Here is a 49,973-nt window from a genome sequence, read left to right as displayed (position 1 = left end):
AGAAGAAGGTATGAGTACGAGCGAATTCATTCCCGCATGCTTAAACCAGCTGATCGGGGGCCGGGATTTGACGCGCGAGGAAGCGCGCCTGTTGATGTCATCCATTATGGAAGGCGGCGTGACGCCCTCGCAGATCGGAGCGCTGCTAATGGCCTTGCGGATCAAAGGAGAAACGGTCGAGGAAATTACGGGCTTTGCCGAGGCCATGCGCAGTGTTGCCAGCTCGGTGCAGACGGACAACGAGAAGCTGCTGGATACTTGCGGCACTGGAGGATCGGGAATACACAAGTTCAATATATCGACCGCATCGGCCATAATCTCTTCTTCCGCCTCTGTCCGGGTGGCCAAACATGGCAACCGGTCGGCATCAGGGCGGGCAGGCAGCGCGGATGTGCTGGAGGCGCTTGGCGTGAACATACACCTGAGCAGTGAACAGGCCAAACGTTGTCTCGACGAGATCGGCATCTGCTTTTTGTTCGCCCAGCTGTATCATCCATCGATGAAGCACGCAGCAGGCCCGCGCAAAGAGCTCGGTGTGCGAACGGTATTCAATATGCTGGGTCCTCTGACGAATCCGGCAGGGGCAGACCGCCAGTTGCTCGGCATCTACGACCGGAACCGGACGCAGACGATCGCCGAAGTGTTAAGAGAGCTGGGCTCGAAACGCGCACTCGTGGTGACGAGCCACGACGGCCTGGATGAAATCAGCATTTCCGCGTCAACACAGGTTTCAGAGCTCCGTGATGGCGAAGTGCGCACCTATGACATCCATCCGCATGATCTTGGCCTGGATGTTCACCCGCTGGAATCGGTGTTAGGCGGCGATGCGCTCCAGAACGCCAAAATTGTGGAAGCAGTGCTCCAAGGAGAGAAAAGCCCGTACAGGGATGTTGTTCTCGCCAACGCAGGCGCTTGCATCTATGTGTCCGGATTGGCAGACAGCATTGCAGAGGGTGTTCATACCGCAGCGGCAGCGATTGATACCGGCCGCGCTTACGCTAAATTGCAGCAATTGATTCAAATGACAGGAGAGCTGAGCTATGTATCTTGATCGCATTGTAGCAACGAAACATGAAGAAGTAGCCGAACTGGCTGAACGTATATCCATCGATAAAGCGCTGGATGCCATCTCGGGCATGCCTGCCACCAAAGGGTTCACGAGAGCGCTAACCTCGGGGCGGAAGCGCGACATGGGGCTGATCGCGGAAGTGAAGAAGGCGTCACCTTCCAAAGGCTTGATCCGTCCGGATTTCGATCCGGTTGAAATCGCGAAGACGTATGAACAGGCCGGAGCGGATTGCTTGTCGGTATTAACGGACGAGGAATATTTTCAAGGAAGCGGCGCTTACTTGCAGGCTGTGCGGCAGGCCGTGAACCTTCCACTGCTGCGTAAGGATTTCGTCATCGATGAACTGCAGATTTACGAGGCAAGACTGCTTGGGGCTGATGCAGTCCTGCTGATTGCGGCCATTCTGTCGACGGAGCAAATCGCTTCGTTCATGAAGACGGCAGCCTCCATCGGCCTCGATTCCTTAATTGAAGTGCATAGCGAGGAAGAACTGAAGCAGGTTCTCGGATTAAAGCTGGAAGCCGGCGCTTTGATCGGGATCAACAACCGGAACCTGCATACGTTTGAAACGTCGCTGGCAGCCACGGAGCAGCTAAGCAAGCGGGTACCGCCGAATGTGCCTATCATCAGCGAAAGCGGGATTGCCGGCCCTGAGGATATGGCGTTTTTGCGAACTACGGGCGCGTCAGGCGTGCTTGTTGGTGAGTTTTTCATGAGACAGGATCATATCGCTGCCGCCGTCCGCAGCCTGATGGGACCGGTATTAGAGGAAGGCAGTGTGCAGCTGCATGAATAAGACGAAAGTAAAAATCTGTGGACTTCAGGGCGTTGAAGTGCTAAAATCAATGATGAACTTACCGGTAGACTATATCGGTTTCGTATTTGCCAAAAGCCGGCGGCAGGTATCTCCCCAGGCGGCCGCATCGATGGCAGCAATGGTGCAAAACTGGGAGGCTCCTGTCATTCCGCGTACGGTAGGCGTGTTTGTCAATCCGGACATGGATCAGCTCGAAGACATCATGGCGCAGGTCCCTCTGGATGTGATTCAGCTTCACGGTCAGGAAAGCCCAGATGATTGCCGGGACATCAAACAACGCTTCAATGTTGACCTGTTTAAGGTCGTTTCCGTCGGCTCCCAGCAGCGGGAGGACGGGAATCCCGTCGATTTCCGGGAATATGGAGGCGTAATCGACGCCCTGCTGCTGGATACGTTCGAACCGCAATACGGAGGCGGATCAGGCACCACGTTTGCGTGGGATAAAATACCTGAATATCGGCAATGGGCCAGAAGTCTTGATATTCCGCTGTTTGTGGCTGGAGGACTTCATGCCGCAAATGTCGATGGATTGATTCGGGAATACGCCCCGTACGGGGTCGACGTATCCAGCGGTGTGGAAACGAACGGGACCAAGGATCTCGACAAAATCGCAGCTTTTGTGGAAAGGGTGAAGCAGGCATGACTCAACTGCCGGATCAAAATGGACGTTTTGGCGAATTCGGAGGCCGGTTCGTACCGGAAACCTTGATGAACGCTTTGATACAACTGGAGGAATCCTACCAACATTATTCACAGGAGGCTTCCTTTCAAGAGGAGCTTTCTTATCTGCTGAAGCAGTATTCCGGAAGGGAAACCCCGCTTTATTATGCGGAACGGCTCAGCAAACATTTGGGCAAGGCGAAGATTTATCTCAAACGCGAGGATCTGAACCATACGGGAGCCCACAAAATCAACAATGCATTGGCACAAGGTGTATTGGCGAAACGAATGGGCAAGAAAAAGGTCATTGCCGAAACGGGTGCAGGCCAGCACGGCGTAGCGACCGCAACGGTGGCTGCTCTCCTGGGTATGGAATGCAAAGTGTTCATGGGGGAAGAGGATACGAAGCGCCAGGCGCTGAACGTGTTCCGCATGCAGATGCTTGGAGCCGAGGTCTTGCCTGTCTTGTCAGGATCTCGCACATTGAAGGATGCCGGCAACGAAGCGCTTCGCTACTGGGTCAGCCATGTAGATGACACGTTCTATATTCTGGGATCAGCGGTCGGACCGCATCCGTATCCCATGATGGTACGGAACTTCCAGCGGATCATCGGGGATGAAACCCGCCGTCAGATCCTTGAAGCAGAAGGCCGGCTTCCGGATCAAATTGTTGCGGCCATCGGCGGTGGCAGTAACGCAATCGGCATGTTCTACCCGTTCATCGAGGATCGGGATGTAGCCCTGATAGGAGTAGAGGCTGCCGGCAAAGGTGTCGACACCGATTTCCATGCGGCGACGATGAGCAAGGGTACCAAAGGCGTATTCCAGGGCTCCATGAGTTACCTGCTGCAGGACAAGTTCGGTCAGGTTCAGGAGGCCTTCTCTATCTCTGCAGGCCTGGATTATCCTGGCGTAGGACCCGAGCATTCGTATCTGAAGGAAATCGAGCGGGCGAAGTATGTGCCGATTACGGATCAGGAAGCGCTTGATGCGCTGCAGCTGCTGTGCCGTACGGAAGGGATCATTCCCGCGCTCGAATCCGCCCATGCGGTCGCGCAGGTTGTGAAGATGGCTCCGGAGCTGAGCAGCGATGATATCGTCGTAATCTGTCTGTCCGGTCGCGGAGACAAGGACGTGGAGTCCATCATGGCGTACACGGGAGGGAAGCAGGCATGAACTTGATCGACCAGACCTTTGCCAGACTCAAAAAAGAGAACGGAACCGCATTGATTCCGTTTTTGACGATCGGGGATCCGGATTTGGATACTTCGGTCGAGATCATCGCCGAACTGGAGGCTGCCGGCGCGGACATCGTGGAGCTGGGAGTGCCTTACTCCGATCCATTGGCGGACGGTCCCGTCATTCAGCGTGCCTCCCAGCGCGCCCTGAAGCATCAGGTGAATATTGCGAGCTGCATGGAAGCCGCGGTCAAGGCGCGTGCAGCAGGCGTAAAGCTGCCGTTTATTCTTTTTACCTATTACAATCCGGTACTCCAATTCGGCTTGGACCGTTTCTTTGAAGAAGTACGCAAGCATGACATTAGCGGATTGATCATACCGGATCTGCCGGTGGAAGAATCCGCGGAGGTGACCAAGCGCGCGGAGGAAGCTGACGTTCATGTCATTCCTTTGGTGGCGCCCACCTCGAAGGACAGAATCAAGAGCATCTCAGAAAGTGCCAAAGGGTTTGTGTACTGCGTATCCTCCCTCGGCGTTACCGGTGAACGTTCAAGCTTCTTTGACGGGGTGGAAGAATTTATCGCTCAGGTCAAGGAATACACGGATGTTCCGGCCGCAGTCGGTTTCGGCATCTCGAACGGGGAGCAGGCAGCCAAATTTGCCCGCATCTGCGACGGCGTTGTCGTAGGCAGCGCGATCGTCCGCCAGATCGAAGAGGCCATCCCGCTCCTGCAAAATCCGGATACCCGCCAAGAGGGGCTTTTGCAAATACGCGAGTTTGTGGCACAATTGAAGGTAGACTGAACTAAGGCTAGTTAAATCTCGATCCTAACTACGCACTGCGCAATGCTTGCTTTAGTTCATTCTATGCGAAAAGCATAATTTTGCCGAAAGTGAGTGGTTATGATGAAACCGAAATCCCATATTGTGAATCTGCCGGTCTATCAGCCGGGAAAACCGATTGAAGATGTAAAAAGAGAGCTTGGACTTGATGAGGTCATCAAGCTGGCTTCGAACGAGAACCCGTACGGGGCTTCCCCCAAAGCAAAAGAGGCCATCATCAGCGAGCTGGAAAACATCAGCATTTATCCGGATGGTGGCGCTGTAGAGCTGACTGCGGATCTCGCAAGCTTTTTGGGTGTGAATACCAATCAAATCATTTTCGGCTGCGGCTCCGACGAAATTATCGCTTTGCTTACGCGTGCGTTTTTCGTACCGGGGGATGAAACGATCATGGCGGATCAGACGTTTTCGGTGTACAAAAGCAATGCGGATATCGAAGGTGCGGTCAGCATCGAAGTGCCGCTTGTCAATGGGACCCATGATTTGGATGCCATGCTTGCCAAGGTCAATGATCGCACGAAAATCATTTGGGTCTGCAATCCGAACAATCCGACAGGCACCATTTTGCCTGAAGCGGAACTGACGGCTTTCTTGGATAAAGTACCTGCGCATGTGATGGTTGTTCTTGATGAGGCTTATTGCGAATACGTAACGGATCCTGCCTACCCGAACAGCATTCCTTATTTGGCAAAGTATCCGAACGTGGTGATTTTGCGCACATTTTCGAAAATCTACGGTCTTGCGTCGCTGCGAATCGGCTACGGCATCGGACAGCCTGAGGTCATCAAACTGATCAACCAGGTGCGCGAGCCTTTCAACACGACGCGTGTAGCCCAAGCTGCTGCGAAAGCGGCTTTGAAGGATCAGGAATACATCGATTCCTGCCGGACGGCGAACAGCAACGGCATCGTACAGCTTCAAGGTGAATTTGACCGTCTGGGTCTGGAATACTTCCCGGCGCACGGCAATTTCATCATGGTGGATGTACGCAAGCCTGCAGGCGAAATATTCGAGGCGCTGCTTCGCAAAGGCGTTATCATCCGGGCGGGCCACCACAAGTATCCGACGCATATCCGCGTGACGGTAGGCTCCCAAGAACAAAATAAAGCATTTATTCATGCTCTAGAGCAGGTCCTTAAAGAACAAGAAGCTCTCGTGCAGTAGGATGCGAACAATCAAGTGAGGTAGCATGACGACGAAAATCGCTATTTTCGGAGTGGGACTTATCGGCGGCTCCCTGGCGCTTTGCTTTAAAGGCAAGCCGGGGATTACCGTCGTGGGCCATGCCCACAGACCCGCCTCCGCAGAAAAATACATCAGCCGTGGCGTCGTTGACGAAGCCACGGTATCAATCGAAGAAGCGGCTATGGATGCCGACTTTATTTTTTTATGTGTACCCGTTGGGAAATTAGATGAATACCTGACTAAACTGAGTACCCTGCCTCTGAAAAAGGGCTGTGTCATCACGGACGTCGGTAGCACCAAAGCAAGCATTGCCGCCGCCGCAGCCAGCCTGAAGCTTAAGGATGCCTATTTTATTGGCGGACATCCCATGGCTGGCTCGGAACGCTCCGGCGTCGAAGCGGCCACGCCGCTGCTGTTCGAAAATGCCTATTATGTCCTGACGCCGCCGCCCGGGCTGCCTGACGATGTATATGCATCGCTTACGCAGCTGCTGGCATACACGCGCGCGCAGATTGTCAGAGTGGATCCGGTGGAGCATGACCGCATTGTCGGCGCCATCAGCCATCTGCCGCATATCATCGCTGTAGCGCTGGTCAATCAGGTATGTGACTATAATGAAACGAACCCGCTGTATCGCAGGCTTGCAGCCGGAGGCTTCCGGGACATTACGCGGATCGCTTCCAGCGATCCGGTCATCTGGCGCGATATTCTGATCAACAACCGCGAGATCATGCTGCAGATGCTTTCGGATTGGAACGAAGGGGTCGCCTCGTTCGTCAAGATGCTTGAGGCCGAGGACGGTGAAGGCATCATCGAGGCGTTCGCGAAAGCGAATGATTTCCGCAGCGAGCTTCCGGAGCGCCGTAAAGGCATGATTACGTCCTCCTTTGATCTTTACATTGATGTACCCGACCATCCGGGTATCATCGGTAAGATCGCGACAGAGCTCGGCATGAATCACATTAACCTGAGTAATATGCAGATTATTGAGAGCAGGGAGGATGTGCCCGGCATCATGAGGCTGTCCTTCCGGCAGGAAGCGGATATGGAACGTGCCAAAGATCTGCTGAAACATATGGATTACAGCATTTCGCTGTAATCCATAAAACGTTTCCAAATCAAGTTGAATATAGGGTTGACAAAATGAAAACGTATACATATAATAAAAGTACAGTATGGTTTCTCTCCACTCCTATCCAAAAACTACGTTGCTCTAGAATGAGCGACAGGCCGCCAACATTGGCGGCCCTTTTTTTTGTTCATCATTAGTTTTTTGAAACGAACACGACCCTCTCAAACGAGAGCGAACAAGCCTCTCCATGCGTGGGGCTTCTTTTTAATAAAAAATATGCATTTTCTAGCAACCTTTTCCGGCTTTGCTTCGTCTAATACTATGTTCATTCTATGATCTGAGAGACAAAAATGTAGCTGCATCAGTAAAATCCGCCAATTTGTGCAGGGTTTAACTGACGAGGAAGCGACAATATGCTACAATGAAATAGATATTTTTATAGAATCGTTGGAGAAAATGCCGATACATAGGGGAAATGACAACGGCACCAGCGTGAAGATTCGACCGCAACTTTTCATATCCTGTTCGGTACTAATATACGACTGAATCGAACGGGGTTGCTTTTTGTACGGGCGAGGAGGTTACATAAAAATGACGGATTCCCAGATGATTAGGGAGATCAAGGAGGGCAATGTTGAGCTCTTCTCTGAGTTAATGCGCCGTTATCAGCGGAAAATATTGGCTTTTGTTTATCATATGCTGAAAAGCTCCCACATGGAGCTTATGGCTGAAGACTTATGTTCCGAGACGTTTTATAAGGCTTTTCGCAGTTTGCACTCCTTTCGCGAGGTCGACGCTTCTTTCTCGACATGGTTATACACGATTGCACGGAACACCGTGCTCAGCGAATTGAGAAAGCAAAGAGGCGCTCATGTTCCTTTGGAGGAAAGCGGGGTTACCCCGGTGGCGCCGGCTGAGATCGCACCGGAGCAGGCCATTCTGCGCAATGAAAAAGTAGAGCTTGTCCGCGAGGCCATTAACAATTTGCCGGAGAAACAACGGTCAGCCTTAATCCTTCGAGAGTACGACCAATTGGACTACCAGGAAATTGCCGATATTTTGGGACAGAGTGTCAGTTCGGTCAAATCCTTGCTGTTCAGAGCCCGATCCAGTGTCAAAGTGCAGCTGGAACCGTATTTTTATGAGCTTAATTATGAACAATACGAAGGGATGAAAAGCAGATGACTTGCGATGAGGCTCAAGAAATATTCGGACTGTTATCGGATATGGATGAGCATGATCCAAGACGGCGGAGGCTGGAGTTACATATCGCCACATGCAGCGACTGCGCGGCAGAATATGAGATGTGGATGGAGAGCCGAAGTTTTTTTATGGAGATGCAGGAGGAAGCCTCCGAAGAACGCGCCGAAGAGGTCAACCGGAATGTCATGGATCGGATTTACCGCGAAGCCCCTTGGCTGATACCCGACCAAAGCAAACCGTTCGACGTGCCGGCGGCAGTCAGAAAGCATCTTTCGCTATGGATCGCCGGTTTTGTTATGGTGTTTCTGTGCAGCTTCCTCTACTTTATGCTGATGGATAGACCGCAGGTCAAGGAAACGGCACAGGCTGCTACCGGCATTTTACCCACGGGAATAGCGGGGCATGCGACTTTGGCATCAGATCTGTTAAGCTACGACATTCCCTCGACCAACAGTGGTATCATCGAACCTTTTGTCGTGGGTATGGGACCTTCGCATCCGCAATACTGGATGGTGTTGTCGGTGCTAGGCGTGGCCATGGCTTTGTTTTCACTGCGAAAATTAAGCCAGATGCGTAAATAAATTGATTTTTTCTCGGATTACAGACAGAAAAGGTGGATTCAGATATGATGATTGGCCTAATCCGGCATGGATTGACGGACTGGAACCGGCTGGGCAAAATTCAAGGACAGAGCGATATTCCGCTGAATGATGAGGGCAGACAGCAGGCCGAGCTGTTGGGTGAGCGTCTGCTTCACGAGGAATACACCTGGGACTTTTTGATCAGCAGCAAGCTGTCCCGCGCCGAGGAGACCGGACGGATTATCGCCTCCAAGCTGAACATCCCTATGCTGGAACCGGATCCCAGATTGAATGAACGCTCCTTCGGGAAGGTTGAAGGCTTGACTCTAGCCGAAAGGGAGAGCAAATGGGGCCGGGATTGGCATCTGCAGGAGCTTGGGCAGGAAAAGGACCCGGAGATTCAAGCCCGGGGGCTCGCTTTTATGGAAGAAATGTGGAACCTGTATCCGGACAAAAACATGCTCGTGATTTCGCACGGCGGATTTCTGGCTCAACTATACCGTTCTTTATATAAGGATCGATATACGGAGAGGATCGGGAATTTGTCCTTAACGATCCTTGAGAAAAAGGACCTGGAATGGGTGCCCCTTCTCTACAATTGCACACGTCATCTCTTGGAAAACAAGGCATAACCCGAAAGCATTCGGGTTATTTTTTTTGCCTTCGCCGAATAAAAATTGTAATAATTCCCATAATGGTATTAAAACGGCGAGGCGATCAGAGATGAATTTAGCGGATATGCTGACATACGCGGATATCGGCCAGCTGACTACCATTGCGGAGCATTACGACTGCGAATGCAAGCGAAATTCTAAGCATGAACTGATCCAAAGCATCCTGGTGATGCTTAACCGCAGGGAATTCATTGAGCAACAGGTTAGCAGCTGTTCCGCCCAAGACTTGCGTTTTCTCAATACCCTATTGTTTGACAACCGCAGCGCTTACAGCTTGGAAGAACTGCAGGCATTGATCGGTCAGACGGCTTTTGGCGGTGAGCAGGAGCCTGCGAAGAAAACCGAAAGTCCGAGGGAAGCCATTGCACGCTACAAAAGGAGCGGCTGGCTATTTAACGGTATGACACAAAGCACTAAATATTTGTTCCAGATGCCGAACGATCTAAAGGAAAGATTCAGGCTTGAGCTGGGCATGATGATCCGCAAGCAGATCAACCGGACAAGCGAGCCTCAGGCTTATCGGGAAGAGCAAAATTTGTGCGCAGAGGATTTGCGATTGTTTCTGAGGTACATCCGGGATCAAGATATCGACCTGAATCAGGAGGTAGTCATGTACCGGCGCCAGCAGCAGCAGATCATGGAGATGTTTCATGTCCGTGAGCCGTTGGTGCTGAAGGGTGGCTGGAGGTTCGGCTACGGCAGGACGTTCAGCGCTTACCCGAGCCGGTTGGCTTTACTCTACGATTTTGCCTACTATCACGAATATATTGCCGAAGACGGATTGAAGCTGCGCTTGACGCCCAAAGGAAGGGAAATGCTGGACGGCGGCATGAAAGAGAGCATGGTACAAATTTTTCGTTTCTGGTTAAGACTGTATAAACAAGCCGTGCCTAACCTGACTTCATTGGTGTATTGGACAAGCGAGTGCGCCAAGGAATGGGTTACGGTCACTTCCCTGCATCAAGCATTAGGGTGGCTCATCAAGCCCTATTTCTACGATACGGCTGAGTCGATTCTGAATGAGCGGATTCTCGGGATGATGCTTCATTTGGGAATGATCCGCATCGGGGAAAGCCTGGAACACGGACAGGTTGTTCAAATGACCGCTTGGGGGCAAAAGGTGGCCGGAAAAAGCTCCATTTTGGGCAGCGGCGCTCTTCATGCATCCATTGACAAACTTTAAGCGGAGTTTTAAAATCACTCCCAAAGCAAGGCGAGGAGTGATGAAAATTGTTATTGCGTTATGGTCAACATATGCCTAAGATTCACCCTTCCGTTTATGTCGGAGAGGGAGCGAAGATTATTGGTGACGTTTCGATCGGTATGGACTCCAGTGTATGGTTCAACAGTGTGCTGCGAGGGGATATGGCGCCGATTATCATCGGGGAACGCTGCAATATCCAAGACGGTACCGTCGGGCACGTGAATACGGATGAGCCCTTGATCCTGGCGGATGACGTGTCCGTTGGGCACTCGGCCATCATTCACGGATGTACGATAGGTAAGGGTACATTAATCGGCATGGGGGCCATTGTATTGAACGGCGCCGAAATTGGAGAATATGCTTTAATAGGAGCAGGTTCAATCGTTACCGAAAATAAAAAAATTCCACCCTATACGCTTTCCCTGGGTTCTCCCGCTAGAGTGGTCCGTGAATTAACCGAAGCAGATTTGCAAAGAATGTATCGCACGACTCAAAATTACGTGGAGAAGGGGAAGGAGTACAGGATGTTCTAAACAAAAGCTTGGAGGTGCATCCTATGGATAAAATGAAAGCTACGTATGAAGTCATGTTGGGGCTGGCTGCTGAAATGGTATGGGACGAAGCGTTGCGCAAACACCGGAGCGAGGAGCTTTACCGAGAAATAGATCGGGCGCTTGCCTCCGGAGACGAATCGGCTTTCCGCAATCTTACGGATGAACTGAGGTTGCTGAACTGAACATCGGGCCTTTTAAGAAATGCAGTAAGGTTCATTTCGTTTCATTTGCTTTATAAATGAATGAAGCCTTCTGCATATTCTTTTGGAATTGTACAAAAAAAGAAATGCAGTTCGTTACCCTATGCTTTGATGGCCGTAGAGGCTTGGAAAGGAGGAGGGGACTGCATTTCTTTTTTTACTTCAGTCTTGGCATAATATGAAATATAATGGAGAAAAATGAAGGAAGGATGAAACGAATGAAGTTCAGCGAAGTGGAGGAGGCTTCCTGGCCGGAGCTTCAACCCTATTTAGACACCTGTCTCATCCCCTACACCGGTCTGACCGGCAAGGAAAACCCGATGCAGGCAACGGCGGCTCTCGAGCGTCTGCGGGATTTCATGGATCTGGCCGAAGTTCCGTTTAAGGGCAGAATGATTACATATCCTGCATTCCAGTATGGATTGCAGCAAGATTTGTCACTTTTGAACGAAATATGCAAGCATGTGAAGGAGACGGGATTCAAGCATGTGGTCGTCATGTCGGCGGATTGCATACTCCGCAGGGAGGAGCTTCCCGCAGTCGATCTGATCCTGTCCCGGCAGGACATGAATGAACTGGAGGGAAGAGAACTCGCAAGCCGCGTTCAGGCGCAGATCCAAAATTTATGGAATCCGGCATACCTGACGTAATTGTGACAGAAATTCAACAATTTATTTGGGTAATTCTTCATCTATAGTACAAAAAGATCTGGATATTCTTGACGGTCTTATAAGGCTAATATATTATTAGAATGTCCTAGTAAGTCGTGTGATAATAATCATTGAAAGCACTTAAAGAATTGGTTGACAAAGGGGGTTGAAGACATTATGAGCAACCAAAATGACCACCATGAACCATCTGAAAAACCACCCGGGCGTAAAGAAATGTCCCGTCGACAATTTCTGGCTTATACTTTAGGTGGTGCAACCGCATTTATGGCGATGGGCCCTGTCCTGCCAATGGTGCGTTTTGCAGTTGATCCGATTCTGCATAAAAAAGGTGAAGGCGAATTCATTAAGGTCGTGGAAGAGAGCAAGATTACGGACGAGCCTCAGGAATTCACTTTTGAACTAGCACAGCAGGATGGATGGTATGCGAGCAAGGCGACGCTAACAGCTTGGATCCGTAAGGATGAGAGCGGGAAAATTTATGCGCTGTCTCCGATCTGTAAGCATTTGGGCTGTACAGTAGGCTGGAACAACGATAAAAATTTCCCGGACGAGTACCACTGCCCATGTCATGGCGCACGTTACAACAAACTCGGCAAGAACTTGGCTGTAGCCCCTAAACCACTCGACACGTACAAAATGCAACGCAAAGACGGTTGGGTATATTTGGGACAACTAGAGCCAAACACTGAAGTGAAATAGGAGGCGTAAATTCGGATGTTTAAGAATGTCTACAACTGGATTGATGAACGTCTTGATGTCACGCCGATTTGGAGAGACGTTGCTGACCATGAGGTGCCTGAGCATGTTAACCCGGCGCATCATTTCTCTGCATTCGTATACTGCTTTGGCGGATTGACGTTTTTTATCACGGTCATTCAAATCCTGTCAGGGATGTTCCTGACAATGTACTATGTACCGGATATCATTAACGCTTACAACAGTGTCGAATACCTGCAAACGCAAGTGGCCTTCGGTCAAATCGTGCGCGGTATGCACCACTGGGGCGCGAGCCTTGTAATCGTCATGATGTTCCTGCACACCATGCGCGTGTTCTTCACAGGATCTTACAAAGCTCCTCGTGAGATGAACTGGGTCGTTGGTATGCTTCTTTTCTTTGTTATGCTGGGGCTGGGTCTTACGGGTTACCTGCTTCCTTGGGATAACAAAGCATACTTTGCTACAAAGGTTACCCTGGAAATTGCGAATTCCGTTCCGTGGCTCGGGCCAATTATCAAGGAATTCCTGCAGGGCGGAACCATTGTAGGTGCTGAGACGCTCACTCGCTTCTTCGCACTGCATGTATTCTTCCTCCCAGCCGTATTGCTCGTTCTGATCGTGGGACACTTTATCATGATCCGCAGACAGGGCATTTCCGGACCACTATAATAGAAGGGAGGAATATCAATGGCACATGGAAAAGACTCAAAAGAAAAAGTTGTATATGTAGGCGATTCCCGCGTCAAAAGAGGGAACGGATTCATTACTCCACCGGATTACACTGCGTTTCCTGGTAAGTCCGAAGCGTTCATCCCGAACTTTCTTTTGAAAGAATGGATGGTAGGGGTTGTCGTGCTCGTAGGCTTCCTGGTGCTGACGATTGCGGAGCCAGCTCCGCTGTGGTTCCCGGCGAATCCGAGCGCGTCCATCATTCCGATGCCGGACTGGTACTTCTTGTTCCTGTACCAATACCTGAAGCTGCCGTACGCTTCCGGCGACTATATCGTACTCGGTACGATTGGCGTCAGCGGTGTGGCATTCGGCTCCCTGCTTCTTGCTCCTTTCCTGGATACAGGCAAAGAACGCCGTTTCTATCGCAGACCGATCGCTTCGTCGCTTATGATTCTTTCTTTGATTGCTGTCGTGTACTTGACGAATAGTGCATGGCATCATTATAAAGTGGAAATGGCTGAATCCGGCCAAGTCCCAGAGAACATTCAACGCGAAGAAAAGGCTGCCGAGAATAAGGCCAAAGGTCTTCCGACAACGAGCGGCAATCAGCAAAAAGAAGTCGCGATTGTGGATAAGGAAAACCCGGCTATGGAATCCATCAAAAAAGCAGGATGTATTTCCTGCCACGCGGCGGATCTGAAAGGCGCGAGCGGACCATCGCTTCGCGGAGTCGGTGACAAACATAGCAAGGACGACATTCTGAAAATTATCAAAGAAGGCTATAACGGTAAAATGCCTGCTATGTACGATAGTGCGATTGCGGCTGGTTTGACCGACAAAGACATTGATAATTTGGCAGATTGGCTTTCAAAACAAAAGGCTGAAGCAAAATAAGCCGATATACTTACCAAAACCTGATCGTGAAAGCGATCAGGTTTTTTTGGAAATTTGGGATGGTTTTTTAACAATCTGAAGCCGCAGGTCGGCTCAGGTCAGCTCTTATGAGGAGGGACAAGCGTGTCCATTTCTTTTTTCTGGAGCCGCGCGTTTTTGACGAACCGGTTTTTATTATGGCTCCTCTTTTGGTGCAACCTGGTCGGAACCGTCTACGGATATATGTGGTATGGCGAGCAAATGGAATATACGATTGCCAACCATGCCATTTGGCAGGTTATTTTTGTCCCGGACAGCCCGACAGCCAGTCTTTTTTTCACCTTGGCCGTTTTGTTTCTATTATATCCGCCCAAGTCGCTTGCTCTAAAAGGATTCAGCCTGCTGATCGAAGCGCTTGCCGTTGTAACTTCCGTGAAATATGGCATTTGGGCCGTGAGTATCATTTTTGCCGGAGCAGCTCAAGGGGATCACTTGGTATGGCAGGATTGGATGCTGGTGGCATCCCATTTGACTATGGCGGTCGAAGCCCTCTTGTTTGTGCGTTTTTTCCGTTTCGGGACGATCATGCTTATCCCGGCGGCCGCATGGACGTTCCTGAACGATATCGTGGATTATACATACGGCGTGTATCCATGGCTGCCTAATGAATTGTTGGACCATTTGTTTGCCGTTCAAAATTTCACCTTAGGCTTAACGCTATTCAGCGTTGTATTGTCTTGGATCGTTCTCCGGCTCGCTAAGCGCAAAACGATATAGCTTGTTCTATAGCCCTTCCCTCGACCATACATTTACGGTAGGGGGGATGCAACATGCGGCGGAGTATGGTGGCAATCAGAAGGTGTCAGATATTTACGATGTGGATGTTGGCGATCAGCTTGATCATGTTACCTGTTAAGACTTACGGCCTTGGCGTCAAACCGGATGCAGGCTCGACGGCAGAGGCGCATAAACAGGCTGAGGCGCTGAACCAGACGGTTGAGCAGCTGTATCAGCATGTGCTTGCAGGAGATATAAACCGGGTGCAGGTGGATTTGCAGCAGGTGGATATGATTTTCAAGAATTCACAGCTGCAAAAGCTGACAACCGTAGAAGGTATTCACGCGCTTTCGGAGAGCATCATTGAGATGAAGGAAGCCGTCGCCAGAGTACAGCTGGATTCGGATCAGTGGTTAACGGCGTCGGCCAAGCTCCGAATGGCTGCAGACGGCTTATCCAACACGAAGCAGCCGCTGTGGCTGCAGTATTACAAACTGATCCGAGAAGAGCTCAGCCAGATGAAGACGGAGTCCGAAAAAGGGGATCCGCTCGCCGTCAAGCAGGCGTATGAACGTCTGCAAACCCACTATGAAATCATCCGGCCGGCGGTGGTGATCCAGCGCAAACCCGAGGACGTGACGATGGCGGATTCCTGGCTGTCCTATGCGGGCGGATTGGTGAACGCGGTGTCGCCTCAACCCGGCCAAATTCAGAAAATGATCGAGCAGGGCGAGGAAATGTTCAATGGCCTGTTCGGCAAAAAGAAGGACTATCCCGCTCTGGCGCCACTCGATCAGGTCAATGGAACATGGCCGTGGCTGATATGGGCTGGAGCTTTCATTATCGCGGCGCTTGTCTATACGGCGTACCGCAAATATCGCGGTGAAAAGACCAGCATTAAAAAGATGACTCCCAAGTGGTAGCTCGTATAATACCAATTCCGAAAAAAACAAAAGCTCCCTGAACCTAAAAGGTTTCAGCGGAGCTTTTTTTCGCGCGGGAAAGAGCTAGGATTCCTTGAAGCCTTCGCCAAGCACGTCATGCACGTCATTGATGATGACAAATGCGCGCGGATCTATGGATTTGACGATCTCATTCAACCGGCGGATTTCATGCCTGGCGACGACGCAATAAGCCATATGCTTGGCCTGCTTCGAGTAGGCACCGATGGCCGGAATGAGCGTAACGCCGCGCTCCATCTCGACCGTGATCAGGTCGGCAATTTCTGGCGCATGATCGCTGATGATGGTGAAGGCTTTGGCGGCATAAGCCCCCTCCTGGATGAAATCAATCACTTTGGAGGAGATGAAGACGGCCACAAAGGTATAAAGGATCCGTTCCCGAGGGATAAAAAACAACGATGCGCCAATGATGATAATATCAATACCCAAGATGACTTGTCCCATGCTCCAGCCGAATTTCCGGTTGCAAATCCGGGCAATGATGTCCGATCCGCCTGTCGTGCCGCCAAAACGGAATACGACTCCAAGTCCGGCACCAAGCGTCACGCCCGCGTAAAGAGCGGCCAGAATGTAATCGCGCTCAGTCTGAAAAGGGCTGATCCAGCCTGCGTTGATCCATTTTTCGAACAACCACAGGAAAAAGGTCAGCGATCCGATACCCACTCCCGTATACACCATTTGCTTTCCGCCGAGAATTTTCCAGCCGAGCAGGAATAGCGGGATGTTCAGCACGAGCGTCGATAATGCGGGCGGTATGGAAAAGGCGTAGTTCAGAAGGACGGTGACACCCGTAACGCCGCCTTCCATTAATTGGTTGGGAATAATAAAATACAGCAGTCCGAATGCATAAATTGCGGCTCCGAGTATAATCGGAAGAACCATTTTCATAGGTGCAAACCATTTAGATGAACTCATGAAACCCCTCGCATGGCTAAAAGTAGGAAGAATTTGCTCTTCGCTCCATACATAGTATACCTTTTTCGTCTCCGATTTAAAAAAGATTTGTTTTCAATTCTCCTTTGCGATAACATATGGAGTAAACTCACATCCCGGATTCGACCGGGATGGAAGACAAGCAAATAAGGGGGATGGTCCATCAAGATGGAGAAGTCTTTGGCTGAAATGCAGAGGGAAGTCGACCGGTACATCTCCCAGTTTAAAGAAGGTTATTTCAGTCCGTTGTCCATGCTGGCACGCATGTCGGAAGAGGTTGGTGAGCTGGCGCGCGAGGTGAACCACAGCTTCGGCGAGAAACCCAAAAAAGCGTCTGAGGAAGATAATTCCATTGAGCTTGAACTGGGCGATATCTTGTTTATTACGATATGCTTTGCCAATTCCCTGGGCATTGACTTGGCCGAGGCGCATGACAAGGTCATGCATAAATTTAATACCCGTGACGCCAACCGGTGGACCAAAAAGGACACCGAATAAGCCCGTCATACATATGCTGTACAAAAGCCCGTAATCACAAGGGGGGACTACAGCAGAATGAAATCCGAACAATTTGTCCGGAACGCGTACCACTGCATTTTGCAGAATGATTTTGAAGGGGCGCTCCAATGGTTTGAGGCTGCTTTAATGGAAAATCCGGAATCCGCAGAAATTCATTACCGCTGTTCCGTGACCTATGCCCGCAGCAGCCGATTGGAGAAGGCACTCGACCATGCGCAAAAAGCCTGCCAGCTGGATTCAGCGAAATCTCAATCTGCAGCATTTGCAGTCGATGAGACTCGTTCAGGATGCGAAGAAAATTCTGGATTCCGGCGAGATCGCTCCGCCCAGTGAGTTGTACCAGGTTGTAGCGATGCTGAAAGAAGCCGTGCGGCTCGATCCGCTATACGGAGAGGCGTACATTTGGCTTGCGCTGTCCTACAGCGGTTTGAATGAGCATGCACTTGCGATTACCTCGCTCAAGGAAGCCATCGCGCTTCAGCCGCAGGATCATGGCCTGCACGATATGCTCGATCAGCTGAAAAACCGGTTGAGCACATACCTGCATGATTGATAACCACAGTAATAGGAAAGCGGGGAGAAACCGATGTCAAATCAAATTAGAGTCGCAGTAGCCGGTGCAGCCGGAAGAATGGGGAAAGAAGTCGTCAAGCTCGTTCTGGAAGATGCGGATTTGCAGCTTGTGGCTGCCGTAAACCGCTCGCAGGAAGGGACAGATGCGGGAACACTGGTCGGCTTACCTGCATCCGGGATCAAGCTGACGAGCGATCTGGAGCTCGCTTTATTGGAAACGAAGCCGGATGTCCTTGTGGATTTCACGACGCCGCAGTTCGCTTATTCGAACACGGCACTGGCCGTCTCCCATGGCGTCCGGCCCGTGGTGGGAACCACCGGGTTTACTCCCGAACAAATCGAAGAGTTGGACAAGCAGTGCCAAAGCAAAGGGATTGGCGGTCTAATCGCGCCGAACTTCTCCATCGGAGCCATCCTCATGATGAAGTTCGCGGCGCAAGCGGCCAAATATTTCCCGCATCTGGAGATCATGGAGTTTCATGGGGATCAGAAATTGGATGCTCCTTCCGGGACGGCGATTAAGACGGCTGAGTTGATTGCCCAAAATCGCGAGGAGATCCGGCAGGGCAATCCGAAGGAAGAAGAGACCATAGAAGGCGCGCGGGGCGGCTACTACAACGGGTTCCGCATTCACAGCGTCCGTCTTCCGGGCGTGTTCGCGCAGCAGGAAGTTATTTTCGGAGGCTTCGGCCAGACATTGAAAATCCGCCATGATTCGTATGAGCGGGCAGGCTACATGCCAGGCGTCAAAATGGCGATTGAAAAGGTTATGGGTTATTCCGGCATGGTGTACGGATTCGATCACTTTATAGAGTAGTTTCTAAAGGAGTGGGACATCAATGAAAATTGCATTTATTGCGCATGACCGTAAAAAAGACGAAATGGTCAATTTTGTCACGGCCTATGAAAATGTATTTGAAGGACATGAACTGTATTCCACAGGAACGACGGGCAAACGGATCATGGAGAAAACGGATTTGGAAATTCACCGCTTCATGTCGGGTCCCCTTGGCGGAGATCAGCAGATCGGTGCGCTTGTGGCGCAAAACGAGATGGATCTGATCATTTTTCTGCGCGACCCGCTGATGGCACAGCCGCATGAACCGGATATCAACGCGCTGCTCAGGCTTTGCGACGTGCAGGGCATTCCGCTCGGAACCAATATCGCGACCGCCGAAATCTTGGTGAAGGCGCTCGACCGTGGAGACTTTGCTTGGCGGGAACTGGTGCATAAGTACAAGCCTGGTGCCGAGATATGAGTGAAGCGCTGGACATTCTGGTATTCGGGGCCCATGCCGACGATGCCGAAATCGGAATGGGCGGTACCATCATCAAGCATGTAAAACAGGGATATCGCGTTGGAATTTGCGATTTGACGTATGCTGAAATGTCTTCGAACGGCACGGTAGAGCGCCGGAAGCAGGAAGCTGAAGCCGCAGCTAGCGTGTTGGGGCTGAGCATGCGCAGCAATCTTGGACTTCCTGACCGTGGTTTGTTTCATACGCCTCAGCATATTGATGCCATTACCGCAGAAATTCGCCGGCACGCGCCGCGAATCGTGTTCGCGCCGTACTGGGAAGACCGGCATCCGGATCATGTCGCGTGCAGTAAACTGGTTGAGGATGCTGTGTTTAATGCGAAGCTCCGCCGTTATATGCCGGACAAGCCTGCCGTTCTGGTCGAGCAGCTGTACTTTTACTTCATTAATGATATGGGCAAAGCGGATTTGATGGTGGACATTACCGCTGAACAGGAAATGAAGGAACAAGCGCTGCTGTGCTACCGATCGCAATTTGAAAGCACCATTGATGAAGAAGAAGCCGTTTCGACACCGCTGAACCAAGGGTATATTGAACGTGTACGTTCGAGGGACAAGCTGACCGGGCAACGTCGCCTGGTTCCCTTCGCGGAAGGGTTTGCGACGCGGTCGCCTTTTCTAGTGGATAAATTCATGTAACCTTCCCTTTAAAAAGTCAGGGCTGATCTTTGGAGTTGCTGGATCAGTTCTGGCTATTTATCACTTGGGAGCCATACACTATACGTATAACAAATGGAGAAGGAAGGAGGAAGGTCAAATTGAGCCAACAATTAAAAATCGGCATCACATGCTACCCGTCACTCGGCGGTTCTGGCGTAGTGGCTACCGAGCTTGGAAAGCTGCTGGCAGAGAAAGGCCATCAGGTTCATTTTATCGCGCACAGCATTCCTTTCCGTTTAGGCGGCACCTTCCATAAAAATATTTTTTATCATGAGGTGGAGGTCAGCGATTATTACGTATTCCGTTATCCGCCATACGATATGTCGCTGGCTACCAAAATGGCCCAGGTGGCGAAAATGCAGCAGCTGGATGTTCTGCATGTGCATTATGCGGTGCCGCATGCTGTCTGCGCTTTTTTGGCGAAGCAAATGGTGGGCGACCAATTAAAAGTCGTGACAACGCTGCACGGGACGGATATTACGGTGCTGGCGCAGGATGAATCGTTGAAGGATCTGATCCGTCTGGCCATTAACGAGAGCGATGCGGTCACGGCCGTATCCCGCGACTTGATTGAGGAGACCCGCGAAGTGCTGGATATCAGCCGGGATATTGACCTGACCTATAATTTTGTGGATAAAAGAATTTACTATCCCCGGGATACGGCCTCCCTGCGCAGTGATTTTGCCGAGCCGAATGAAAAAATCCTGATGCACATTTCCAATTTCCGGCCGGTCAAGCGGGTAGGAGACGTGGTCGACATTTTCGCGCAGGTCAATGAAAAGGTGCCGTCCAAGCTTTTATTTGTCGGAGAAGGTCCCGATCTGCCTAAAGTTCAGTGTAAAATCCAGGAGCTTGGGCTGCAGGATAAAGTGTTTTTCCTCGGCAAACAGGATGAAATCGCCCAGGTGATTTCTTTGGCGGATGTGCTGCTGCTTCCATCGGAAAAAGAGAGCTTTGGACTCGTAGCGCTGGAGGCGATGGCCTGCGGCGTGCCTACCGTCGGTTCGATGGCCGGAGGTATCCCTGAGCTTGTCGTGCACGGGGAAACCGGCTTTTTGGCTCCGATTGGAGACACGAAGCGGATGGCGGATTATACAATCCAGCTGCTGTCGAATGAGGCGCTCGCCGCCAATTTCCTTGAAGCCTGCCTGAAGCGGGCATGCCGGGAGTTCGCAGACGGACTGATCACGCAGCAGTATGAGCAAATATACTACCGTGTGCTTGGACGCGAGGTCCCGAAGCTGAATCCGGTTTGCGGCTGATGACTTGAGTGGATTGCTGTAGGCAGGAGGTTGTTAGATTTGGTACGTTGGAAACAGGCTGAAACAGACATGGTCCGTCACAGCGAAGAAGTCTTATCGAGGCTTGTTGAGCAGGGCTATGAGGCGTATTGGGTAGGCGGCTGCGTGAGGGATGAGCTGATGGGCAGACCCGTCCATGACATGGATATCACGACCTCCGCACTTCCGGAGGAAGTGGAAGCCGTGTTTGAACGTACGGTACCCACCGGCATTCAGCACGGAACGGTAACGGTGCTTAGCGGCGCCTATGCGTATGAAGTGACGACATACCGGGTCGAAGGAGCCTATGAAAATCACAGGAGGCCCTCCCAAGTGGAATTTGTCCGCGAGCTGAAGGAAGACCTGAGGCGAAGGGACTTTACCATGAATGCCATTGCCAGGGCGCTGGACGGGACGATTGTGGATCCCTACGGCGGTACGGATGACATCAATAGCCGCGTCGTCCGCTGCGTCGGCAGCGCGAGCACGCGTTTTCAGGAGGATGCGCTGCGCATGGTGCGGTGCATCCGCTTCGCATCGGTGTTTGGGTTCCGCATCGCCTACCGGACCTGGAAAGGTCTGCTGGAGGAACGGGAAGGCATCCGTTACATTGCCCTCGAAAGGTTCCGGGTAGAGCTGGAGAAGCTGATGGAGGGAAGCCGGCCTTCGAGGGGGCTTCACCTTCTGCATCGAAGCAAGCTGTTGGCGTTTGCAAAAGCGCCCTTTACATATGAACCAGATGAACCCATGGTTGCGATGGTGGATGACGTTCCTCCGGAACAAATCGCCGTCCGCTTCGCACTGCTGCTTTACGCTTGCGGCGTTAGTGGCGAGGAAGCGCAAGTCCATTTGAGGGAATGGACTTTTGCCAATGCGGCCCGCGAGCGAATCGCAGGGATATTAAGATTTGGCGAGGCCGTATCCGCGATGAATGACTCACTGCCGCAAAAGGAGCAATGGGTCGTGATCGTACTCCGTTTCGGAAAAGAGATCGCCGGGCAGTGGCTGAACATGGCTGGGCAAATTGTCAAACGGAATCCGGCTGCAATATCTGCTTCCATCTTGGACCATGGCACGGCTTGGATCGAACAAATGGGGATTTACCGTTTGTCCGAGCTTGCGATCTCGGGAAAGGATCTGCTGGAAATAACGGGCCGCAAAGGCGGACCATGGGTAGGCGAAATCATGGATCAGCTCTTGCTGAAGGTGGCATCTTCGGCTATGCCGAATGACAGGGAAGCATTAATCAATGAAGTGAAACGGGTGACATCCACAAATGAGTGAAAAAGAAACGCTTCTGGATTTGCTGCTGGCGAATCCGCAGGAGTTCGTATCCGGTGAGGAGATCAGCCGCAGGATGGCAGTCAGCCGGACGGCAGTCTGGAAGCAGATTAATAAATTGCGCGAAGCGGGTTACGAATTCGAGGCTATACCGCATAAAGGGTATCGGATTCTCAGCAAGCCGGAGCGGCTGGACACGCTGTCGCTATTGAAGGCATTGAAAACCAGTACGATGGGTCAAAAGTTGAAAATCCTCGATTCCACCGTTTCCACGCAGGAGGAAGCAAGATCTCTGGCTGAAGGGGGAGCGCAAGAGGGTACGCTCGTCATCGCGGAAGAGCAGACCGGAGGCAAGGGAAGAATGGGCCGCAAATGGTTCTCTCCTAAGGGCAAAGGCATCTGGATGAGCCTTGTGCTGCGGCCGAAGCAGCCGATGCACTACACGCCGCAGCTCACGCTGATGACGGGAGTTGCCGTTTGCCGGGCGGTACGCAAAGTAACCGGTGTAATGGCCGGTCTGAAATGGCCGAATGACCTGCTGGTCGAAGGGCGCAAAATCAGCGGCATATTACTGGAATCGGCGGCGGAGGACGAATATGTCCGCTATTGCATCGTTGGGATCGGAATCAGCGCGAATCTTGATGCCGCCGATTATCCGGATGAACTCGCCCATGTGGCGACTTCGCTTAAAATGGAATCGGGTGAAGCTGTCGACCGTGTTGCCCTGATCGCCGCGGTACTGGAAGAATTCGAAATCCTCTATGCCCTGTATCAGCAGGAAGGCTTCGGACCGATTGCATCGCTATGGGAGGCATTGTCCGTCACGCTTGGGAAACCGGTGACCGTAAATACCGCGCACGGGCCCGTGAAAGGCACGGCGGCCAAGCTGGATCATAGCGGGGCGCTGCTCGTGTCCACCGGCCAAGGGGAATACGTGCCTATTTTTTCAGGGGACGTGGAGCTGAAACGGTGAGATTATTCCCGGGGTTATACCCATGGAAGAACAACCTCTCCTCGGTCCTCGCTAAGGTTATGTACTTCGATCAAAGTTTTTGATATACTGACACGTAGAGGCGGTATCGGCAATGAACCGAGCTGCACTCTGCCTGTTAGTCAAGTATCATTCATATTCGCATCATGCAATACGTTGGATTCTGCTCTGAGCCGAAGGGACCGAGACAGAAGGGACGATCGCAAGTGAGTCTTTTTTGCCCTTTCGGAACTTTTTAGTGACATGCTAAAAGGTTTTTTTGTTTTCTGTTCGCAAAATTTTTCCGAAAAGGAAGGGGCTGCATAACATGGCAGTTAAACATCCGCTAAACATTGTTAAAATGAAGAAAATGAAACAGGAAGGCAACGCGCTCAGCATGGTCACCGCTTATGATTACCCGACTGCGCGCCTTGCGGAAGAAGCCGGCGTGGACATGATCCTGGTTGGCGATTCGCTTGGAAACGTGGTGCTGGGGTATGATTCGACCCTGCCCGTGACGATCGATGACATGGTATATCATACACGTTCCGTCGTTCGCGGCGCAGAGAACACGTTTGTTGTCGCGGACATGCCATTCATGACATATCACGGCAGTATCGATGAAACCTTGCGTAACGTGCGTAGGCTTATGCAGGAAGGGCACGCTCATGCCGTCAAAATGGAAGGCGGCAAGGAAATTTGCGGTGCCGTGGAAAGAATTGTTCAGGCCGGTGTGCCTGTGCTCGGACATATCGGTTTGACTCCGCAGTCGGTGAACCAGATCGGCGGATACCGGATTCAAGGGAAGGACGGGAAGGATGCACAGCGTCTTCTTGACGATGCCAAGGCGCTCGAGAAGGCTGGGGCTTTCGGCATCGTGCTGGAGCTGGTGACGGAGCAGGTGGCACAGTACATTACCTCCCAGCTGTCGATCCCAACCATTGGAATCGGAGCGGGACGCGGTGTGGATGGTCAGGTGCTCGTCTTCCATGATCTTTTTCAATATGCTTCCCCATACCGGAGCAAAAAATTTGTGAAAACGTTCGGTGATGCCGGCACCCTGATCCGCGAAGGACTTGCCCAATACGTGAAGGAAGTCAAGGAACGTTCTTTCCCGGATGAAAGTCATGTCTTCGCCGCGGAAGATCAGGTAGTGGAGAATTTATACGGCCGGGGCCGGGAAAAGGTGAACAACGCATGAAATCCGTAAGATCGATCGCAGAACTGAGAGAGCAAATCCAGGAGCTGAAGAGCTCTTCCCATAAAAAAACGGTCGGATTGGTACCAACGATGGGGTATCTTCATCAGGGCCATGCCAGCTTAATCCGTGCCGCTAAAGAAAAATCGGACATTGTTGTGGTCAGCATTTTCGTCAATCCGATTCAGTTCGGACCCGGAGAAGACTTTGAAACGTATCCGCGCGACGAGATGCGGGATCTGGCCGCCGCCGGGGAAGCCGGTGCCGATTTGGTGTTCCTGCCGTCTGTGGATACCATGTATCCCAAGCCGACCAAAACGAAGATTGCTGTCGCTGAAGTAACGACGGGCCTTTGCGGCGCCTCCCGCCCAGGGCATTTTGACGGCGTAACGACGGTGGTAAGCAAGCTGTTTAACATCGTTCAACCGGATTACGCCTTTTTCGGGATGAAGGATGCCCAGCAGGTGGCCGTGATTCAGCAGATGGTGTTTGATTTGAATTTTAACGTGAAGGTCGTGCCTTGTCCGATTATCCGGGAAGAAGACGGCCTGGCGCTCAGCTCGCGCAATGTGTACCTCAGTCCCGAGGAACGTTCACAAGCGCTCGTGCTTTCCCGTTCCCTGCGTGAAACGAAAGCCGCGATTGAGAATGGGGAGATCCGGACGGCGCGTGAAGCGAGAGAGCTTTTGGTAAATAAGATCAGCGAATCGGAAATGGCTGTCATCGACTATGTCGAGGTGGCTTCCTTCCCGGAGCTGTTGACGCTGCAAGATGGGCAGCCTATCATGGAACGGGAGGAGCCCGTACTGATGGCTCTGGCCGTGAAATTCGGCAGAACCCGCCTGATCGATAATTGTCTGTTAAGTCCGAAGGGAGAATAAATCGATGTTCAGAACGATGATGAAATCCAAAATACACCGCGCCACCGTAACCGAGGCTAACTTGAATTACGTGGGCAGCATTACCATCGACGAGGATTTGATGGAGGCAGCCGATCTTCTCGAGAACGAAAAAGTGCAGGTCGTTGACAACAACAATGGCTCTCGCCTTGAAACATATGTCATTCCCGGTCCCCGCGGCAGCGGCGTGATCTGCTTGAACGGAGCTGCAGCCCGCTTGGTGCAGCCAGGAGATACGGTAATCATTATTTCTTATGCGATGATGTCCAAAGAAGAAATTCAATCCCACAAGCCGACGGTTGTATTCGTCAATGAATCGAATCAGCCCATGACGACAATGGATAAAGAAGTGCACGCAACCATCATTTAACACCTTCGTTGCTTGTGCTTAAGATACAAGGAATGGCAGGCCTTTAGGGGAATGAAAAAGGCTGTATCAACAAAAAATGAATGCAGGTGACCGCACTGATTTCATTTTTGGTAAGGGTGGGATGCAGCCATGTTCCAGCATGTATTCGCGGAAATGAACCACATGTTAGATGAAATCATGAAACATTACCCGACGGCACAGGAAGCCCAAAAGCATCAGCTGATACAAAAGTGGAATATGCTGAAAACCATGAGTGACGGCATCATCGATGAGTGGCTGTCCTTTGAGGAGAAAATGGGCGAGTTCCGCCAGAAAGCCGAAGCGGGCCCGGCGTTATTCTCCAAAGAGACGCCAGAGATGGAAATGCACGCATTTGTCCGCGGACAGGGATACTTCCGGTTATTCATGTATCGCCAAGCCGTACAGCAATTTTCGCAGGTTATCCGTTCTTACCCGGACAGTCTTTTGGCCCGAATGTATCTTGCCATGGCTCATTTATATCTCGAGGAGACCGAGGAGGCGCACAGGCATTTTATTTGGATTCTTCCCCTTGCCACGAGCCAGAAGCTGAAGGCCTTGATTTACAACGCGCTGGGATGCATTGCAGCGAAGCATGGAAATACCGTCAGAGCGCAGGATTTTTTCACCTTGTCCCTGCAATGCGATCCCACGCTTCCTGATCCCTTGATGAATTTGAAGGTTTGCCAGCAAAACCGCGGTCAGCTTCAATATGGCAGCCAGTTGATTTCCTTAATGTAGCACCGAGAAGGGACGATGCATGATGCGCGGAGTGTAGCGCCTTATGCATCGCCTTTTTGTTGTCACTTAATTTTCAAATGTGAAATCTTCTGTTATGCTGGTAATGAGACTGGAATGAAAGGATTAATAACAAATCATGAAATTTGCCGTACTGGATTTTGAAACGACAGGCAACCAGTCCGCAGATGAAATTATTCAAGTTGGACTTGCCATCATAGAAGAAGATTTGACGATTTCCCGCGTGTACGGCTCCTACGTAAACCCGGGGGTTGAAATACCGCCCTTTATTACCCAGCTGACAGGCATAACGGAAGCGGACGTGGCGGATGCGCCTTCGCTAGAAGAAATGCTGATGGAGCTTGTTCCGATGCTGGATGATGTGGTTCTCGTGGGACATAACGTCGCGTTCGACTTTAATTTTCTCCAGAATGCTTTGGACCGCAGCGGCTATTTGCCATTTTCAGGTCGTATTCTGGACACACTGGATTTCCTGAAAATATGTTTTCCTTCTTTGACGTCCTATCAGCTCAGCCAGGTGACATCCCATTTCGATATCACGCATGACCGGCCCCATCAAGCCGATAGCGACGCATTAGCCACAGCATATGTATTGCTCAAATGCTTGGATGAGCTGAATGCATTGCCGCTGATTACGCTACAGCGTCTTAGCGAGCTGTTTGGCGAGGAAGACAGTGATTTGGGCTGGTTTTTCGACGGGCTTTGCCAAATGAAGGAACAGGAACCGATACAGGATTTGAACAGCCACACGTTCTATCGCCAGCTGGCGCTGGCTGTAGAAGACTGGATTGAAATGAAGCCTCCCCGGGAGGAATCGGATGATAATCCGCTGACGGGGGTCACGTTTGAAGATTACCTGGGTGAAATTCAGAAGCGTCTGAAAAGCATCATGCCGCAGTATGAGGAACGGGAACCGCAGTCGATTATGTTCGATGAGGTCATGAACGCGCTGGACAAGGATAAGCATTTATTGATTGAAGCAGGCACGGGCACAGGCAAGTCGTTGGGCTACCTGATCCCTTCCATATACCAAAGCGTCAAACAGCAGCAGAAGGTCATGGTCAGCACGCATACTATCAACCTGCAGGAGCAGCTCCGTGAGCGGGATATACCGCTTCTGACGCAGGTTGTCCCCTTTCCCTTCAAGGCAGCCGTCTTTAAGGGGAGACAACATTATTTGTGTTTGAGAAAATTTGAACATAAAATAAACAGAAGAGAGTTTTTTAATCCGAAGGAAGATGTGATCACGGCTGCACAGATGATTGTATGGCTGGCGCAAACTCAAGACGGGGATGATGAGGAGCTGAACCTCGGCGGACGAGGCGGTGATTTTTGGGAAACGGTCAGCAGTGATTCGGATTCCTGTCTCGGCCGTGGCTGCCCATGGTTCCGCAAATGCTATTATCACCGGGCCAAGCATGAAGCCGGCATCGCGGACGTCGTCATCACGAACCATTCCAAGCTGTTCACAGACGTGAAGGCGGGACATCAGCTGCTGCCATCCTATGAACGGCTGGTGATTGATGAGGCGCATCATTTGGAGGACGTGGCAGGCAAGCATCTCGGGCTTCACATGAAGTACTTCAGTGTGGTTCATACGCTGACACGCTTGTATCGAGACGGGCGCAACGGACAGCTTCCGGCGCTCCGGCAGCAGCTGCAGTCTTCGGGACGGGAGCGGGCATCTGAATGGATCACGGCCATTGACCGGATCAGCGAGGATCTCGTTGACATCAAGGAAGATTGGGACAAGCTGAATGAATCTCTTTTTGGGCTGCTTCCGGAACGAAGCGATGCTTCACCGGGCGATGCAGGGCAGTATGTTCTCCGCCTTCAGCCGTCTAAATGGCCGCAGGAATGGGAAACGCTCAAAGCTCTGGAAAACCGGATCCACGTGAAAATCAGCGAAAGTGTGCGGCGCGGGGAAAAAATGCTCTCCGAATATAAAGAGGATGAAGACGACTACAGCGCGGACAGCCTCATTACAGACCTGAGCGGTTTGTTCAAGGATCTGGCTTCCGAGCGGGACGACCTTCGGACCTTTATGAATTTGAATGATGAAACCGTCGTCTACTGGATGGAGGCCAGCGGTCATTTCCGCAGCAAGTCCCTTCAAATGTACGCCGTTCCGGTGGATGTCAGCAAGCAGCTGAAAGAGCTGTTCTTTGACAAGAAAAAAAGCGTCATATTGACGTCCGCCACATTGTCCGTGGATAAATCATTCCAATATATGATCGATAATCTGGGACTGCAAGAGGATCAAGAGAGCGGCAGATTGGAGACGGTACAGCTTCCTTCGCCGTTCAATTACCGGGATCAGGCACTGCTGGTCATTCCGCGTGATTTTCCGAGCGTGAAGGGCAGCGTGGGAGATGCGGTTTTCGTAAATACTTTAGTGCAGTCGCTCGCCGATGCCGCAATTGCGACCCACGGGCGCATGCTGGTGCTGTTCACCTCCTACCGCATGCTGCGACAAGTGCATGAACCGCTCAAAAACGCGCTGGCTAGCAGCGATATTACCGTTTTGGGGCAGGGCGTGGACAGCGGCAGCCGTTCTAAACTGATCCGCAGGTTTCAGGACAGCAGCGCATCCGTGCTGCTCGGGACCAGCAGCTTCTGGGAAGGGGTGGACATTCCGGGGGAGGCATTAACCTGCCTGGCCATCGTAAGACTGCCTTTCCAGCCGCCAAACCATCCGATGGTGGAAGCAAAGAGCGAACTGCTGCAGCGGCAGAAAAAAAATCCGTTCATGAAGCTCTCGGTACCTCAAGCGGTTATCCGTTTCAAGCAAGGATTCGGAAGGCTTGTACGCACGGCGAACGATCGCGGGATCGTCATTGTCTATGATACGCGCGTCATCGAATCCTATTACGGCAAGTACTTCCTGTATTCGCTGCCGGGTCCGAAAATGGAGCATATGAACACGGAAAACATGGTTCCTCGCATATCTGAATGGCTTCATGAAGGTTAAAACATATGAGGGCTTGGCAACGATGCACCGAAAAACGATGTAAATAAATAAAAGCTGTTTATTAGGGGGAGCAAGCATGAAATCGGAGAAAATATCCGAAGCGGTTGTCCGCAGATTGCCTGTGTATTTAAGATATTTGAACGATTTGAACAAGCGCGAGGTCGCAACGGTTTCATCACAGGAGCTGGGGCAGAAGCTTGACCTGAATCCTGCGCAAATCCGCAAGGATCTGGCTTATTTCGGGGATTTTGGCCGAAAAGGGATCGGTTACGATGTATCGTACTTGATCGAGAAAATCCGCCACATCCTGAATCTGGACCAGCAAATCAACGCGGTACTTGTGGGTGCCGGTAATTTGGGTCATGCCCTCTCGAACTATAACCTGTACTTGCGGGAGAACATTAAGATCGTTGCGGTATTTGACGAAAATCCGAAAAAGATCGGTACCCGCATCAGCACCTTGACCGTGCAGCCAATGGATGAAATCAGCGGCACGATCAAAAGCAAAAATATCCGCATCGGCATCATTACCGTACCTGACGTGGAAGCGCAGAACGTGGCGGATCGTTTGATCGCTTCCGGAATCGAGGCCATTCTCAACTTCGCGCCAACCATTCTGAAGGCGCCGGCCAGCATCCGGATTCATGCGGCAGATTTCACGACGGATCTGCTCAGCCTGGCTTATTATTTGGACAATGGAAAGGACGAATCTACGGATGACCGAGAACACGAAGACAAATAAATGGATGATTAAAAACGGCAGCTTCGCCGTTCCGGATGCGGTTAAACCTGTCATTCACGGCTGCATGGTGATCGAGAACGACCGGATCACCTATATCGGAGAGGAGACTCCTGAGCTTGAAAGCGGCATTCCCGTCGTGGACGGGACACATCTATTCTTTTTGCCTGGTTTGATTAACACGCATGGCCATGCAGCGATGTCGCTGCTTCGCGGCTATGGGGACGACATGGCGCTGCAAATCTGGCTGGAAGAAAAAATGTGGCCGATGGAGGCTAAGTTTACGTCTGATGATGTATATCGGGGCACCTCCTTATCCGTTCTGGAGATGTTGAAGGGCGGAACAACTACATTTCTGGACATGTATGATCATATGGATCAGGTGGCTCAGGTGGTGCAAGAATCCGGAATACGCGCTTCCCTGATGCGCGGCGTCATTGGCCTTTGCCCTGAGGATGTTCAGCGTCATAAGCTGAATGAGGCGATTCAGTTTGCGCGTGATTGGAATGGACAGGCCGATGGCAGAATCACGACCATGATTTCCCCGCATGCGCCTTATACCTGCCCTCCGGACTTTATCGAGAAGTTCGTGCAGGCGGCCCATGATCTGGATCTGCCGATGCATACGCATATGTCCGAGACCAAGGCTGAGGTGGAGCAGAACGTGCGCGATTACGGCCTTCGTCCGGTGGCTCATCTGGAGAAGCTCGGCATGTTCTCGCGGCCATCGCTGGTTGCTCACGCGGTTCACCTGAACGACGAGGAGATTGAAATTCTTGCCGCGAATCATGTTTCCGTATCCCACAATCCGGGCAGCAACCTGAAACTCGCCAGCGGTGTCGCCAGGGTAACAGATCTGCTGAAAGCCGGCGTGACGGTCTCGCTTGGAACCGATGGAGCCGCAAGCAATAACAACCTCGACATGTTTGAAGAAATGCGTCTCGCAGCATTGATTCATAAAGGGGTTTCCGGCGATCCGACGGCAATTCCGGCGATGGAAGCCCTTAAAATGGGAACGATCTATGGTGCGCAGTCGATCTTCCTGAAGGACATAGGGACGCTGGCTCCAGGAATGAAGGCCGATTTTATCGCTTTGAACACGGAACAGGCTCATTTTCTGCCGCATACCGATTTGATATCCCATGCCATTTATTCGGCTAGCAGCAAGGATGTCGAGCATGTTTGGGTTGACGGCAAGCAAGTCGTGAAGCATGGAGCCTGCCTGACGCTGGACGAAGAGCGGATTCGCCGCGAAGCCCAGGCTGCTTTTGACGGTCTCTTGTCCCGTTAAGGACGGCCTCGGAAAGGGAGCTTATGTTAAAGAAAAAGAAAACATGGATATTTCTTGGTATTGTGATTATACTTCTGCTGGGCTTTGCCTCTTACCGTTACTACATATACGTGACGCAGGATATCCGTGCACAGGAAACGGCAGCTATTCTGGCGGCCAAGAAGGAGACAAGCCTTGTCAAGGTAACCGATGCGCAGAAGGCGGTCTGGGACAGCATCTGCTGGACCATAGAAGGCCTCGATCAAGAGAACCGTCCGCTCATGGTGTGGGTAACGATGGATGAAAACGGCAAGGTCAAATCCGGGGAAGGGTCTGTTCATGAGGAATTGCTGGCGAACGGTTTATCCGAGCAGCAGATGAAGGAACTGATTCATAAAGCAATTCCCGATGCCGATAAGATGAGACTACTGCCGGGAATGTATAACGGCGAATATGCCTGGCAGCTATTTTACCGCTCTCAGGATCATTATTATTATCAATTTTACCGCTTCAGCAACGGACAAAGCATTGGTGGGCCGTTCACGCTGCCAAATAAGTGATCACCCAGTAAATGGTAAGAACCTCATTGCGAAATGGGGTTCTTTGGCGTACACAGGATAAAATTTTAAATATTTTCACACTTTACCTTCGATATTATATATACGATGTGATATACTTTTATTTGTATTCGAGAGATATATGACAAGCTGCTATCGCCGCTGTTATTGATGTTGATAGAGGAAAGCCTGAATAACCGTGACGAGAAGCTTTTTGGCGGAGCTCCTTTGCCACGGTTGTCTATTTTTCGTATGATAGTTATATATTTATTTTTTTATAATCTGAGAGGAGGACAAGCGATTGAAACTTCGTCCATTACCTATTGTACTGACTGTCATAATATCTGCTGCCCTGCTGTTTGGCGGCTGGTTCTTTTACCGGCAGACGACACTGCAAGGGCCGCTTCAGAAAATCGTTCAGGATTATAAGGGCGTCAACAGCGCCCAGTTTAATATTAACCGCAATCAGATCAATTTGAAACTTGATTTGAAGCCGGATACGAATTTATCCGGACTTGTCAACCAAATCACGACCAAAGGAAAATCTGTTGTGGGCAGCCGATCGCTTAAATTCGATTTCGTGGATCATTCCTCCGATAAACTGAACCGTTATTGGGATTCTGCGATGTTCTCCGTTGCGGAAGCGATGGACAATAAGAAGTATACGGATATTCCGGCGAAGCTGCAGGAGCTGGCCAAGGATTCGGGGATCAAGACCCAAACCGAGATGGATACCAAGAACGTGTATATCAGTCTCAGTGACGGTTCGGCAAGCAAGTTCATCGTACTGCCGCGAGATCCCGCCAAGATAGGAGTGTGGGAATAATGCCGAGATGGTTGAAAGAAGTACTCATCGGATTTGTGCCGGTTTTGTTAATTTTCCTAGCCTTCATCGGCGTTAATATTATTCCGCTTGTGATTGCTGCACTCATGATCGGCGGACTGCTGTTTCTTGCGAACATGCGAGGCGGATTGGCCGTTGGAGCGGGTGCCGAGCGCAAGCGCAAAAAGAGCGGGCCGCAAAAGCTGACTTTCGAGCAGATCGGCGGTCAGGATAACGCCAAGCAGGAGCTAATGGAAGCATTGGATTTTCTGATTAAGCATGAGGAAATCCGCAAGCTGGGCATTCGTCCCTTGAAAGGGATTCTGCTCACCGGCCCTCCGGGAACCGGTAAAACGCTCATGGCCAAAGCGGCGGCGTATTACACGGATTCCGTATTCGTGGCTGCATCCGGCAGTGAATTTGTGGAAATGTATGTCGGCGTCGGTGCCGGCCGCGTTCGCGATTTGTTCAGGGACGCCCGAAGCCGCGCAGCCAAGGAAAACAAGCAGAGCGCGATTATTTTTATCGACGAAATTGACGTCATCGGCGGCAAGCGTGAAGGCGGGCAGCAGCGGGAATATGATCAGACGTTGAACCAGCTGCTAACCGAGATGGACGGTATTTATTCCTCCGATAGTCCGCGGATTCTGCTGATTGCAGCGACCAACCGTAAAGAAATGCTGGACAGCGCGCTGCTGCGTCCGGGACGTTTTGACCGTCACATCCAAGTGGACCTGCCAGACAAGAAAGGCCGCAAGCATATCCTTGAGCTTCATGCGAAGAACAAGCCGCTGAGTGGCGAGGTCGTTCTGGACAAAATCGCCGAAGAGTCCTACGGTTTCTCCGGTGCGCAGCTGGAGAGCGTCATGAACGAAGCCGCTATCTATGCGATGCGCGACGGATTAAAAGAAATTGAGCAACGACATCTGTCGATGTCGATTGATAAAGTGATGATGGGTGAACGCACGGACCGCGAATCGACGTTGGAAGAGAAGAAACGCGTCGCCATCCATGAGCTTGGACATGCCATCATGGCAGAGCTTGTACGTCCGGGCAGTGTCAGCCAGGTCGCCCTTAGCCCCCGCGGCAAAGCGCTTGGTTACGTTCGCCATAATCCGCAGCAGGAGCAATACTTGTATACCAAGTCATTCCTGGAAGAACAGATTATGATCGCCCTTGGCGGAGCCGCTTCCGAGGAGATTTTCTATGGAGGACGGAGTACCGGTTCCAGCAATGACTTCGAGCAAGCCTTGAACATTGTCCAAACGATGATGAAATCCGGGCTTACATCGCTTGGCATTGTCGACCTGGATATGGTTACCAAAGAGGAACTGATGAAAGAGAATCATATCATACTGGAAGATTTGATGAACCGGACGCGCTCCATGCTCGAAGAGAGACGAACGATATACGAGCAGTCGCTGGATATTTTACTGCAAGAAGAAACCCTTTCAGGCGACCAATTCCGGAATTTGTTTCTTGAACATTCCCTGTTACCAGCATAAGTGACGATGCTGGTTCTTTTTTTTTACTTTTTTCTAATGCTACGTTATATTATAGCTTGGGCTACTATGTACTCTCTCACAGACAACATAGAATCGGGTACATTATAAATATAAGTATAAGTGGCCAATAGGAAGGTGGAAGAGAAAGATGTACTTTAAAAAAATTGGTGTCATTGGTGGAGGGACGATGGGGCAGGGTATCGCTGAAATGCTGGCGGCACGCGGTCTCGATGTTCTTCTGGTCGAAAAAACGCCGGAGAGACTGGACTACTCCTATTCCATGATCGAACTCAGTCTGGACAAGCAGCTCGAAAAATGGGCGATTACCCAGGCTGAAAAAAAATTAATTTTGGGCAGAATTCATAAAGTGGTGCATCTTGCCGAGCTTGGGACCTGCGATATGGTAATCGAGACCATTTCCGAGGACCTGGATGCGAAGAAGCAGGTGTTTTCCCAGCTGGATCAGGTATGTCCTAATCATATTATCCTTGCCAGCAATACGTCTTCACTCAGCTTGACCGAGCTGGCCAGCTCGACCATGTATCCGGAACGCGTGATCGGCATGCATTTCATCCATCCGGTAAGCAAAGTGGATCTGGTTGAAATCATCCGTGGTTTGAAAACATCGGACACCACATTTACGGAAACGAAGCGTTTCGTGGAAGAAGTCGTTCATAAAAAAGGCATTATGGTGTACGAATCCCCGGGCTTCGTTACGAGCCGCATGATTTGCCTCATGATCAACGAAGCGCTGCATATTTTGCAGGAAGGCGTGGCGTCTGCGGAAGACATCGACGATGCCATGCGTATCGGATACCAGTTTCAGCATGGCCCGCTCGAAATGGCAGACCGGTTTGGCCTGGACTCCGTAGAGGCTGCGCTGGACCGCATGTTCCGTGAATTTGGCGAACTGAAATACCGCCCGTCCACGGTACTGAAAAAAATGGTGCGCGCCGGACATTTGGGCGTCAAAACAGGTGAAGGCTTCTTTAAGTACGACAAGGATGGTGATCGGGTATGAAGGTTCTCGTCATTAATGCAGGCAGTTCCTCTTTGAAATACCAGCTTTATGATATGACGGATGAGTCTGTCCTGGCCAAGGGGTTGGTGGAGCGAATCGGCATGGATTCCTCCATTGTTACCCATAAACCGACAGGAGGCACTGAGGTAACGGAGGTCAGTGAGATTTTGGAGCATACCACGGCCATCCGCAAAGTGTTGTCCTTGCTCACAGACCCGGAGCATGGCGTCATCGGATCTGTAGACGAGATTGAGGCCGTCGGACACCGCGTCGTTCACGGCGGTGAATATTTTGGCGAGTCCGCCCTCGTTGACGGGGATGTAAAGACCAAGATCCGCCTCCTGTTCGATCTCGCGCCGCTGCACAACCCAGCATCCATGATGGGGATCAAAGCGGCAGAGTCCAACATGAACGTGCCGCAGGTTGTCGTATTCGATACGGCGTTCCATCAGTCCATGCCGGAACACGCGTATTTATACGCCATTCCAAGAGTACTATACAGCAAGCATAAAGTAAGACGTTACGGCGCACACGGTACATCGCATGAATTCGTCAGCAAAACAGCGGCTGAATTTTTGAACCGTCCAATCGAAGACCTGAAGATTATTTCCTGCCACGTCGGCAACGGCGCCAGCGTTACGGCTGTCAAAGGGGGACGTTCCATTGATACCTCCATGGGCATGACACCGCTGGAAGGGCTGATGATGGGGACACGCAGCGGCGATCTGGATCCTGCGATCGTGCCTTATGTCATGAACAAGGAAGAATTGACGGTCAACGAAGTGAACTCGATGCTGAACAAGCACAGCGGGCTGCTGGCCATCTCGGGAATCAGCAGCGACATGCGCGAAATCACGGACGGAATGCAAAAGGGCGACGCCAACTCAAAGCTGGCCTTTGACATGTATGAGTACCGTCTCCGTAAATACATCGGATCGTATGCAGCCGTTATGAACGGCGTCGACGTCATCACGTTTACTGCCGGCGTCGGAGAGAATTCGGTTGTTTTACGTAAAAAAGTATGCGAAAATTTGACTTACCTAGGCGTCGAGCTGGACGATGAGCTTAATGAGATCCGCTCCGGCGAACCGCGCCGTATTTCTACGGCCAATTCCAAGGTAGAGGTGCTCGTGATTCCAACCAATGAAGAGCTTGTCATTGCGCGTGATACGAATCGCATCGTTCAGGGATTGATGTCGTAGGCATGAACTGAAATTTAGCAAGCAATAGCAAAGGGAGAGATTTAGGCATGGCCACCAAAAGTGTGATTCGTGATGTGAATCAGCATGTAGGAGAAACCGTTACGATCGGCAGCTGGATTAACAACAAGCGTTCTAGCGGTAAAATCCAGTTTCTGCAGCTTCGTGACGGAAGCGGATATATTCAGGGCGTCGTGGTGAAAAGCGAGGTTTCCGAAGAGGTATGGAATGACGCGAAAAGCTTGACGCAGGAGAGTTCGGTATACGTGACAGGCGTAATCCGCGAAGAGCCGCGCAGCCAATCCGGTTATGAAATGACCGTAACGGGCCTGGAAATCATCCATCTGACCGAAAATTATCCGATTACGCCCAAGGAGCATGGCATCGATTTCCTGATGGATCACCGCCACTTGTGGCTTCGTTCTCCGAAGCAGCGTGCCATTCTGGTCATCCGCGGCGAAATTATTCGCGCCGTGCAGGAATTTTTCGACAAAAACGGTTTTACCCTCGTGGATCCGCCTATTCTGACGCCAACCTCGGCTGAAGGAACGACGAATCTGTTCCATACCAAATATTTCGAAGAGGATGCATATCTGACACAAAGCGGTCAGCTATACATGGAAGCGGCAGCGATGGCGCTTGGCAAAGTCTATTCCTTCGGTCCGACATTCCGTGCCGAGAAATCCAAGACGCGCCGTCATCTGATCGAATTCTGGATGATCGAACCGGAGATGGCCTTTACCGACCATGAAGAGAGCCTTCAGGTCCAAGAACAGTTCATCTCGTACGTGGTTCAATCCGTCGTGAAGAACTGCAAGGCGGAGCTGGAAGCGGTAGGACGCGATATTTCCAAGCTGGAAAACATCAAGGCGCCGTTCCCTCGCATCACTTATGACGAAGCCATCACATTCCTGCAAGGCGAAGGCTTCGATATCCCTTGGGGCGAAGACTTCGGTGCGCCGCATGAAACAGCGATTGCCGAAAAATATGACAAGCCTGTTTTCATTACGCATTATCCAGCCGGTATCAAGGCATTCTATATGAAGCCGGATCCTAACCGTCCTGAAGTGGTTCTCTGCGCGGACATGATCGCCCCAGAAGGCTACGGGGAAATTATCGGGGGCTCACAGCGTATCGACGATCCAGCTCTGCTGGAACAGCGTTTCAAAGAGCATGACCTGTCCATGGAGACCTATCAGTGGTACATGGATCTGCGTACTTACGGAACAGTACCGCATTCCGGCTTCGGACTCGGACTCGAACGCACAGTAGCGTGGATTTGCGGCCTAGATCATGTACGCGAAACCATTCCATTCCCTCGTACCTTGTATCGTCTGTACCCATAATATAAGGTGAGGTGAAGCTCATGGACAGCACAGGATGGAAAACATGGGCTGAGGGAGCTTCATCCGGTCTCGGAGCGGGAATGGCGGTTGTACCGTACGTTCTGCTCCAGCATTATCGCAAACTGAAGCTCAGCGATCAGGAAACGTTACTGCTCATTCACTTGATCTCCTTCAAACAAGTGGAACAAAAGGATTTTCCCACGCTGGAAGAGCTTCAGGAAGTCATGGGGACTTCGGCGCAATCGATCGCGCAAAGCCTGCAGAAGCTGCTTAAGGAGGGGTTGATCAGCATTGACGAAGAGCTTGATGAGCTGCGCGGCATTCAATACGAACGCTACAACTTGTCAGGTTTGTACATCAAGCTGGGGCAATGCCTTGCTGCCTTGGAGAAAAATATTTCCTCGCAGCGAAGCAGCCGCCTGAAGCAGCAGGAAAACCTCGAGCCGGAGGAAGGGCATAATCTGTTCGTCGTCTTCGAAAAGGAATTCGGACGTCCGCTTTCACCTATGGAATGCGAAACAATTTCCGGGTGGATCGATCAGGATCGCTATCCGGAAGAGCTGATTCGGATGGCGCTCAAGGAGGCCGTGTTTGCCGGAAAAGTCCATTTCCGGTATATCGACCGCATCCTGCTCGAATGGAGCCGAAACCGCGTGAAAACGGTGAACGATGCCAAAGCCTATACGCAAAAATTCCGCAGCAGCGGACGATCATAAATGACACAGGGCGTGTCTTTCGGAGAGCATCCGGAAGACACGCTTTTTGTGGTAAAATACAATGAGTGTGAAATGATGATAAATCAACAGACCCATACGAGGAGGAGCATCGATGAAGAACATATTAATCCTGGGCGGAACCCGCTTTTTCGGCAAAAGGCTTGTTCAGCTGCTTCTGGACGAAGGACATAAAGTAACAATCGCCACACGCGGCAATACGGAGGACGGCTTCGGCGACCAAGTGGGGCGGATTCAGCTGGACCGCGAGAACAAAGAATCGCTGGCGAAAGCGGTAGAGAACGGCCAGGAATGGGATACCGTATACGACAATATCTGTTATTCTCCGCAAGCCGCACAGGATGCATGCGATGTATTCAAAGGAAAAGTCAAAAGATACATACTCACGTCCACCCTGTCGGTCTACGAGCCGGCTTCCCGCGCGCATGAAGAGAAGGATGTGAATCCTTACATTTATCCGGTCACCCTGGGCGGGAAAAATGATTTTTCCTACGGTGAAGGCAAACGTCTCGCGGAAGCGGTACTGTTCCAAAATGCCGATTTTCCGGTCGCGGCCGCGCGCATTCCCATCGTGCTTGGAGAAGACGACTATACGGGACGCTTGGAGTTTCATATCGATCACGTGAAAAAAGAGCAGCCGATCGGAATTCCGAATCTGGATGCCAAAATGTGCTTTATTTCTTCCGGTGAAGCCGCAGCCTTCCTCAGCTGGCTTAAAAATCAGCGCGTGGAAGGTCCGATCAATGCACGCTCTGAAGGAGACGTCAAGCTATCCGAACTCATCCGTTGGATCGAAAAAGAAACCGGAAAAAAAGCATTGATCACGAAGCAGCCAAGAAAAGAAGATGAATCTCCGTTTGGCGTACCGGATTCCTGGGTGATGGATACGAGCAAGGCACAGCGCCTCGGCTTTCAATTTCAGCCGCTGCGCTCCTGGCTACCTGCTCTGATCAGCCAGCTGTCCGCAGTGGAAAGATAACGAACGATTCAGATTTATCCATAATACAGCCCTTTCCTCCCGGGGAAGGAGGCTGTATTTTCTTTTTCTCAAAAAAAATTCAACAAATCTGCAGGGTTAGAAAAAATCACGTCGTCTATGAATGTGGGGAAGGGGGAGAGAAAGATTGACGAAGAACGTTTGATTGATCAAATCAGGCGAGGAGACCAGGCTGCATTCCGGATGCTTGTTCAGCAGTACGGGCAGCATGTGTTCCAAACCGCCTATTCTGTGCTCAAAAACGCGAAAGATGCGGAAGATGCGGCGCAGGAAGTTTTTTTGCAGGTCTATAAATCTCTCCCGGATTACCGTTCCCAAGGGTTCAAGACATGGATTACACGAATTGCCGTCCATAAAGCGATAGATGCCAAACGCCGGCTGAACAGGCGACTGGAAGATCCAATGGCCGAGGGCGAGCTGATCGAGCACCTGCCGTCGGCGGAAGAGGATGTGCTGGGGCAACTGCTACGCCGAGAGAAAAAGAAGCTGCTGGAGACGAAGCTCGGTCTCCTGCCGGCCCAGCACAAGGAGATATTAATTCAATTCTATATACAGGAAAAGAGCTATGACCAAATCGCCAAGGAGCAGGATATTGCGGTCAAAACCGTGGAATCCCGGTTGTACCGGGCGAGGAGCTGGATTCGTACCCACTGGAAGGAGGAAGAATGGAATGAGTGACCATAAAGAGGCAAGGCCGACAATGGAGGAATGGGCTGCTTATATCCGCGGCGAGGTCGCTTCGGAGCAAACTGATTGGATGGAATCGCTGCTGCTTGAGGATGAGGAAGCATTTTCTCACTATATGCAGGCCATGGATATGGAAGCACAGGGGCTCCCCCTGCTGACAGATCCGGAAGGTTTTGTAGAGCAGGTGATGCATCAGGTTGAAATTCCGGAGACGACAGCGAAGCTATCAGAACTGAAAGACAAGGGACGCCGCTGGTATGAACACCGCTTGTTCCATTATGCGATCGCCGCCTGCCTGACTCTGATCTTCCTCTCAGCCGGGTGGTTCGACAAGCTTACGCCGGTCCAACAGCAGGTGGATGCCCATGTCAGCAAGGGCTCCTACAGCGATGAGCTGGTCAAAGTTACAACAGGCTGGCTCGACCGGATGAAGCCTTAAAGGCGTTATGAAGCATGAATATGACTTGAGAAAAAATGTGAAAGGAAAGATGAATGTGGTACCATACCGCAATAAAATGACGGCCTTTATCCTCAATTTCATTCCGGGGCTGGGTCATTATTACATGGGAAGAAAAGGCAGAGGCTTCATATATCCGCTCCTGTTTTTTGGAGGCATTCTGCTGGGATTTATGCTGTTTGTAGCCAGCAATGACGAGATGTTTTTCTTCATACTCACGGCTTTATGCGCCGTACTGCTATGGATCGTCTGCATGCTGGATCTGCTCGTTTATCTGCTGCGGATGCCGCCTGCGCAATATCCTTATCCGCCGGGTGGATATCATCCTGACGGGCAAAACGGTCAGCCTTATTATGCTCCTCCTGGACCCCCTCCTGCAGGACTGGGCATCTATCCCGATTCGGAGGGCATGGAAGGTATGGGGATGGGGGGCCCGGAAGGCACGGCCGGACCGGATATGCGGTTCTACCCGCCGTACCCGCCGCAGAGCGGATCGGCGCAAAGCCCGGAGAGCGAGCGTTTTTATACGATCTTGCTGTCCTTCGTTCCGGGGCTGGGCCATTTGCATATGGGACTTATGCAGCGCGGCTTGTCGTTCCTGATCGCCTTTTTCGGGCTCGGGACCATTATGTTCTTCCTGACCGGACTGACCAGTCACACGATCTTCCTGCTGTTTCTCGGTGTGCTGCCGATCATTTGGCTGTACTGCATGTTTGATGCCGTTCAGCTTATCCACCGCCGGCAGGCGGGCGAAGTGCTGCAGGACCGCAGCCTGTTCGACGACATGGAAGCAGGCAGGGAGGAGGGCAAGCGCAGCAAAGTGATTGCTACGCTGCTGTCCGCCTTCCCCGGGGCCGGTCATATGTACCTGGGACTCCAGAAGAGAGGCCTGCAGCTGATGGTTATTTTCCTGGGGAGCGTGTACGTGCTGGATGTGCTCCATCTGTCACTGTTTCTCTTTTTGATTCCGCTAATCTGGTTTTTCTCGTTCTTTGACGGACTGCAGCAAACCAGCCGATATGGCAGAGAGCCGCTCGTTGACCGTCCGATCGTGGAAGGCATCTCGAATCATCAGCGCTGGGTCGGGGGCGGCTTGATGCTGTTGGGACTCTATTATGTGGCTACGAGCATTTTGTTTCCTCTTCTAACCAGCTGGTTTCCGGATTTGTACATCGATTACAGAGTCAGCCGTTACCTGAAACCGGCCATCGTGGCCATCCTGCTCATTGGCGGGGGCATCAGGCTGATGATGAACACGGAGAAGAAGTCTGCGGACAGAGATGGGAATCTTCACGGAAAATAACAACGGAAGCGCATGTATGAGTGAAGATGTAAAAAAGATATTGAATTCGGGCAAAAGGGGCATGTGAATGCTCCTTTTTTGCTGTTCAAAAATGTGCCCTTTGTTTTGACATCCATTCGTTTTTGTAGTCGAGCTTGTACTCCGACCTAAAAAGATTGTCGCTGTTTGCTGCGATTTGTTAAGATGGAACAAGATAAACGGATAGGGATGGTGTAAACGTGAGCATGGTAACGATCGAGGATTTGTTGAAGCTGGATATCCGAATTGGAACGATTATAAAAGCTGAGATATTTGAAAAAGCACGTAAGCCGGCAATCAAGCTGGAGATCGATTTCGGTCCTCTTGGGATCAAACGCTCTTCGGCGCAAATTACGCGGAGATACGCGCCGGGTCAACTGGTCGGCAGACAGGTGGCAGCGGTGGTTAACTTCCCGCCGCGGCGGATCGCGGGCTTTGATTCAGAAGTACTCGTGCTCGGCGGCGTACCGGAGGAGGGGGACGTAGTCCTGCTGAAACCGGATCTGGTGGTACCGAACGGTACGTCGATCGCCTGACCGATTCCGAATAACATTGGGTACGAAGCTCCGATGTGATATAGTGTAATAATGAATTGATAAGAGAAACGGAGCGAACATCAGGATGGCTGAGAAGATAAACAACAAGGCGACGGGCAAACCGGCGGGTGCTCCTTCTGCACGGACCCAAGCTGCCCATCCGAAGCGACAGCAGCAAGGGAAAACGCAGGCGTCTGTGGGCAGCACAAGCTCATCACATCGCCGGCAGTATCCGGCCAACAAACCGGCTGCTGCTTCAGCCGAAAACGTAAAGGTGGGAGACCGGATCATCGTTACGATCAAGCGGATCGGCATCAACGGCGAAGGGGTCGGATATTACCGCCGGAAAGCGGTCTTTATCGACGGCGCGCTGACGGATGAGGTGATCAAGGCCAAAGTGACCCGTGTGGAGCCAGGGTACTTGAACGCGGAAATCCTGGAAATCGAGAAGCTGTCGCCCGAGCGGCAGGAGCCGCCTTGTCCCGTGTATGGCATCTGCGGCGGCTGCCAGCTTCAGCATATGACGTACGGGGCACAGCTGCAGGCGAAGGAAGAGATCGTCCGCGAATCGTTCCGGCGCTACGCCAGACTGGAGGAGCTTCCGCTGCGGCCGATGATCGGCATGGATAATCCGTGGGGTTACCGCAACAAGGCCCAATTGCAGGCCGGACGCGAAGGGGAAGACATCATCGCGGGATTGTATGCGGCAGGCTCGCACCGCCTGATCGATATTAGCGGCTGTCCGATCCAGCATCCGGTCGTGAACCGCGTGATCGAGCAGGTCAAAGAGGTGATGGAGGAGCTCGACATTCCCGTATACAATGAACGGACCCGCGAGGGGGCCGTGCGGACCATTGTGGCCCGTGTCGGCCAAACCAGCGGCAAGGTGCAGCTGACATTCATCACGTCGACGGATCGCCTGCCGGATTCGAGAAGAGTGGTGGAGAAAATCCGTGATCGCCTGCCGATGGTAACCACGATTGCCCATAACATTCATAAAGGCAAATCGCCGCTTGTTTTCGGCAATAAAACAGTCGTACTCTGGGGCGCGGATCAGTTGGAGGAGTCGCTCGGCGATGTGAAATTTGCCTTGTCGCCGCGGGCTTTCTTCCAGCTGAATCCCGAGCAAACCGTTAAGTTGTATAACGCCGTCCAGGAGGCGGCGGGGCTGACCGGCTCGGAACTCGTGGTTGACGCGTACTGCGGAACCGGCACGATCGGACTGTGGCTGGCCCCGTTCGCCTACGAGGTGCGAGGGATCGAGCTGATCCCCGAAGCGGTGCTGGATGCACGGGATAACGCCAAATCATCCGGCGTCGATAACGCCCGATTTTATGAGGGACGAGCCGAGCAGCTGCTCCCCGACTGGGTGAGCAATGGCATCCGTCCGGATGTCGTGGTCGTCGACCCGCCGCGTACGGGCTGCGAGCGTCCGCTGCTTGACGCCATCGTGCGTTCGAAGCCGAAGCGGCTCGTGTACGTGTCCTGCAACCCGGCGACGCTGGCGAAGGACTGCCAGGTGCTGCTGAGCGGCGGGTACAAGATCGAATGGGTGCAGCCGGTGGACATGTTTCCGCAGACGAGCCACGTTGAGTGCTGTGCGTTGATAGTTAGAAGTAAAGAATAAGCAGAGGGGGCCGAGAATCTGTAGAAGATTCTCGGACTCCCGTCTGCTTTTATTTCAATACGATCAATTAGTCTGTGAAGTATTTCTGGAGTGAGTTCATTGAATGACATAAAGTCATCAAGGCTCTTTTTTAGTTCTGTAAAGGCTAATGTATTGTCACTCACTTGAAGTGATTTTTCGAGTTCATATTTTCGTTTGATGATTTCGTCGATTTCTTGGTTTAAAGAAGCTAAGTAATCGTCATATTCATTTTTGGGCATGTCACCATCAAAGTGTTTGTCATGAGCAAGATTCCTACGTTTTTTTAATTTCTCCAATTGAGCATCAATGGATTTGATCAATTTCTCATTCTGTTGACTCTGCTTCATTAACTGATTTTCCAGTTTTTTGAAGATGGATGCATTGCTTAAATTTGAAAGAAGTAACTGGATGTCTTGCATGATTACCGAAACAAGTTCTACTTCTCGAACAAGATGATCACTACATTTATTACTACCGTGTTTGTTATAGTTCCCACACATGTAACCTTTGCAATTCTTTTTGAAGTGCATCCCACGACCGCAATCTGCACAATAAGCTGTATTCGTGAATAAGTGTACCTCTGCTTGTGGTCTTGTTCGTTTGCGACTTTGCAGTAATTGCTGGGCAACTTAAAATTCTTTCTTATCAATTATAGGCTCGTGCGTATTCGGTACGATGATATATTCTTCTGGCTTCCTATAGTTTCTATTCTTGTTTGTGACGCTCTTGGTTGTTGATCTGCACTGTACCATATCCCCCATGTAATGTGGATTTGTTAAGATCGTTAGGATAGTCGAACCGCCCCAGGTATCGGTTGCATTTTTCTTTCCAGCAATTTGAGAAGGTGTAGGAATCCCCTCCTCATATAACTCTTTTGCAATACGATCACGTCCTTTCCCTGTAAGAAAGCCTTTGAATATCCTTCTGACAATATCAGGAGTGGCATCATTTCGGATAAATAACCTACCATCTTTCACTTCATAACCAAGTGGTGGAATTGATCCTTTAAACTCACCTCGTTGAGCTTTGAGTTTGAAAGTTGTTTTTACACGATCACTGATGTTCTGTGATTCTCGCTCATACATCCATGCGTATAAACCGAACATATGGACGTTACCTTCTAAAGTATTGATAGCATTATCAAGGGTGTTAATATGGAGGTTATGTTGTTCCGCCATATCTCTGATTTCATAGGATAGTCGTCCATTCCTCGCTAATCTGGATAATTCCTTCGCCATAATCACATCGAATTTGTTGGCTTTGGCATCAGCGATCATGCGTTGCAATACAGGTCGTTTGGATGTTGTTCCGCTTTCAACCTCTACATAAATCTCATGGATAGTCCAACCCTTTTCGGCAACATAATTTAAGAATAGATTCCGCTGGTTTTCCAACGATGTTTTCTGTTCTTCTTTGTCGGTTGAAACTCGAACATATATTGCACATCTCATGCGGCATTCTTCCTTTCGTCATGAGATGTGACCGTATTCACCTGATTACGATCGTAATAGGACCTGATTAGGCTGTCAACTCTTTCGTCAATCAATGTTTGGATGATGTCTTCAAAAGACAATTTGTTTTCGTTATTGAAAATTCTTTCAACTTGCATATTTATTCCTCCTCCGATTATTAAGTTTGAGTGCATGTTGGATAGTCGGAAGGATTCAATACACATTTCTTCCACAAACGAGTATGAACCGTATTTCTATCATTTCACCGATGAAATCTGCAGTATTTCCTTCGGTGATTTGAGTATATGAAAAAAATAAGGTTCTGAGTTCGAAAAACGGTTCTACTCGTGTCGGAGGTTTATCGCTTTAAAGTATTAAATTAAAATAATGCTTGTTAGTTTGTTGTTAAGCGGGGGGAAGTGGGAGGAAATTTTAGGTAATATGTCGAAGTTTAGAAAATAGGACTAATTGACTGAATGAAGATATATATAGGGGTATATAACATGGAAGTATTAAATGAGATTACTAAGCCAAAGGTTCAGAGTTTAACTAATCAACAAATTCTCTATGGGATGGCTACTACAATTCCTGCAATTGAATTAATATCTTTATTTTCAGATGCAGAATTTGAAAAGTTTATTCAAGAGTGGGCGACAGGTTACCTATTTGAAATAGTAGGGTATAAGAAGGTTTACCGTAATGCTGGTGCAGGAGATAAGGGCAGAGATGTGGTTGCGTTTCATGATGATTCGGGGGAAGAATGGGATTGTTACCAGTGTAAGCATTACGGCCATGCTTTAGCTCCAAGTGATGTTTGGGTTGAGTTTGGGAAGTTATGTTATTACTCTTTCAAAAGAGAATTTACTGTACCTAAAAAGTATGTTTTTGCAACTTCTAAAGGTATTGGACCCACGCTTAAATCGTACATTCAGAATCCTCAGCAACTAAGAAGCAACCTGATAGAAAATTGGGAAAAGCATTGTAAAAATAAAATAACTGATACTGAAATTGTCGACTTAACTGGTGATTTTAAAAAATATGTTGAACAATTTGATTTTAGTATAGTAGGATTCCTTGACCCTCTTGAGGTAATTGAACAGCATAGAAAAACACCATATTACGTACCGAGATTTGGTGGCGGATTTAATAAGTTTAGGGAAGAAGCGATTACACCTGATGAAATTCATGAGTCTGAGTTGACTTATGTAACAAAATTATTAGAAGCATACAGTGAAGATAAGGGAATAACAATTAATAATCCTGACGAATTAACAAGTTACAATACTTATAACAATCACTTCAAACGTGAAAGAATCCACTACCACAAGGCTCAATCACTTGCGTCATTTGAACGAGATACATTGCCAGAAGGTGCGGACGCATTTGGTAAATTGAAAAGATCGGTGTATATGGGTGTTATTGATACTGTTGAATCCAATTTTTCCAGTGGTTTTGCAAGGGTGAAGGAGGTAACAAAAACAGCAAGGAGTTTGCAATTATCAGGAAATCCCCTAATTACTGTAGTTGAGGATGATGATCGGCATGGAATTTGCCATCATCTTGCGAATGACGGCTTAATCGAATGGGTGAGAACAAATGAGTAGGATTACCAAAAGTCCTGAGGACTTTCTATTATTTAATTCAAATTTAGAAGTTGCATTAAGAATACTTGTATTATTAAGCCAAGATTCAAGTAATACATATGATTTAGACAGGTTGGTTATTTTTGATTACTTTATCATACATGCAAATGATATTGATAGCGGACAAACTAACTTGCACCCATCACTACCATTAAGAGGTTCTGAAATAATCATCAAACGAAAATTGATTTCTGAAGGGTTAGACCTATTAGTGAGTAGAGGGTTAATTGAAATCTTATATGAGGACTCAGGAGTATATTACCAATCAAATAGCTTAACTAAAATGTTCGTTGAATTATTAAAGAGCGATTACTTTATGATTTTAAAAAAAATATCTATTTGGGTTGCCGAAAGATACCGATCTATTGAAACATCAGAATTGAACTCCATCGTAAATAAGAACATTCAACAGTGGGGTGGAGAGTTTGAATTTGAATCATTAGTGAGAGGTAATTATGAATAAAAACTACGGCTTGTTGATAAAAAGACTTGTTTTATCGAATGGCACGAAAAAGAGAGAAGTTGAATTCTCTGAAGGACTTAACATCATCTCAGGTCCAACGGATACAGGAAAGACCTATGTATTCCAATGGTTGAAGTATATGCTTGGATCTAATGATTCCCCGAAAACAATACCTGAAAATATAGATTTTCTCGACGGATACTTAGAATTTTATTCTTTCGCCAAAAAAGAAACTATTACTTTAAGGCGGGTATTTTCGACAAATAAAGTTTTCATATATTCTTGTTCTTTCGAAAGCATTAACGATAAAACCGAATACTTACGAATTAATACAAGGGGGAGTACAAAATTAATTTCCAGTAATATGATGGAGTACCTTGGTGCTAACTCTGAAGTTGAATTAAGAACACATGTTGAAGAAGAGAAGTATAGGAAATTAGCCTTCCGTGATTTTTTACACTTTTCTCTAATAGATGAGAAAGAAGTAATCAAAGATAAAACGTTGTTAACAACGGGACAGTACGTATCCAGGACAGTGGAATTAAATGCATTTTTTTATTTTATTTCTGGTAAGTATACTTCTTTTATTTCGTACTTATCTAAATTGAGAAATAGTAAGAAGAAAAAAGAAAAGCCACAGGCTGACAAAGCAGATTACTTGGATGGATTAATAATTGAAACTCAAAATGAATTAGATACATTACAAGCAGGTGAGAATTCATTAGGGATTTCGTTTCAAGAAGAATTTTTATTTGTAACTTCTGAAATAAAACAGCATAGCGAAGTTATAAAGGAGACTTTTGAAAATACGGAGAAATTAAAAACCAAAAGATTAGTGAATCAAGAACTCATAAAAAGATTTAATTTACTAAAGGAGCATCTCAATTCTGACCTTCGACGTCTGGATTTTATATTAGAAGGTGGCAGTATTATTTCAAATCTTCAACCAGAAAATTGCCCAACCTGCGGCAAACAACTCGATGACTACCATGATGAAACACACCACGAAAAAGTTGTAAGAGGGGTTAATTATGAAAAGTTAATCTCATCCTACAGTTCCGAGAAAGAAAAAATACTGTTGAATCTAAGCGATTTAAGTATGACAATAGGAAACTTAGAGGAAGATATTAGTGAAATAAATAAAGAGATATTGAGAGAAGAAAAGAAATATAGTGAGATTAAACAAAAGGTTGAGAATGAACTTAAACCAACTCAAGCTTCACTTCAAGAAAAAATCGATAAGCAGGTAGATGCAAAATTAATTAAAGTTAAAATAGAGTATTTAACAAATCAGCTAATCAGATTAAATTCGCAAAAGAAATTGTTTGGCACAACAAACTTACTAATTGAATCTCCTAAAGAACCAACAATCGAAAAGGATGTAGTAGATAAAAATATTGAAGAACTTACGAAGTTAATGAATGGCTTTTTAGTAGATATGAAATTTCCAGACCTTGATTTAAAGTCTAATAACGTTTCTTTTGATTTCAAAGAATTTGATTTTATTATTAATGGTAAAGCAAGGTCCGTTTTTGGAAAAGGCTTTAGATCTATTATCTACAGTGTTTTTGTAATTAGTTTAATGGACTATTGTCAAAGAAATAACTTACCTCATGCTGGATTTGTATTAATTGATTCACCGTTAACAACATTTCAAGAAGCAAATGGGACGGAGGAAGAAGAGAAGGTTCCCGAAGAATTGAAAGTTAGATTTTTAAATACATTTTGTAACATAGTTGGATCTCAAATAATAATATTAGAGAATAAATTCTCTATGAATGTTAATGAAAAGAAGATGAACTTTATTGAGTTTACAAAGGATAGAACAACTGGAAGATACGGCTTTATGTAAGATGTAAAATGATTAACTGAGATTGGGATGTGGCTCCTATGCTTAATGCATGGAGCCTTTTTT

General features: G+C 49.7%; 52 protein-coding genes and 2 pseudogenes. 51 read left to right on the top strand and 3 right to left on the bottom strand.

Annotation, left to right across the window (positions count from 1 at the left end; genetic code table 11):
• Window positions 1–10: 10 nt before the first annotated feature.
• From trpD to PCH05_RS25295, 19 genes are all read left to right on the top strand, one after another.
• Complete coding sequence (trpD, locus tag PCH05_RS25385) at window positions 11–1,051, top strand: anthranilate phosphoribosyltransferase (RefSeq protein WP_127607206.1); 1,041 nt, start codon at window positions 11–13, stop codon at window positions 1,049–1,051.
• Window positions 1,041–1,865, top strand: coding sequence for an indole-3-glycerol phosphate synthase TrpC (trpC, locus tag PCH05_RS25380; RefSeq protein ID WP_127607204.1), 825 nt, complete (start codon window positions 1,041–1,043; stop codon window positions 1,863–1,865). Before trpD ends, trpC begins: the two co-directional genes overlap by 11 nt.
• Window positions 1,858–2,529, top strand: a complete 672-nt coding sequence (locus PCH05_RS25375; protein ID WP_127607202.1) for a phosphoribosylanthranilate isomerase — start codon at window positions 1,858–1,860, stop codon at window positions 2,527–2,529. Before trpC ends, PCH05_RS25375 begins: the two co-directional genes overlap by 8 nt.
• A complete protein-coding gene (gene trpB, locus PCH05_RS25370; protein ID WP_127607200.1) occupies window positions 2,526–3,722 on the top strand; it encodes a tryptophan synthase subunit beta in 1,197 nt (398 codons plus the stop codon). The genes PCH05_RS25375 and trpB overlap by 4 nt, the downstream gene beginning before the upstream one ends.
• Entirely contained in the window at window positions 3,719–4,528 is an 810-nt protein-coding gene (gene trpA, locus PCH05_RS25365) for a tryptophan synthase subunit alpha (RefSeq protein WP_127607198.1), read from the top strand. Before trpB ends, trpA begins: the two co-directional genes overlap by 4 nt.
• 102 nt (window positions 4,529–4,630) lie before the next feature.
• A complete protein-coding gene (gene hisC / locus PCH05_RS25360; protein ID WP_127607218.1) occupies window positions 4,631–5,731 on the top strand; it encodes a histidinol-phosphate transaminase in 1,101 nt (366 codons plus the stop codon).
• Between the two features lie 25 nt (window positions 5,732–5,756).
• Window positions 5,757–6,851, top strand: coding sequence for a prephenate dehydrogenase (locus tag PCH05_RS25355; protein WP_127607196.1), 1,095 nt, complete (start codon window positions 5,757–5,759; stop codon window positions 6,849–6,851).
• Between the two features lie 564 nt (window positions 6,852–7,415).
• Window positions 7,416–8,009 carry an RNA polymerase sigma factor gene (locus PCH05_RS25350; protein WP_127607194.1) on the top strand — a complete coding sequence of 198 codons (594 nt, stop codon included), beginning with the start codon at window positions 7,416–7,418 and terminating at the stop codon, window positions 8,007–8,009.
• Entirely contained in the window at window positions 8,006–8,608 is a 603-nt protein-coding gene (locus tag PCH05_RS25345) for an anti-sigma factor family protein (protein WP_127607192.1), read from the top strand. The genes PCH05_RS25350 and PCH05_RS25345 overlap by 4 nt, the downstream gene beginning before the upstream one ends.
• Before the next feature lie 44 nt (window positions 8,609–8,652).
• Window positions 8,653–9,240 carry a histidine phosphatase family protein gene (locus tag PCH05_RS25340; RefSeq protein WP_127607190.1) on the top strand — a complete coding sequence of 196 codons (588 nt, stop codon included), beginning with the start codon at window positions 8,653–8,655 and terminating at the stop codon, window positions 9,238–9,240.
• Between the two features lie 91 nt (window positions 9,241–9,331).
• Window positions 9,332–10,465, top strand: a complete 1,134-nt coding sequence (locus PCH05_RS25335) for a hypothetical protein (protein ID WP_127607188.1) — start codon at window positions 9,332–9,334, stop codon at window positions 10,463–10,465.
• A 71-nt stretch (window positions 10,466–10,536) separates the two neighbouring features.
• Window positions 10,537–11,019, top strand: coding sequence for a gamma carbonic anhydrase family protein (locus tag PCH05_RS25330; RefSeq protein ID WP_127607186.1), 483 nt, complete (start codon window positions 10,537–10,539; stop codon window positions 11,017–11,019).
• Window positions 11,020–11,042: 23 nt separating this feature from the next.
• Complete coding sequence (locus PCH05_RS25325) at window positions 11,043–11,222, top strand: IDEAL domain-containing protein (RefSeq protein WP_127607184.1); 180 nt, start codon at window positions 11,043–11,045, stop codon at window positions 11,220–11,222.
• A gap of 236 nt (window positions 11,223–11,458) precedes the next feature.
• Window positions 11,459–11,890: a DUF2487 family protein gene (locus PCH05_RS25320; protein ID WP_127607182.1), complete on the top strand. Its 432-nt coding sequence runs from the start codon at window positions 11,459–11,461 to the stop codon at window positions 11,888–11,890.
• A gap of 177 nt (window positions 11,891–12,067) precedes the next feature.
• A complete protein-coding gene (locus PCH05_RS25315) occupies window positions 12,068–12,610 on the top strand; it encodes a Rieske (2Fe-2S) protein (protein WP_174806305.1) in 543 nt (180 codons plus the stop codon).
• A 15-nt stretch (window positions 12,611–12,625) separates the two neighbouring features.
• Window positions 12,626–13,297, top strand: coding sequence for a menaquinol-cytochrome c reductase cytochrome b subunit (qcrB, locus tag PCH05_RS25310; protein ID WP_127607180.1), 672 nt, complete (start codon window positions 12,626–12,628; stop codon window positions 13,295–13,297).
• Between the two features lie 18 nt (window positions 13,298–13,315).
• On the top strand, window positions 13,316–14,194 hold the full coding sequence (locus tag PCH05_RS25305) for a menaquinol-cytochrome c reductase cytochrome b/c subunit (RefSeq protein ID WP_127607178.1): 879 nt from the start codon (window positions 13,316–13,318) through the stop codon (window positions 14,192–14,194).
• 123 nt (window positions 14,195–14,317) lie between these two features.
• Window positions 14,318–14,950 (top strand): DUF1405 domain-containing protein, encoded by a 633-nt coding sequence (locus PCH05_RS25300; RefSeq protein WP_127607176.1) that lies wholly within the window; start codon window positions 14,318–14,320, stop codon window positions 14,948–14,950.
• Window positions 14,951–15,075: 125 nt separating this feature from the next.
• Window positions 15,076–15,873: a sporulation protein YpjB gene (locus tag PCH05_RS25295; RefSeq protein WP_246049950.1), complete on the top strand. Its 798-nt coding sequence runs from the start codon at window positions 15,076–15,078 to the stop codon at window positions 15,871–15,873.
• An 84-nt stretch (window positions 15,874–15,957) separates the two neighbouring features.
• On the opposite strand, the gene PCH05_RS25290 is transcribed toward PCH05_RS25295, so the two are convergent.
• Window positions 15,958–16,800, bottom strand: coding sequence for a YitT family protein (locus PCH05_RS25290; protein ID WP_371860588.1), 843 nt, complete (start codon window positions 16,798–16,800; stop codon window positions 15,958–15,960).
• A 213-nt stretch (window positions 16,801–17,013) separates the two neighbouring features.
• Between PCH05_RS25290 and PCH05_RS25285 the strand changes: the two genes are divergently transcribed.
• From PCH05_RS25285 to rlmD, 29 genes and pseudogenes are all read left to right on the top strand, one after another.
• Entirely contained in the window at window positions 17,014–17,343 is a 330-nt protein-coding gene (locus PCH05_RS25285; RefSeq protein ID WP_127607172.1) for a nucleotide pyrophosphohydrolase, read from the top strand.
• Window positions 17,344–17,400: 57 nt separating this feature from the next.
• Window positions 17,401–17,514 (top strand): annotated as a pseudogene (locus tag PCH05_RS28130) (tetratricopeptide repeat protein); the annotation flags it as partial.
• Between the two features lie 61 nt (window positions 17,515–17,575).
• Complete coding sequence (locus tag PCH05_RS25280) at window positions 17,576–17,917, top strand: hypothetical protein (RefSeq protein ID WP_246049949.1); 342 nt, start codon at window positions 17,576–17,578, stop codon at window positions 17,915–17,917.
• A 33-nt stretch (window positions 17,918–17,950) separates the two neighbouring features.
• Complete coding sequence (gene dapB, locus PCH05_RS25275) at window positions 17,951–18,754, top strand: 4-hydroxy-tetrahydrodipicolinate reductase (RefSeq protein ID WP_127607170.1); 804 nt, start codon at window positions 17,951–17,953, stop codon at window positions 18,752–18,754.
• A 22-nt stretch (window positions 18,755–18,776) separates the two neighbouring features.
• Entirely contained in the window at window positions 18,777–19,196 is a 420-nt protein-coding gene (gene mgsA, locus PCH05_RS25270) for a methylglyoxal synthase (protein WP_127607168.1), read from the top strand.
• Entirely contained in the window at window positions 19,193–19,894 is a 702-nt protein-coding gene (gene bshB1, locus PCH05_RS25265) for a bacillithiol biosynthesis deacetylase BshB1 (protein ID WP_127607166.1), read from the top strand. The genes mgsA and bshB1 overlap by 4 nt, the downstream gene beginning before the upstream one ends.
• Before the next feature lie 119 nt (window positions 19,895–20,013).
• Entirely contained in the window at window positions 20,014–21,177 is a 1,164-nt protein-coding gene (gene bshA / locus PCH05_RS25260; RefSeq protein WP_127607164.1) for an N-acetyl-alpha-D-glucosaminyl L-malate synthase BshA, read from the top strand.
• Window positions 21,178–21,216: 39 nt separating this feature from the next.
• Window positions 21,217–22,479 (top strand): CCA tRNA nucleotidyltransferase, encoded by a 1,263-nt coding sequence (locus PCH05_RS25255; RefSeq protein WP_246049948.1) that lies wholly within the window; start codon window positions 21,217–21,219, stop codon window positions 22,477–22,479.
• Window positions 22,472–23,449 carry a biotin--[acetyl-CoA-carboxylase] ligase gene (locus PCH05_RS25250; protein WP_127607162.1) on the top strand — a complete coding sequence of 326 codons (978 nt, stop codon included), beginning with the start codon at window positions 22,472–22,474 and terminating at the stop codon, window positions 23,447–23,449. Before PCH05_RS25255 ends, PCH05_RS25250 begins: the two co-directional genes overlap by 8 nt.
• A gap of 325 nt (window positions 23,450–23,774) precedes the next feature.
• Window positions 23,775–24,647, top strand: coding sequence for a 3-methyl-2-oxobutanoate hydroxymethyltransferase (gene panB / locus PCH05_RS25245; RefSeq protein WP_127607160.1), 873 nt, complete (start codon window positions 23,775–23,777; stop codon window positions 24,645–24,647).
• Window positions 24,644–25,525, top strand: a complete 882-nt coding sequence (panC, locus tag PCH05_RS25240) for a pantoate--beta-alanine ligase (RefSeq protein WP_127607159.1) — start codon at window positions 24,644–24,646, stop codon at window positions 25,523–25,525. The genes panB and panC overlap by 4 nt, the downstream gene beginning before the upstream one ends.
• A gap of 4 nt (window positions 25,526–25,529) precedes the next feature.
• On the top strand, window positions 25,530–25,913 hold the full coding sequence (gene panD / locus PCH05_RS25235) for an aspartate 1-decarboxylase (RefSeq protein WP_127607157.1): 384 nt from the start codon (window positions 25,530–25,532) through the stop codon (window positions 25,911–25,913).
• 177 nt (window positions 25,914–26,090) lie between these two features.
• On the top strand, window positions 26,091–26,672 hold the full coding sequence (locus PCH05_RS25230; protein ID WP_307719587.1) for a tetratricopeptide repeat protein: 582 nt from the start codon (window positions 26,091–26,093) through the stop codon (window positions 26,670–26,672).
• Window positions 26,673–26,808: 136 nt separating this feature from the next.
• Complete coding sequence (gene dinG, locus PCH05_RS25225) at window positions 26,809–29,661, top strand: ATP-dependent DNA helicase DinG (protein ID WP_127607153.1); 2,853 nt, start codon at window positions 26,809–26,811, stop codon at window positions 29,659–29,661.
• A 76-nt stretch (window positions 29,662–29,737) separates the two neighbouring features.
• Window positions 29,738–30,403: a redox-sensing transcriptional repressor Rex gene (locus PCH05_RS25220; RefSeq protein ID WP_127607151.1), complete on the top strand. Its 666-nt coding sequence runs from the start codon at window positions 29,738–29,740 to the stop codon at window positions 30,401–30,403.
• Window positions 30,378–31,691, top strand: a complete 1,314-nt coding sequence (locus PCH05_RS25215; RefSeq protein ID WP_127607149.1) for an amidohydrolase — start codon at window positions 30,378–30,380, stop codon at window positions 31,689–31,691. Before PCH05_RS25220 ends, PCH05_RS25215 begins: the two co-directional genes overlap by 26 nt.
• Before the next feature lie 62 nt (window positions 31,692–31,753).
• A complete protein-coding gene (locus PCH05_RS25210) occupies window positions 31,754–32,230 on the top strand; it encodes a cell wall elongation regulator TseB-like domain-containing protein (protein ID WP_127607147.1) in 477 nt (158 codons plus the stop codon).
• A 298-nt stretch (window positions 32,231–32,528) separates the two neighbouring features.
• Window positions 32,529–33,053, top strand: a complete 525-nt coding sequence (locus tag PCH05_RS25205; RefSeq protein WP_127607145.1) for a hypothetical protein — start codon at window positions 32,529–32,531, stop codon at window positions 33,051–33,053.
• Window positions 33,053–34,555 (top strand): AAA family ATPase, encoded by a 1,503-nt coding sequence (locus tag PCH05_RS25200; protein WP_127607143.1) that lies wholly within the window; start codon window positions 33,053–33,055, stop codon window positions 34,553–34,555. Before PCH05_RS25205 ends, PCH05_RS25200 begins: the two co-directional genes overlap by 1 nt.
• Before the next feature lie 148 nt (window positions 34,556–34,703).
• The gene (locus PCH05_RS25195) at window positions 34,704–35,576 is read left to right on the top strand and encodes a 3-hydroxyacyl-CoA dehydrogenase family protein (protein WP_127607141.1); all 873 of its coding nucleotides are present in this window, start codon (window positions 34,704–34,706) and stop codon (window positions 35,574–35,576) included.
• Window positions 35,573–36,778, top strand: coding sequence for an acetate kinase (locus tag PCH05_RS25190; RefSeq protein ID WP_127607139.1), 1,206 nt, complete (start codon window positions 35,573–35,575; stop codon window positions 36,776–36,778). Before PCH05_RS25195 ends, PCH05_RS25190 begins: the two co-directional genes overlap by 4 nt.
• Window positions 36,779–36,825: 47 nt before the next feature.
• The gene (gene asnS / locus PCH05_RS25185) at window positions 36,826–38,121 is read left to right on the top strand and encodes an asparagine--tRNA ligase (protein WP_127607137.1); all 1,296 of its coding nucleotides are present in this window, start codon (window positions 36,826–36,828) and stop codon (window positions 38,119–38,121) included.
• 20 nt (window positions 38,122–38,141) lie between these two features.
• Entirely contained in the window at window positions 38,142–38,837 is a 696-nt protein-coding gene (locus tag PCH05_RS25180) for a DnaD domain-containing protein (protein ID WP_127607135.1), read from the top strand.
• Window positions 38,838–38,949: 112 nt separating this feature from the next.
• Window positions 38,950–39,834 carry an NAD-dependent epimerase/dehydratase family protein gene (locus PCH05_RS25175; protein ID WP_127607133.1) on the top strand — a complete coding sequence of 295 codons (885 nt, stop codon included), beginning with the start codon at window positions 38,950–38,952 and terminating at the stop codon, window positions 39,832–39,834.
• Window positions 39,835–39,993: 159 nt separating this feature from the next.
• Complete coding sequence (locus PCH05_RS25170; protein WP_246049947.1) at window positions 39,994–40,530, top strand: RNA polymerase sigma factor; 537 nt, start codon at window positions 39,994–39,996, stop codon at window positions 40,528–40,530.
• Entirely contained in the window at window positions 40,523–40,978 is a 456-nt protein-coding gene (locus PCH05_RS25165) for a hypothetical protein (RefSeq protein ID WP_127607131.1), read from the top strand. The genes PCH05_RS25170 and PCH05_RS25165 overlap by 8 nt, the downstream gene beginning before the upstream one ends.
• A 76-nt stretch (window positions 40,979–41,054) precedes the next feature.
• The gene (locus PCH05_RS25160) at window positions 41,055–42,299 is read left to right on the top strand and encodes a hypothetical protein (protein WP_246049946.1); all 1,245 of its coding nucleotides are present in this window, start codon (window positions 41,055–41,057) and stop codon (window positions 42,297–42,299) included.
• 224 nt (window positions 42,300–42,523) lie between these two features.
• The gene (gene csaA, locus PCH05_RS25155; RefSeq protein WP_127607208.1) at window positions 42,524–42,853 is read left to right on the top strand and encodes a chaperone CsaA; all 330 of its coding nucleotides are present in this window, start codon (window positions 42,524–42,526) and stop codon (window positions 42,851–42,853) included.
• 85 nt (window positions 42,854–42,938) lie between these two features.
• On the top strand, window positions 42,939–44,480 hold the full coding sequence (gene rlmD / locus PCH05_RS25150; RefSeq protein WP_127607127.1) for a 23S rRNA (uracil(1939)-C(5))-methyltransferase RlmD: 1,542 nt from the start codon (window positions 42,939–42,941) through the stop codon (window positions 44,478–44,480).
• A 485-nt stretch (window positions 44,481–44,965) separates the two neighbouring features.
• Here rlmD and PCH05_RS28215 read toward each other — a convergent pair.
• Both PCH05_RS28215 and PCH05_RS27800 read right to left on the bottom strand, forming a co-directional pair.
• A pseudogene (locus PCH05_RS28215) lies at window positions 44,966–45,031 on the bottom strand (hypothetical protein); the annotation flags it as partial.
• A 99-nt stretch (window positions 45,032–45,130) separates the two neighbouring features.
• Entirely contained in the window at window positions 45,131–45,952 is an 822-nt protein-coding gene (locus PCH05_RS27800) for a recombinase family protein (RefSeq protein ID WP_246049945.1), read from the bottom strand.
• A gap of 503 nt (window positions 45,953–46,455) precedes the next feature.
• On the opposite strand from PCH05_RS27800, the gene PCH05_RS25140 reads away from it, so the two are divergent.
• Genes PCH05_RS25140 through PCH05_RS25130 form a run of 3 tightly spaced genes read left to right on the top strand, consistent with a single transcriptional unit; the run spans window position 46,456 to window position 49,910 of the window.
• Window positions 46,456–47,556 (top strand): ABC-three component system protein, encoded by a 1,101-nt coding sequence (locus PCH05_RS25140; RefSeq protein WP_164766796.1) that lies wholly within the window; start codon window positions 46,456–46,458, stop codon window positions 47,554–47,556.
• Window positions 47,549–48,058: an ABC-three component system middle component 2 gene (locus PCH05_RS25135; RefSeq protein ID WP_127607123.1), complete on the top strand. Its 510-nt coding sequence runs from the start codon at window positions 47,549–47,551 to the stop codon at window positions 48,056–48,058. The genes PCH05_RS25140 and PCH05_RS25135 overlap by 8 nt, the downstream gene beginning before the upstream one ends.
• Window positions 48,051–49,910: a hypothetical protein gene (locus tag PCH05_RS25130; RefSeq protein WP_127607121.1), complete on the top strand. Its 1,860-nt coding sequence runs from the start codon at window positions 48,051–48,053 to the stop codon at window positions 49,908–49,910. The genes PCH05_RS25135 and PCH05_RS25130 overlap by 8 nt, the downstream gene beginning before the upstream one ends.
• Window positions 49,911–49,973 lie beyond the last annotated feature (63 nt).

This window comes from Paenibacillus chibensis (assembly GCF_004001045.1).
GTDB classification, from domain to species: Bacteria; Bacillota; Bacilli; order Paenibacillales; family Paenibacillaceae; genus Paenibacillus_AQ; species Paenibacillus_AQ chibensis.
The sequence above is the reverse complement of the archived record's forward strand: the minus strand, read 5'-3'. Positions and strand labels throughout refer to the sequence as shown.

What these genes read in the sequence shown, in the direction of transcription:
- trpD (WP_127607206.1), top strand. Translation starts at nt 11, where the DNA reads ATGAGTACGAGCGAATTCATTCCCGCATGCTTAAACCAGCTGATCGGG.
- trpC (WP_127607204.1), top strand. Translation starts at nt 1,041, where the DNA reads ATGTATCTTGATCGCATTGTAGCAACGAAACATGAAGAAGTAGCCGAA.
- PCH05_RS25375 (WP_127607202.1), top strand. Translation starts at nt 1,858, where the DNA reads ATGAATAAGACGAAAGTAAAAATCTGTGGACTTCAGGGCGTTGAAGTG.
- trpB (WP_127607200.1), top strand. Translation starts at nt 2,526, where the DNA reads ATGACTCAACTGCCGGATCAAAATGGACGTTTTGGCGAATTCGGAGGC.
- trpA (WP_127607198.1), top strand. Translation starts at nt 3,719, where the DNA reads ATGAACTTGATCGACCAGACCTTTGCCAGACTCAAAAAAGAGAACGGA.
- hisC (WP_127607218.1), top strand. Translation starts at nt 4,631, where the DNA reads ATGAAACCGAAATCCCATATTGTGAATCTGCCGGTCTATCAGCCGGGA.
- PCH05_RS25355 (WP_127607196.1), top strand. Translation starts at nt 5,757, where the DNA reads ATGACGACGAAAATCGCTATTTTCGGAGTGGGACTTATCGGCGGCTCC.
- PCH05_RS25350 (WP_127607194.1), top strand. Translation starts at nt 7,416, where the DNA reads ATGACGGATTCCCAGATGATTAGGGAGATCAAGGAGGGCAATGTTGAG.
- PCH05_RS25345 (WP_127607192.1), top strand. Translation starts at nt 8,006, where the DNA reads ATGACTTGCGATGAGGCTCAAGAAATATTCGGACTGTTATCGGATATG.
- PCH05_RS25340 (WP_127607190.1), top strand. Translation starts at nt 8,653, where the DNA reads ATGATGATTGGCCTAATCCGGCATGGATTGACGGACTGGAACCGGCTG.
- PCH05_RS25335 (WP_127607188.1), top strand. Translation starts at nt 9,332, where the DNA reads ATGAATTTAGCGGATATGCTGACATACGCGGATATCGGCCAGCTGACT.
- PCH05_RS25330 (WP_127607186.1), top strand. Translation starts at nt 10,537, where the DNA reads ATGCCTAAGATTCACCCTTCCGTTTATGTCGGAGAGGGAGCGAAGATT.
- PCH05_RS25325 (WP_127607184.1), top strand. Translation starts at nt 11,043, where the DNA reads ATGGATAAAATGAAAGCTACGTATGAAGTCATGTTGGGGCTGGCTGCT.
- PCH05_RS25320 (WP_127607182.1), top strand. Translation starts at nt 11,459, where the DNA reads ATGAAGTTCAGCGAAGTGGAGGAGGCTTCCTGGCCGGAGCTTCAACCC.
- PCH05_RS25315 (WP_174806305.1), top strand. Translation starts at nt 12,068, where the DNA reads ATGAGCAACCAAAATGACCACCATGAACCATCTGAAAAACCACCCGGG.
- qcrB (WP_127607180.1), top strand. Translation starts at nt 12,626, where the DNA reads ATGTTTAAGAATGTCTACAACTGGATTGATGAACGTCTTGATGTCACG.
- PCH05_RS25305 (WP_127607178.1), top strand. Translation starts at nt 13,316, where the DNA reads ATGGCACATGGAAAAGACTCAAAAGAAAAAGTTGTATATGTAGGCGAT.
- PCH05_RS25295 (WP_246049950.1), top strand. Translation starts at nt 15,076, where the DNA reads ATGTTACCTGTTAAGACTTACGGCCTTGGCGTCAAACCGGATGCAGGC.
- PCH05_RS25290 (WP_371860588.1), bottom strand. Translation starts at nt 16,800, where the DNA reads ATGAAAATGGTTCTTCCGATTATACTCGGAGCCGCAATTTATGCATTC.
- PCH05_RS25285 (WP_127607172.1), top strand. Translation starts at nt 17,014, where the DNA reads ATGGAGAAGTCTTTGGCTGAAATGCAGAGGGAAGTCGACCGGTACATC.
- PCH05_RS25280 (WP_246049949.1), top strand. Translation starts at nt 17,576, where the DNA reads ATGCGCAAAAAGCCTGCCAGCTGGATTCAGCGAAATCTCAATCTGCAG.
- dapB (WP_127607170.1), top strand. Translation starts at nt 17,951, where the DNA reads ATGTCAAATCAAATTAGAGTCGCAGTAGCCGGTGCAGCCGGAAGAATG.
- mgsA (WP_127607168.1), top strand. Translation starts at nt 18,777, where the DNA reads ATGAAAATTGCATTTATTGCGCATGACCGTAAAAAAGACGAAATGGTC.
- bshB1 (WP_127607166.1), top strand. Translation starts at nt 19,193, where the DNA reads ATGAGTGAAGCGCTGGACATTCTGGTATTCGGGGCCCATGCCGACGAT.
- PCH05_RS25250 (WP_127607162.1), top strand. Translation starts at nt 22,472, where the DNA reads ATGAGTGAAAAAGAAACGCTTCTGGATTTGCTGCTGGCGAATCCGCAG.
- panB (WP_127607160.1), top strand. Translation starts at nt 23,775, where the DNA reads ATGGCAGTTAAACATCCGCTAAACATTGTTAAAATGAAGAAAATGAAA.
- panC (WP_127607159.1), top strand. Translation starts at nt 24,644, where the DNA reads ATGAAATCCGTAAGATCGATCGCAGAACTGAGAGAGCAAATCCAGGAG.
- panD (WP_127607157.1), top strand. Translation starts at nt 25,530, where the DNA reads ATGTTCAGAACGATGATGAAATCCAAAATACACCGCGCCACCGTAACC.
- PCH05_RS25230 (WP_307719587.1), top strand. Translation starts at nt 26,091, where the DNA reads ATGAAACATTACCCGACGGCACAGGAAGCCCAAAAGCATCAGCTGATA.
- dinG (WP_127607153.1), top strand. Translation starts at nt 26,809, where the DNA reads ATGAAATTTGCCGTACTGGATTTTGAAACGACAGGCAACCAGTCCGCA.
- PCH05_RS25220 (WP_127607151.1), top strand. Translation starts at nt 29,738, where the DNA reads ATGAAATCGGAGAAAATATCCGAAGCGGTTGTCCGCAGATTGCCTGTG.
- PCH05_RS25215 (WP_127607149.1), top strand. Translation starts at nt 30,378, where the DNA reads ATGACCGAGAACACGAAGACAAATAAATGGATGATTAAAAACGGCAGC.
- PCH05_RS25200 (WP_127607143.1), top strand. Translation starts at nt 33,053, where the DNA reads ATGCCGAGATGGTTGAAAGAAGTACTCATCGGATTTGTGCCGGTTTTG.
- PCH05_RS25195 (WP_127607141.1), top strand. Translation starts at nt 34,704, where the DNA reads ATGTACTTTAAAAAAATTGGTGTCATTGGTGGAGGGACGATGGGGCAG.
- PCH05_RS25190 (WP_127607139.1), top strand. Translation starts at nt 35,573, where the DNA reads ATGAAGGTTCTCGTCATTAATGCAGGCAGTTCCTCTTTGAAATACCAG.
- asnS (WP_127607137.1), top strand. Translation starts at nt 36,826, where the DNA reads ATGGCCACCAAAAGTGTGATTCGTGATGTGAATCAGCATGTAGGAGAA.
- PCH05_RS25180 (WP_127607135.1), top strand. Translation starts at nt 38,142, where the DNA reads ATGGACAGCACAGGATGGAAAACATGGGCTGAGGGAGCTTCATCCGGT.
- PCH05_RS25175 (WP_127607133.1), top strand. Translation starts at nt 38,950, where the DNA reads ATGAAGAACATATTAATCCTGGGCGGAACCCGCTTTTTCGGCAAAAGG.
- PCH05_RS25165 (WP_127607131.1), top strand. Translation starts at nt 40,523, where the DNA reads ATGAGTGACCATAAAGAGGCAAGGCCGACAATGGAGGAATGGGCTGCT.
- PCH05_RS25160 (WP_246049946.1), top strand. Translation starts at nt 41,055, where the DNA reads ATGACGGCCTTTATCCTCAATTTCATTCCGGGGCTGGGTCATTATTAC.
- csaA (WP_127607208.1), top strand. Translation starts at nt 42,524, where the DNA reads ATGGTAACGATCGAGGATTTGTTGAAGCTGGATATCCGAATTGGAACG.
- rlmD (WP_127607127.1), top strand. Translation starts at nt 42,939, where the DNA reads ATGGCTGAGAAGATAAACAACAAGGCGACGGGCAAACCGGCGGGTGCT.
- PCH05_RS27800 (WP_246049945.1), bottom strand. Translation starts at nt 45,952, where the DNA reads ATGAGATGTGCAATATATGTTCGAGTTTCAACCGACAAAGAAGAACAG.
- PCH05_RS25140 (WP_164766796.1), top strand. Translation starts at nt 46,456, where the DNA reads ATGGAAGTATTAAATGAGATTACTAAGCCAAAGGTTCAGAGTTTAACT.
- PCH05_RS25135 (WP_127607123.1), top strand. Translation starts at nt 47,549, where the DNA reads ATGAGTAGGATTACCAAAAGTCCTGAGGACTTTCTATTATTTAATTCA.
- PCH05_RS25130 (WP_127607121.1), top strand. Translation starts at nt 48,051, where the DNA reads ATGAATAAAAACTACGGCTTGTTGATAAAAAGACTTGTTTTATCGAAT.